Below are 55993 nucleotides of genomic sequence, written 5' to 3' on the forward strand. Positions count from 1 at the left end.
TGGTCCGCGCCCCGCCTCGGCCCAGCACATGGACCACCGCTTCCAGCGCGGCCAGGGCCACGCACATGTCGGAGGGGTGAGTCGCGACACATTGATCGCTGGCGCCGAAAATCGCATGGATCCGGTTCAAGCCATCCCGAGCCGGGCAGCCACTGCCAGGCTGGCGTTTGTTGCACGCGACGTTGGCGTCATAGAAGTAATAACAGCGAGTGCGTTGCAGCAGATTGCCGCCGGTGCTGGCCATGTTGCGCAATTGCGGCGAGGCACCGGCCAGGATCGCCTGGGACAGCAGCGGATAGCGGCGCTCGATCCAGGGGTGCCAAGCCAGGTCGGCATTGCTCACCAAGGCGCCGATCATCACCCCGCCGGATGGGGTTTCGCTGAGGTCCGCCAGGGGCAGCCCGGTAATGTCGATCAGGTGCTCGGGGCGCGTGAGGTTTTCTTTCATCAGGTCCAGCAGGTTAGTGCCGCCGGCAATGAAGCGTGAAACCGGGCTCGACAAGTCGACGGCGGCCTGCACGGTGGCGGGCTTGCTGTACTGGAAGGGATTCATTGATCACCTCCCGGTTGCTGGCAGAGCGGCAATGCCGCTTCGACGGCATCACAAATATTGGTGTAGGCCCCACAGCGGCACAGGTTGCCGCTCATCAACTCGCTGATCTGAGCGCGGGTCTGCGCCCTGCCTTCGTTGACCAACCCCACCGCCGAACAGATTTGCCCCGGTGTGCAATAACCGCACTGGAACGCGTCATGCGTGATGAACGCCTGCTGCATGGGATGCAATTGCCCATGGCTGGCCAGGCCTTCAATGGTGGTCAACTCGGCGCCGTCGCACATCACCGCCAACGTCAGACAGGCGTTGATCCGTTTGCCATCGCGCAGCACCGTACAGGCGCCACATTGACCGTGGTCACAGCCTTTCTTGCTGCCCACCAGGTCCAATTGCTCACGCAGCAGGTCCAGCAGCGTGGTCCAGGGCAGCACCTGCAGTTCACGCACCAGGCCATTGAGTTTCAGACGGATAGGATGACGGGCGTAGGATGCCGGCGTCGCTTCGGACAGGGTCGCGCTCATGGAACACCTCACGGTTGGTCGTACTCGCGGCGTTTTGGGAAACCGCCGTCATAAGGGGTACGACTTCTGGGTGGGGTGAGCGTTCAAGGCAAGTTAACGACGCAAGATTGCCTACGTCTGCTGCGCAGCCGAGCGGGAGCAAGCTCCCTCGCCACAGTGAAGCGTGTCAGGCCAACAACTCCGCCGCCACTACGTTTCTCACGCCCTTGCCACAGAGTTGCTCCACCAGCGTCAAGGCAAACGCCAGGGCGGCCGCCGAGCCTTGGGCGGTGATGCAGTTGCCATCCACCACCACCGGTTGATCCACGAAGTTGCAACCGGACAACTGCTGGCTCACGGCGGGCAGGCAAGTCATGCGGCGCTGGCGCAGTACGCCGAACGCTTGGAGCACCAGGGCCGGGGCTTCAGCGATGGCGGCAAAAAAACGTCCGGTGCCAGCCTGGTTCTTGATCAATTGCTGCAACGGTTGATGGGCCGCCAGATGTTGGGCGCCGATAATGCCACCAGGCAAGACGATCAGGTCGAAATCCTGCACGAGCATGTCCACCAGCATGCCATCGGCGGTCAGGCGCGTGCCGCGGGCACAGGTGAGCATCCGCCGTCCTTCGATGCTCGCCAGCACCACTTCGATCTGTGCTCGACGCAGCACATCGACCAGAGTGACCGTCTGCAAGTCATCGACACCTTCGGCGACGGCAATCAGGGCTCTTGGCATTTTGGTTCCAGGCATCATGGGCGCTCTCCACTGGGTGGTTACTGAAGCCTAGTCAGGTTTGCCGGATCGCGTTCGGCTTGTCATGCCGGCAGGCTATTTAATGTACAACTGGGTCGACATCCGGTTGCCCGGTGCATTGATCGAGATGTTGCTGAAGCTGAAGGTGCCTTCCTGCTTGCCCTTCAGATCGAAGATGTACAGATAGCCGACGATCTTGGTCTTGGCCGAACAATCGTTGAGGTTGCCATTGCTGTATGCACACACCGGCGAGCGGGTGCCGTCGACCTCGAAACCGTCCAGCGTGACCTGGGGCTCACGGCCATAACCGATCTCCAACACGTAGACCTTGATGTTCGGCCCACGGTGATCGCAACGGGTCTGCGCCTGTCCTTGGGCGATGTCCTCGAAGCCACAGGCCGGCGATTCGACCTTGAGCACCTTGACCTCGCTCAAGGGCGGCGCCGACGCGGCATTGACGGCCTGCCCGGGCCACCACAGGCCCAGTGCGCAACCCAACGCCGTCACCACGTGTTTATTCATGCGAAACATAGAGACCTCCCGAAACCGCGCGCAGTATGGCCCACTTGGCGCGCCGGCAAAACATCGACGACGATCGCAGCCACAACGCCATGCTGCTGGTATGATGCGCGGCTTTTTCCGACCCACAGAAAATTCCCGGGCGCCGCTGGCGACCTGTGCTTTGCTGTTGAGGTCGATACATTCACGGCGCCCGGCGCGCCACGGGGAGCAGACATGCTGGAAAGGCTGTTTCAACTCAAGGCACACAATACCAACGTGCGGACCGAGATCCTGGCGGGCGTCACGACCTTCCTGGCCATGGCCTACATTCTGTTCGTCAACCCGAGCATCCTCGGCGAAACCGGCATGGACAAGGGCGCGGTGTTCGTCGCCACCTGCCTGGCGGCAGCCATCGGGTCCACCGTCATGGGCCTGATCGCCAACTACCCGATCGCCCTCGCACCAGGCATGGGCCTGAATGCCTTCTTCACCTACACCGTGGTCCTGCACATGGGCCATACCTGGCAAGTGGCGCTGGGCGCGGTGTTCATTTCCGCCGTACTGTTCTTCATGCTGTCGATCTTTCGCATCCGCGAGTGGATCATCAACAGCATCCCGCTGCCCCTGCGCTCGGCCATCGCTGCCGGTATCGGCTTGTTCCTGGCACTGATCGCCCTCAATAACGCCGGCATCGTGGTGAAAAACCCGGCGACCATGGTCGGCCTCGGCGACCTGAAGCAACCGGCGCCGATTCTCGCAACCCTCGGCTTCGTCCTGATCGTCGCCCTCGAAGCGCTGAAAGTGCGCGGCGCGGTGCTGATCGGCATCCTGGCGGTCACCATTGTTTCGATCCTGATGGGCTTCACCCCGTTCGGCGGCGTGATATCCATGCCGCCGTCCCTGGCCCCAACGTTCCTGCAACTGGACATCAAGGGCGCCCTGGACATCGGCCTGGTGAGCGTGATCTTCGCCTTCCTGTTCGTCGACCTGTTCGACAACTCTGGCACCCTGATAGGCGTCGCCAAGCGCGCCGGGCTGATGGGCAAGGACGGCCACATGCCGAAAATGGGCCGCGCGCTGATCGCCGACAGCACCGCCGCCATGGCCGGTTCGCTGCTGGGCACCTCCACCACCACCAGCTACATCGAGTCGGCGGCGGGCGTCAGTGCCGGCGGCCGTACCGGCCTGACCGCCATCGTGGTGGCGATCCTGTTCCTGCTGGCACTGTTCTTCTCGCCACTGGCCGCCAGCGTCCCGCCCTTCGCCACCGCCCCAGCCCTGTTGTTCGTCGCCGTACTGATGACCTCGGGCCTGGCGGAAATCGATTGGGACGACATCACTGTCGCCGCCCCCGTGGTGGTGACTGCCCTGGCGATGCCATTCACTTATTCCATCGCCAACGGCATCGCCTTCGGTTTCATCGCCTGGACCGCCATTAAACTGGTGTCCGGCCGTGGCCGTGAGCTGAACCCGGCGCTGGTCATCCTGTCGATTCTGTTCGTGATCAAGTTGGGTTGGTTCAACGCATGACTTTTGATTCCCAAGCCTACGCCGCCCAGCTCCAGGACAAGGTCACCCGCTTGCGTGACCTGCTGGCCCCGTTCGATGCTCCTGAGCCCGCTGTATTCGACTCAGCACTGGAGCACTTCCGCCTGCGCGCCGAATTCCGCCTATGGCGCGAGGCCGGCGAACGGCATTACGCGATGTTCTCCCAGGACGACAAGCGCACACCGATCCTCATTGAAGAGTTTCCCATCGCCAGCCTGCGCATCAACCAATTGATGCCGCAACTCAAGGCGGCCTGGCAGGCCAGCGCGCCGTTGAGCCACAAGCTGTTTCAGGTGGAGTTCCTGACCACCCTGGCCGGCGATGCGATGATCACCCTGTGCTATCACCGCCCGCTGGATGAACACTGGCACGCAGCGGCCACGAAACTGGCGAGCGACCTGGGCGTGAGCATCATCGGTCGTTCCAAGGGCAAGCGCGAAGTAATCGGCCATGACTACGTAGTGGAGAAACTCGACGTCGGCGGCCGCACCTTCAGCTATCGCCAACCCGAAGGCGCCTTCACCCAGCCCAACGGCGCGGTGAACCAGAAGATGCTCAACTGGGCTTATGAAGCGCTGGGCGATCGCAACGACGATCTGCTGGAGTTGTACTGCGGCAATGGCAACTTCACCCTGCCCCTGGCCACCCGTGTGCGCAAAGTGTTGGCCACCGAGATCAGCAAGACCTCGGTGAATGCTGCGCTGAGCAACCTCAGCGAGAATGCGGTGGATAACGTCACCCTGGTGCGCTTGTCCGCTGAGGAACTGACCGAAGCCTTGAACGAAGTCCGGCCATTCCGCCGCCTGCATGGCATTGACCTGAAAAGCTACGAATTCGGCAGCGTCTTCGTCGACCCGCCCCGCGCCGGCATGGACCCGGACACCTGCGAGCTGACCCGGCGCTTCGAGAACATCCTCTACATCTCGTGCAACCCGCAAACCCTCGCTGCCAACATCGCGCAACTGCACGACACCCATCGCATCACCCGCTGCGCGATGTTCGATCAATTCCCTTGGACCCATCACATGGAGTCCGGGGTATTGCTGACGCGGCGCTGAACGCTGCAACACTCCCTGTGTTTCATCTGTGGCGAGGGGATTTATCCCCTTACCACAATTACCCTCCCTTACCTCCCGACCAAGGTGGTGTTCGATCATCGAACACTTATTAGCCAGCGACGGCGGCTTTATTTGACCAAATTAACCATCTAGTACAATTTATCTCCACCGGCCGAAACCTGGCCGACGCCAACAATAAAAATGTGGAGAAATTGCGATGCCTCCGATCGTTCTGGTGCTCAACGGCCCGAACCTGAACCTGCTCGGCACCCGCGAGCCGGCGACTTATGGTCATGAAACCCTGGCGGACATCTCCGCACTGTGCGGCCGCGCCGCTGAAGAATTCGGCCTGGCGGTGGAGTTTCGCCAGACCAACCAGGAAAGCGAATTGCTGGACTGGGTGCATGGCGCACGCGGCCGATGTGCCGGCATCGTCATTAACCCAGCGGCCTGGACCCACACCTCAGTGGCAATCCGCGACGCCTTGGTGGCCAGCGAGGTCCCCGTCATCGAAGTTCACCTGTCCAACGTCCACGCCCGGGAAACCTTTCGCCATCACTCCTTTGTCTCATCCGTCGCCATCGGCGTGATGTGCGGGTTTGGCAGCCATGGTTATCGCCTGGCCCTGGAACATTTCAGTCAGCGGTTAAAGGGTTGATGAGCATGTCGAATATCACTGTGCTGGCCGGCCTGATCGGCGCGGGCATCCAGGCGTCTCGCACACCGGCGCTGCATGAGCATGAAGGCGATGCCCAAGGCATGCGTTACCTCTATCGGCTGATCGACCTCGATGCATTGAAACTCGACAGCGGCGCCCTGCCCGATTTGCTCAAGGCCGCCGAGCACATGAACTTCACCGGCCTGAACATCACCTTTCCCTGCAAACAGGCGATCATCCCGCTGCTGGACGAGCTGTCAGCCGAGGCCCGAGGCATTGGCGCCGTGAATACCGTGGTGCTCAAGGATGGCAAACGCATCGGCCACAACACCGACTGCCTGGGATTCGCCGAAGGTTTTCGTCGCGGGCTGGGCAGTGTTTCCCGCCGGCACGTAGTCCAGATGGGCGCCGGGGGTGCTGGCGCGGCGGTTGCCCACGCGCTACTGGCAGAAGGCGTACAGACGCTGAGCATTTTTGATGTCGAAGTCAGCCGCGCCGAGGCCCTGGCGAACAACCTGAACCAACACTTCGGCGCAGGCCGGGCCCGGGCCGGACATGACTTGGCCAGCGCCATGGCCGATGCCGATGGCCTGGTGAACACCACGCCCATGGGCATGGCGAAACTGCCAGGCATGCCGGTGCCGGTCGAACTGTTGCGGGGCGAGTTGTGGGTCGCGGAAATCGTCTACTTCCCACTGGAAACCGAACTGCTGCGCAACGCCCGCGCCCTCGGTTGCCGCACGCTGGATGGCGGCAACATGGCGGTGTTCCAGGCGGTGAAGGCGTTCGAACTGTTCAGCGGTGTGGCGCCGGATGCGCAGCGGATGCTCGAGCATTTCCAGAGCATGAATCACTAAACCCTGGTGATAATTCCTTGTGGGAGCGAGCTTGCTCGCGATAGCGGTGGATCAGCCAATGTTGATGTGACTGACAGACTGCTATCGCGAGCAAGCTCGCTCCCACAAAGGTTTCAGGGTCAGGACTGTAGATACCGCAACACCGACTCACAAACCATCTCGCGATGCCGCTGTTTGATCGCTTCGTCCGACAGGTCGATCTGAAAGATCTCACCGAACGTCTGGCGGTTGGACACACGGTAAAAGCAGAAAGAACTGATGAGCAAGTGCACGTCCAGCGGTTGGAGATCGGGACGGAACACGCCCTCTTCGGCGCCTCGACGCAAGATCACGCCCAAGGAATCGAGGATGGTATTGGTCATCGCCTTGATCGCGCCTGACTGCTTCACGTATTCGGCGTTGTGGATGTTCTCGATGCAGACGATGCGCACAAAATCCACATTGCGGTCGTGGTGGTCGAAGGTGAACTCCACCAGGCGCCGGATCGCATCGACCGGCGCCAGCTCGGCCAAGTGCAGGCGGCTCTCGGTATTGCGGATATCCCCGTAGAGTTTTTCCAACACCTCGACGTACAACTGCTCCTTGCTGCCGAAGTAGTAGTAGATCATGCGCTTGGAGGTGTGGATGCGCTCGGCGATGGCGTCGACCCGGGCGCCGGACAGGCCCTGCTGGACGAACTCGACGATGGCTTCCTGAAGAATGTTCTCCCGGGTTTTCTCCGGGTTGTTCTTGCGACTCTTGCGCGGCGCGGCGACGGGTTCGTCGAGGGCAGCGGAAAGCTCTGAATTCATAGTCATTGCGGGGCTCACGGCCATCACTGCACAGATCGGCGATTATGGGCCGCACCGTGCAGTGAAGGAAGCCACGGCATTGCCCATTACCGCCGCATTTACGATTTCCCTACAACTTGGCATGCCGCAAGCCACCGCTGCGCGACTTGGCCATGGCCGCCAGTCGCACCGCGACGTTGGCCGCGCCGTAACCGGCGTAGCCGTTCTTGCGCTGGATGATCTCAAAGAAAAACCGCCCTTCGAACGGCTCGGTGTAAACGTGGAACAACTCGCCACCCTGGGCATCACGGTCGTACAGCACGTTGAAATACGCCAGCTCACTGAGAAACTCATCGTCGAAATCGAACCGCGCCGCCAGGTCGTCATAATAGTTGAGCGGAATGTCCAGCAACGGCACACCGGCCTCCTTGGCGCGGCTGACCTGGGCAAAGATGTCATCGCAATCGAAGGCAATGTGATGCACCCCCGAACCTCGATAACTCGACAGGGCGTGTGATATCGCAGTGTTGCGGTTCTCGGAAATGTTCAGCGGCAGCCGGATCGAACTGCAGCGGCTGCGCAGGGCGCGGCTTTTTACCAGGCCATAAGGATCGGGCAACACCACTTCGTCGTCGGCCTCGAAATCCAGCAAGCTCTTGTAGAACAGCACCCAACTATCAAGGCTGTCGGCCGGCAGCGCCATCGCCATGTGGTCGATGCGCTTGAGCCCGGCGCCGATGACGGCACCGGGCTGCAAATTGAAATCGGTGCCATAGACATCGGCCTGCTGGTCCACCAGGTAGATCAGGCTGCCATCCGGGGCGCGCACCGCCGCCAGTTCCAGTTCGTTGGGGCCCACCAGCCCGCGATAGGGCTGGCCCTTGTAGGCAACGGCTCGCTCCAAGGCGCTGGCACTGTTTTTCACCCGCACGGCAGTGGCGCACAGCGACGGTCCATGAGCTTCGAAGAAGCTGTGGGCGAAGGAGTACGGCTCACTATTGAGGATCAGGTTGATGTCGCCCTGGCGCAGCAGGCTCACGTTCTTGGAACGATGCTGACCGGCCTTGACGAACCCCAGCCGTTCCAGCCAGTGGGACAGCTTGGCGCCGAGGTTATCGTCCACGGCGAACTCGAGAAACTCGATGCCGTTGTATTCACTGGCCGGCGGTGTGGCGAAGAGGATATCGGCATTGCGGGTGGACGGCGCTTCTTCGGCCAGGCGCTGACGGGTCTTTTCTTCCAGGTACAGCAGCGAGCGCAGACCGTCGGCGGCATTGGCCCGTGGCGGCGCGGCGCGGAAGCCGTCGTTGAAGATTTCCAGCGACAATGGCCCGGTGTAGCCACTCTTGATGATCGGTGCCAGGAAACCCGGCAAGTCGAACTCGCCCTGCCCGGGGAAGCAACGGAAATGCCGGCTCCACTCCAGCACATCCATCGCCAGGATCGGTGCGTCGGCCATTTGCACGAAGAAAATCTTCTCGCCGGGGATCTCGGCAATCGCACTCGGATCGCCCTTGAGGGACAAGGTGTGGAAGCTGTCGAGCAATACACCGAGACTGGGATGATCGGCCTGACGCACGATGTTCCAGACCTGTTGATAAGTATTCACGTGCCGGCCCCAGGCCAGCGCCTCATAACCGATGCGCAAGCCCCGTGCACCGGCCCGTTCGGCCAGCAACCGCAAGTCATCGATCAGAATCTGTTCATCACCGACGCTGTCGGCCGAGGCATTGCTGCACACCAGCACCAGGTCGGTGCCCAGCTCCTGCATCAGGTCGAACTTGCGCTCGGCTCGCTCCAGGTTACGCGCCAGACGGTCGCGGCGGCAGCCTTCAAAGTCACGAAACGGCTGGAACAACGTGATGGCGATGCCTAGGTCAGCACACATCTGCCTGATTTCCCGAGGGCTGCCATCGTAGTAGAGAAGGTCGTTCTCGAAAATCTCCACTCCGTCGAAACCGGCGGCGGCAATGGCCTCGAGTTTTTCCGGCAGGGTACCGCTCAAGGATACGGTGGCAATGGAACGCTGCATGACTTCGGCTCCCGGGACAGGCATCGGCTACAAAAGGTGCGCCGTTTTTTGAAAGAGTCAGCCGATTATTGGGCTGCCGATTTCTTTGAGCAATTTAATATGTACCATTCGGTTAGTTTTTTGGGCGATTATCGAACAAAATGCCGATTGCCGAATTGACGATTTTTTGCTCACTGCGCACCATCGCTCCCACATTGACGCAGGCCCTGGCCGCCGGCATCAATGGACAGACCCAGACCAACCATAAGAATTTCAAAACGGGTACCCGCTATGATTCCTTCCCAAAGCTCCCGCCTGACCCCCGGCCTGGGTGTTTCGACCAGTGGCATCGGTGACAAGATCCGCGGCGCCATGGCCGTAGGCAAGACCCGCTGGGGCATGCTCGCCCTGGTGTTTTTTGCCACCACCCTGAACTACATCGACCGCGCCGCCTTGGGCGTGATGCAGCCGATTCTTGCCAAGGAGATGAGCTGGACGGCGATGGATTACGCCAACATCAACTTCTGGTTCCAGGTCGGCTATGCCGTCGGCTTCATCCTGCAGGGTCGGCTGATCGACCGGATTGGCGTCAAGCGCGTGTTCTTTTGCGCAGTACTGCTCTGGAGCCTGGCGACCGGCGCCCACGGCCTGGCCACCTCCGCAGTGGGTTTCATGGTCTGCCGCTTTATCCTGGGCCTGACCGAAGCGGCCAACTACCCGGCCTGCGTGAAGACCACGCGGCTGTGGTTTCCGGCCGGTGAACGGGCGGTAGCCACTGGCATTTTCAACGCGGGGACCAACGTCGGCGCGATGTTCACCCCGATGCTACTGCCACTGATCCTGCACGTGTGGGGCTGGCAGGCGGCGTTCCTGTGCATGTCTGCGCTGGGCGGAGTCTGGCTGCTGTTCTGGGGCCTGAAATACTTCAACCCGGAAGATCACCCCAGCGTCAAACAGTCGGAACTGGACTACATCCAGGCCCAGGACGAACCGGACCAGGTCCGCGTGCCTTTCTCCCGGATCCTGCGCATGCGTGGCACTTGGGCGTTCGCCCTGGCCTACTCGATCACGGCCCCGGTGTTCTGGTTCTACCTGTATTGGCTGCCGCCGTTCCTGAACCAGCAATACAACCTGGGCATCAACGTGACCCAGATGGGCATCCCGTTGATCATCATTTACCTCACCGCTGACTTCGGCAGTGTGGGCGGCGGCATCCTGTCTTCGTTCCTGATCGGCCGCGGCCTCAACCCAATCAAAGCGCGACTGGTGTCCATGCTGCTGTTCGCCTGCTGCATCATCGGCGTGATCATGGCCGCCGGCGCAAGCAACCTCTGGATGGCGGTGTTTGCCATTTCCCTGGCCATCGGCGCGCACCAGGCCTGGACCGCGAACATCTGGAGCCTGGTGATGGACTACACGCCCAAACACATGATGAGTACAGTGTTCGGCTTCGGCGGCATGTGCGCAGCCATCGGCGGGATGTTCATGACCCAGTTGGTGGGCCACATCCTCACGATCACCAATAACAACTACACCGTGTTGTTCACCCTGATCCCGGCGATGTACTTCATCGCCCTGACCTGGCTGTACTTCATGGCGCCGCGCAAGGTGCCTACGCTGGAAAACTGATACCGGGCCAGTTTCGAGCAATCAAGTCGAACACCTTTGTGGCGACGGGATTTATCCCCTCGCCACAGGGGACCACATCAGCTCCGCCGCTGTTGCCACGCTGCCGCCAGCCCACTCAAGCAAATCAGAGCGATACCCACCACCGTGGTCAACGTCGGCGTGTGGCTGAACAGCAACCAACCCAGCAGCCCGGCAAACACAATCTGGCAGTACCCGAACGGCGCGAGCAGTGCCGGGGCGGCAAAACGGAAGGCCTGGGTCAGCATCAAATGCGCCGTCATCCCGCAGGCCCCCAGCGCCAGCATCATCGCCCCGTGCAACAGGCTCGGCACTTGCCAGAAGAACGGCACCAGTGCGCTCATCACCAACGTGTTGCACAGGCCCGCGAAGAAGTTGCTGGTGGTCGGACTGTCGATCTCACTGAGCTTGCGCGTGAGCAACTGGTAGAAGCAGAAAAACAGCGCCGAGCAGAACGGCAACAACACCGCCGGCGTGAACAGATCCCCGCCGGGATGGACGATGATCAACACCCCGATAAAACCGAAGATCACTGCGATCCATTGGCCACGCGTCACGTGCTCGCCCAACAATGGCACCGACAGCGCGGTGACCAGCACCGGGGCCAAGAAGTTGACCGCAGTCGCCTCGGCCAACGGGATATACATCAGGGCCGTGGTAAAGAACAGGCTGGTGCCCAGCAGACACAGTGCCCGTGCCAGCTGCCACAGAGGGCGTTTGGTCCGCAGGACCCGCAGTCCCGAGCGCGGCAGGAAAATACCGGCCATCAGCAACGTGTGCACCACGTATCGAGCCCACACCACCATGATGATCGGATAGAAACCCGAGAGATATTTCGACAGGGCGTCATGACTGGAGAACAGGAATGTCGCGCAGAGAATAAGCAGGATGCCCTTGAAGGCCTGATTGACGCCGGAAAGCGGGGTGCTGACGGTCATGTAGGAATCCTGCGTTGCGTGTGTAGGTAAGAGCCAATATCTGCGACCACGGATTCAGCTGAACAGCTCCGATGCCTGACTGGCTTGGGACAGCTCCTCGGCAAACGCCAGCAAGGTCGGTGCCAGCCCATGCAAGCGCGCCCGGGGCATTCGCGCGCTGGGCCCGGCAACGCTGAGGACGCCGACGACCCGACCGTCCAGTGGATGTCGCACCACGGCGGCAATGGCCGAGGTGCCGACCGCCGAGCTTTCCTCGACGCAGGCATAGCCTTGCTCACGGGCCTGTCGCAGGTATTGGAGCAATTCAACCGTGTCGCGTGGCGCGTTCGGCCCCAGTTCCTGGGTGGGCACCTGGTTCACCTGCCGCTCAACCAGGGCCAACGCCTCACTGTCGCTCATGCACGCCAGCCAGGCATGCCCCGAGGCGGTATAGAACAACGGAGCCTCGCGGCCCATGTCCGGGTCGTAGCGCAAGCCGGAGCGCGCGCCCTGGGACTTGGCGATCCAGGTCTGGCGATCCCCCTCGATGACGCCCAGGCGCACCAGTTCCCCAGTGTCCCGCGCCAGGCGATCGAGCACCGGCTGAACGATGTCCGCACCACTGCGCGACAGGTAGCGAAAACCCATGGCGACCAAGCGGGTCGACAAGTGATAACGCAGGTTCTCCGGATTCTGACGTACATAGCCCAGACGCATCAGCTCGGCGAGCAGGCGGTGAGTGGCACTCTTGGGAATTTGCAACTGCTCGGCCAGCCCTTGCAGCGGCCAGCCGTGGGGATCGCTGGCCAGGCTTTCCAGCACGTTGAAGACCCGTTCGATTTGACTGCCGGCCATGGGAAATCCAAATGAAATGTTAGTCGATTCTAAAATATGCAGAGTTTAATGCAAATTCTGGAACTGGAAACCCTTCATGGGTCGATGAACCAAAAGCCGCGGTGATTGCCTGAAAGCTCAAGCACTACGCGCATCCAGGCTTCCCAAAAGCTAGACTCACCGCAACATCGGCAGCACTCTTCACACTGTCAATCAGAGGATTCCCCACATGTTATGGAAAAAAGGTCGCCGCAGTGACAACGTGGTGGACGCCCGCGGCGACGGTGGCGGCGGCGGTGGGATGCGCTTCGGCGGCGGCAAGGGTTTGAGCCTGACGGCCATCATCCTGATCGTCGGCATCGGCTGGATCACCGGCCAGGACCCGATGCAGATCCTCGGGCAACTGGCCGGGCAGATGGACCAGAGCTCTGCGCCCGCCTCCTCACAAACCCGCCAGGCGCCACCGGCCAACGATGAGCAGGCCGAATTCGTGCGCTCGATCCTCGGCGACACCGAAGACACCTGGGGCCAGGTCTTCCAGCAAGCCGGGCGCCAGTACCAGCAGCCGAAGCTGGTGCTGTTCAGCGGCCGGGTCAACTCGGCCTGTGGCCTCGCCTCTTCGGCAACCGGCCCGTTCTATTGCCCGGCTGATCGGCAGGTCTACCTGGACATGAGTTTCTTCAAGGAAATGTCCCAGCGTTTCTCTGCCGCCGGGGACTTCGCCCAGGCCTACGTCATCGCCCATGAAGTCGGGCACCATGTGCAGACCCTGCTCGGTGTGTCGGCAAAAATCCAGGAAGCCCGCCAACAAGGCCGGCAGATGGAAGGTGACGGCGGCTTGCTGGTCCGCCAGGAATTGCAGGCCGATTGCCTGGCGGGCGTGTGGGCCAACCACGCGCAAAAACGCCTGAACTGGCTGGAGCCGGGGGACATTGAGGAGGCCTTGAACGCCGCCAACGCCATCGGCGATGACCGCTTGCAGCAACAAGGCCAGGGCCGCGTGGTACCGGATTCCTTTACCCATGGCACGTCGGCGCAGCGGGTGCGCTGGTTCAAGACCGGCTTCGCCCAGGGCCAGGTCAACCAGTGCGACACGTTCGCGGCGAAAAACCTGTAGATGAAGTGGGCGGCGTTGATGGGGCTGGCGCTGTGCTGCACCGTCGCCCAGGCAAACGAACACGGCGTGAACGTTGTGGCCCAAGGGCGCTTGCAGTTCAAGGGCGGCGCCATGGCCGTCGACGTAAGCCCGCCCCCCACGTCTATCCAGCGCGTGCTGATTATTGTCCATGGTCGGCTGCGTAATGCCGACACCTACCTGCACAGCGCGGAAAAGGCCGCAGGCCAGGCCGGCCAACTAGCCACGACCCTGATCATCGCCCCGCAATTTCTCAACGAACAGGACGTTGCGCGCCATCAATTGCCCAACGACCTGCTGCGCTGGCAAGGCAACGACTGGATGGCCGGCGGCTTATCCACAGGGCCGAATCCAGTCAGTTCCTTTCAGGTCCTCGACGACATCATTGCGCGAGTCAGCGACCGGCAGCAGTTTCCCGAAGTGAAGCAGATCATCATCGCCGGCCATTCCGGCGGCGCCCAGGTCGTGCAGCGCTATGCCCTGCTCGCCCACGGCCAATATCGGATCGAGCCACGCTTTGTCATCGCCAACCCGTCGTCCTATGCCTACTTCGATGCACAACGGCCCATGGCTTTCGACCCTGCCAGTTGTCCAGGCTTCAATCATTGGAAGTACGGTCTGCAGGGCCTGCCCACCTATGCAGCCGGGCAAACACCCGCGCAGCTGGAAAACAACTACATCAAGCGCGACATCGTCTATTTGCTCGGACAACAAGACACCGATCCGGAACATCCGGCCCTGGATAAAGGTTGTGAAGCGCAAACCCAGGGGCCGTATCGGTTATTGCGTGGTCATTTCTTTTTTGACTACCTGACCCGGCGCCATCCCGTTGGGTTGAACCAGCGGCTGATCGAAGTGCCAGGGGTGGGGCATAACGGGGATGGGATGTTGACTTCGCCTGAGGGGTTGAAGGTGTTGTTTGGCCAGTGAATTTTGTAGCGCGTGAGAGGGCCCTATCGCGAGCAAGCTCGCTCCCACAGGGGTTCGCTGCCGATTAAAAAATCTGAGTCGCCACCAATCCACGGTGGGAGCGAGTTTGTTCGCGATGACGGCTAGCGAGCCGATATCAATCTCAAGCAGAAAGCATCCGCCGCAACTCGACACAATCGCGCGCATGCCAATCCGTCAACTCCGGCCACGGATTGTCCGGCAGATTCACCAACACCGTCCGCGCCCCGGCCGCGCGACCGCAGTCCAGGTCGAAGCGGTAGTCGCCGACCATCACCATCGCCTCCGGTGCCACGCTCCAGGCCTCGGCCAGCTTCAGCAAACCACCGGGATGGGGCTTGGGCGGAGCTTCGTCGCGGCCCAGCACATCCTCCACGGCGAAACAGTCCGCCAGGCCGATGGCTTCGAGGGTCACGTGGGCCAGCTCGCGGGCGTTGCGGGTCAGGATCCCCAAGCGAACACCACGTGCCGCCAGCTCGCGCACCAACTCGACCGCCCCCGGTGCAGGCTTGGAGCCCAGCGCCAGGTCCCGCTCGTGCTCCAGCAGCCAGGCATGCTTGGCCGCGGCTTCATCCGCTGGCAACGCCGCCAGGTGGGTGAGGATGTCGTCTTCGGCCGGAATCGCCAGGGCCACGCGGATCGCCGCGAAATCATGCACGGCGATGGTCAGCGTGCCGTCCATGTCGAATACCCAGTGCCGTACTTCGGCCAGGCTCATGCCCAGTCCTTGCGATGGCGGATCAGGCCTTCCTGGGTCACCGACGCCACCAGTTGCCCGGCACGATTGAACACGCTGCCCCGGGAGAACCCGCGGGAGTTGCCGGCCCATGGGCTATCCATGGCGTAGAGCAACCAGTCATCGGCGCGCAGGTCGGCGTGGAACCACAAGGCGTGGTCGAGGCTGGCGACCTGCATATCCTTGTGCCACACCGATTTGCCGTGGGGCAACAGCGAAGTGGTCAACAGGCCGAAGTCCGAGGCGTAGGCCAGCAGGTATTTGTGCAAGGCCGGCGAATCGGCCAGGGCGCCATCGGCGCGGAACCACACGTATTTGATCGGATCGGCCGGTTGCGGGTTGTAAGGGTCTTTTTCGGTGACCGGGCGCACCTCGATCGGCTTGGCGCACAGCAGCTTTTCACGCATGTGCTCAGGCAACAGGTGCGCGCGCTGCTGGGTCAGCTCCAGCTCGGATGGCAGGTTCTCCGGCCCGACAACTTGCGGCATGCTGCTCTGGTGCTCAAAGCCCTGTTCGTCGTACTGGAACGATGCACTGCAGGTAAAAATCGGATTGCCCTTCTGGATCGCCGTCACGCGGCGGGTGCTGAAACTGCCGCCATCACGCACCCGGTCCACCTGGTAGACCACCGGCAGTGCGGCGTCACCCGGACGCAGGAAATAACCGTGCATCGAATGCACATGGCGCGCCTCTTCCACGGTCTGGCTGGCCGCCGACAACGACTGGCCCAGCACCTGGCCACCGAACAACTGACGGAACCCCAGGTCCTGGCTGCGACCGCGAAACAGGTTCTCTTCGATCGGTTCCAGGGTCAGCAGGTCGACCAGATCTTCCAACACGTGGCTCATTCAGACTTTCCTCACACAGCGCAACACCGCGCAGTCTGCGCTGCGGCGGTGGATCGATTGTTGGCCCGGGCCATTGTGGCGGGCATTGTAAACGTCCGTGTCGGCTAACCGTGCAGGGTCTGTAGCCACTGTTCACGGTTGATGCGATAGAGCACATGGTGACGCAATGGATGCCCGACCGCGAGCTTTGGGTGTTCAAAGTCGTCAGCCGCAGCGTGGTGCATGCCGATCGCCTGCATGACTTTTTGCGACGGCAGGTTATCCACAGCGGTGAACGCCACCACTTCGTCCAGCAACAACTGGTCGAAGGCACAGCGCAACGCGGTCCACGCCGCCTCGCTGGCATAGCCCAGCCCCCAGTGCTCCCGCGCCAGACGCCAGCCGATCTCGATGGCCGGTGTGAACGGTGCGTCGAACCCGACCACGCCCAGCCCGGTAAAGCCAATGAACGCCCCGGTGTCCTTGCGCTCCAGTGCCCACAACCCAAAACCATGCTCGGCAAAATGCCCACGCACGCGGCCGATCAAGGCGGCGCTTTCCAGCCGGCTCAAGGGCGCCGGGAAATATCGCATCACCTGCGGATCGGCAGACATGGCGGCAAATTCCGGCAAGTCCTCGTCACGCCACTGCCGCAACAGCAGCCGCGCGCTTTCCAGTTCCAGTATCGGCTCCATCTTCACTCCCCTTCCATGCCCCAGAGTCTACAACGCTGGTAGGATCCGTCACATAATCACCACTGAAAACACCATGCCGCTGCCACTGATCTATCACGAAGACTACAGCCCCGAATTCCCGGCGGAACACCGTTTCCCCATGGACAAGTTCCGCCTGCTGCGCGATCACCTGGTGGACAGCGGCCTGACCCGCGACGCCGACCTGCTGCGCCCGGCACTGTGCCCGCCAGATATCCTCGCCCTGGCCCATGACCGCGCCTATATCGAACGCTATATGGGCGGCGAGTTGTGTCGTGAGGACCAGCGGCGGCTTGGCCTGCCCTGGAGCGAAGCCCTGGCCCGCCGAACGGTACGCGCCGTGGGCGGCTCGCTGCTGGCGGCTGAACAGGCCCTCGAACACGGGCTGGCCTGTCACTTGGCCGGCGGCACCCATCACGCCCATTACGACCACCCGGCCGGATTTTGCATTTTCAACGACCTGGCGGTGATCAGCCGATATTTCCTGGCCAGCGGCCGGGTCTCGCGGGTGCTTATTTTCGACTGTGATGTGCATCAAGGCGACGGCACCGCCCGAATACTCCATGACACTCCGGACGCCGTGACAGTTTCCTTGCACTGCGAAAAGAATTTTCCTGCACGCAAGGCGCAAAGCGACTGGGACATCCCCTTGCCGATGGCCATGGAAGATGCCGCTTATTTGAAAGTGGTGGACGATGCGCTCAACTACCTGCTGCCGCTCTACCAGCCTGACCTGGTGCTGTATGACGCCGGTGTCGATGTCCACAAGGACGATGCCCTCGGTTACCTGAAGCTGACCGACGAAGGCCTCGCCGCCCGGGATGAGAGCGTCATGCGCCATTGCCTGGGACGGGATATCCCGGTGGTCGGCGTGATCGGCGGCGGCTACAGCAAGGACCGCAAGGCCCTGGCCCGCCGCCACGGGATCCTGCACCACAGCGCACAAAAGGTCTGGGCGTCATCAGGTTGTCATTGAACGCTGGGCGCGTTACCCACAATGCCTGTGGGCCGGCCTGTGGATAACCTGAGTGAAACGGCTTACAGGCCATGCCGCATGTAGCCTGCAGAGGTCTGACTGTTTTTTGATCACACACTTCAAAAACACCCCATACCCTGTGGGAGCGAGCTTACTCGCGACTGCGGTGGATCGGCTAGATCGATACCAACTGACACACGGCTATCGCGAGCATGCTCGCTCCCACAGGAATTCTGTGCTGATAGAATGCCGCGCTTAATCCCGCTTCCGCAGCCCACGCCATGACCTCGACCACCCAACCCCACACCCCAAGCATCACCATCATCGGCGGCGGCCCCGCCGGCCTGATGGCGGCCGAGGTGTTGAGCCAGGCCGGGATCCAGGTCGACCTGTACGACGGTATGCCTTCAGTGGGCAGGAAATTCCTGCTGGCCGGTGTCGGCGGCATGAACATTACCCACTCCGAAGCCTTCCCGGCATTTCTGTCCCGCTACGGCGAACGCGCGCCAAACATCGCTCCGTTGCTGCGGGCATTCGGCGCCGAGCAATTGTGCGAATGGATTCACGGGCTGGGCATCGACACTTTCGTCGGCAGCTCCGGACGGGTCTTTCCTACCGACATGAAAGCCGCCCCGCTGCTGCGCGCCTGGCTCAAGCGCCTGCGTGATGCCGGCGTGCTGATCCACACACGCCATCGCTGGCTCGGTTGGAACCCCGATGGCAGCTTGCGAATAGCGAGTCCGGAAGGTGAGAAAACGCTACGCCCCGACGCGACACTGCTGGCACTGGGCGGTGGCAGTTGGGCGCGACTGGGCTCCGACGGCGCCTGGATGCTGCCGCTGGAACAGCGCGGTGTAGTCCTTGCACCACTGCAGCCGAGCAATTGCGGGTTCGACGTGCAGGCCTGGAGCGATTTGATGGTCAGCAAATTCGCCGGTGCCCCGTTGAAGAACATCGCCATCGGCCTGGGCGACGATGCACCGCGCCTCGGCGAATGCGTGATCACCGCCACCGGCATCGAAGGCAGCCTGATCTACGCGCTGTCGGCAGCGATTCGCGAAGCCATCAACCAACACGGCAGCGCAACGATCCACCTGGACCTGCTGCCAGGGAGACCTGTGGACAAAGTCCAGCAAGCGCTGAACAAGCCCCGCGGTTCACGCTCGATGGCCAAGCACTTGCATAGCCAGTTGGGCATCGACGGGGTCAAGGCCGCGCTGCTGCGCGAACTCACGCCCGCCGATTGTTTCACTGACCCGGCGCGCCTGGCCCTGGCGATCAAGGCCTTGCCTATCACCGTGGTGAAAACCCGCCCCCTGGACGAAGCCATCAGCAGCGCCGGTGGCGTGACCTTCGACGCCTTGGACGAACGCTTGATGCTCAAGCAACTACCCGGCGTGTTCTGCGCCGGGGAAATGCTCGATTGGGAAGCGCCGACCGGCGGCTACCTGCTCACGGCCTGCTTCGCCAGCGGCCGCGCGGCGGGGCTAGGTATGCTGGAGTGGTTGCGGCGCCTGGATTGAAGACCCAGGCGTGCCCATCGCGAGCAAGCGCGCTCCCACAGGAGTCTGTAGTGGACACCGGATCTGTGCACACCTGAGAACCCCTGTGGGAGCGAGCTTGCTCGCGATAGCGATGTATCAGACGCCGCGAATCATCAAGGCTTACGCTTGCGCGGCCCAGTATTGAACACCGGCACCTTGCGCACCGGCTTGACCGAGGGCTCCACAGGCCCCGCGTCGCCGCTGTCCACCCACTTGCCCAGGTTGCGCTTGCCGCCACTGCCTGAGGTTTTCGGTTTCTTCGGCTTTTTCGGTTTCTTGATGACCTGGCCGCTGGCGTCAGTGTCCGGCACCCGATGCTCAGGCTCGAAGTCCTGTTCCATCTGCCGGGGCAACGTCTGACGGGTCAGGGTTTCGATGGCTGACAGCAGATTCACTTCGTCGGCGCAGACCAAAGAAATCGCCTGCCCCGTAGCGCCCGCCCGGCCGGTACGGCCGATGCGGTGAATGTAGTCCTCGGCGACAATCGGCAGGTCGAAGTTCACCACCAACGGCAAATCCTCGATGTCCAACCCACGGGCGGCGACGTCGGTGGCCACCAGGATCTGCACTTCACTGGCCTTGAAACGGTCCAGTGCCCGCTGGCGGGTGGCCTGGGGTTTGTCACCGTGGATACCGTCGGCGTTGATGCCCATGCCCTGGAGTTTTTCCACCAGTGCATCGACGCCGTTGCGGGTCTTGGCGAACACCAGCACCTGCTTCCACTTACCCTTGCGCATCAAGTGAACGAACAGTTCCGGCTTGCGCTTCTTGTCCACCGTCACCACCCATTGTTTGACGGTGTTGGCGGCGACGTTGCGCGGGCTCACTTCAATGCTCAGTGGGTCGTTGAGCATCTGCCCGGCCAGCAGGCGGATCGCATCGGAGAACGTTGCCGAGAACAGCAGCGTCTGACGCTTTTTCGGCAGAGCCTTGTAGATATTGGCCAGCTCTTCGGAGAAACCCAGGTCGAGCATGCGGTCGGCTTCGTCCAGCACCAGAGTCTGCAACTGGTTGAACTTCAGCGCGTTCTGCCGGAACAGATCGAGCAGGCGCCCCGGTGTGGCGACTAATAGATCGACACCTTTGCGCAGTTTCATCATTTGCGGGTTGATGCTGACGCCGCCATACACGGCATACGTGCTCAGCGGCAGGTTTTGCGCGTACTGGCGCACGCTTTCATGAACCTGTTCGGCCAGCTCGCGGGTCGGCACTAGGATCAGCGCCCGCACCGAGTTGGCGGCGACCTTCGGCCCTTCGGTGGTCAGCAGCTGCAACAGCGGCACGGCAAAACCGGCAGTCTTGCCGGTGCCGGTCTGGGCGGCGGCCATCAGGTCGCGACCGGCCAGCACCGCCGGCATGGCTTGGGCCTGCACCGGGGTCGGGGTCTGGTAACCGAGCGTCTCAAGGGCGCGCAGCAAGGGTTCGATCAGGCCAAGGGTGGCGAAAGTCATGGAAGTACCGTAGGAAAAATCAGCGCAAGGTGTGCAATGCGCGGCAGTTTACCCTAATTCAGGATTCGGCCGGCGCGGGCATCGGTTTGCGCCATTGGGGCAACCCGATCAACACCACAGCGCTGATGATCACCAGCATCGCCGAGGCCTCTTCAATGCCGATGGTTTCACCGGCGAATACGATCCCCAACAACACCGCTACCGCCGGGTTGACGTAGGCATAACTGGTGGCCGCCGCCGGACGTACATGCTTGAGCAGGTACATGTAGGCGTTGAAAGCGACGATCGAGCCGAAACAAGTCAGGTAAGCCAGGGCGAACCAACCTTCCAACGGCGGGACACTGTCCAGATGCTCGCCGCTGGCCACGCTGCCGATCAACAGCACCACGCCGCCAACCAGCATTTCCACGGCACTGGCCATCGCCCCCGCCGGCAACGGCAAGTGCTTGCTCAGCACCGAACCAAAGGCCCAGGACGCCGCCGCGAACACCAGCAAGGTCGCACCCAGCGGGCTCGATTGCAGGTTGGAGCCAAGGTTGAGCATGGCAATGCCAATCAGCCCCAGCACAATCCCCGCCCATTCCAGGCGGGTATTACGCGCGCCCCAGAAATAGCCGCAGAGCAAGGTAAACAAGGGCACCGTCGCCACGGCCAACGCCGCCACCCCAGACGCCACGCCCGTGTGCTCGGCAACGCTGACCGCACCATTACCGAAACTGAGCAGCAGCACACCAATGATGGCCCCGGCCTTCCATTGCGCCCAGGTCGGCGCCGGCGCCCCGCGCCAGCGCAGGAAGCCGTACATCAGCGAGCCGGCCAGCACGAAACGAATCCCCGCCAGCAACAGCGGCGGCCAATGCTCGACACCGATGCGAATCACCAGATAGGTCGAACCCCAGATGACGTACAAGGCGAAAAAGGCAGCGATCAATGGCAAAGGGAAACGGCGTGGGCCAGGCATGGTCGGCTCGAAGTCAGGACAATGAGAGGCATTATTCTAGAAAGGCAACAGGCGGAAAATAAGTTACAAAACCTGTTTATCCGACCCATACACTTTTCAAAACACGGAGATCAGCGCTATAAATCGCTTTTTCGAAAGTTACCCCAACAGGAAGCCAAACCGTGGATAAATACGACCGCATGCTGCTCAGCACCCTGTTGGAAAATGGTCGGGCGTCCTACGCCGAACTGGCCCGCAAAGTGAACCTGTCGGCCCCGGCCGTGGCCGAGCGAGTCAGCAAACTGGAAACCAGCGGTGTGATCACCGGCTATCAGGCGAAAGTCGACATGGCGAAAATCGGCCTGCCGATACAGTGCGTCATCGAACTGCGGATGAACCAGCATGGCAACCAGAAGACCTACGACGAACTGTGCAAAATCCCGCAATTGACCGAATGCCATCGAGTGACAGGCGACCCGTGCGTGATCATGCAAGCGGCGGTCGGCTCAATGCCGGAACTGGAAGAGCTGATCAACCGCATCGCCAAGTTCGGCTTCAGCAAGACCTCGATCGTGCTGTCCAGCGCCATTGAAAAGCGCGTGCCGTTGGGGCAGTTGGAAGGCAACGGGAAATAATCCACTCAACACAGACCCACCCTGTGGGAGCGAGCTTGTCGCGATGGCGGAGTGTCAGTCAACAGAGAGGCTGACCGATCCGACGCTATCGCGAGCAAGCTCGCTCCCACAGTTGTTTTTCGGCGAGCCTAGAACCCGCGATGCCGCTTGAGGTGCTCATTGATCTTCGCCGCCGGCACTTTCTGCAAGCTGCACAGCAAATCATGAGACAACTCCCGCAACCCGTGCTTTTGCCGCAGTTCCGCGGCCAGGTGCGCGGTGAGGTTGGCGGCCATTTCAGCATCGGCCATGGCCCGGTGAGCCTGGCCGGTATGGGGCAGGCCGGCGAACGCGTTGAGCGTGCCGAGCTTGTGGTTCGGCGCCGTCGGCATCAGGCGCCGAGCCAGTAGCAAAGAGCAGGCGAAATTCTGTAGTCGGGTGCGCTTGATTCGTCCCAGTTCGAAGTCCCAGAACTTCTGGTCGAACGCGGCGTTGTGGGCCAGCAGCGGCGTGATGCCGACGAACTCGTTGACCTCGTTCATCACCTTTTCCGCCGACGGTGCGCTGCGCAGCATGGCGTTGCTGATGCCGGTCAGTTGCTCGATGAAGGCCGGCACGCGCACACCAGCATTCATCAGGCTCTGGTAACGGTCGACGATCCGGCCTTGCTCCAGAATCACCACGGCGATTTCGGTGGCCCGGCAGCTGCTGCTCGGTGTGATGCCAGTGGTTTCAAAGTCGATGACTGCGATGCGTTCCAAACCTGTCTGAGCTCCGTAAAATCAATTCTTGAGCAGCAACGCGCCTTCGATGGGCACGTAGCGGCTGGCGGCGCGGATCAGCGAATTGGCAGTCAGCCCCGGTACGCCATAGGCCACGGCCTGCACACCATGCTTGCTGATGATGCGCTCGAGCAGCATGTCGAAATCGCCGTCACCGGAAGCCAGCACCACCTCATCGACGTGATCGGCGGCGTCCATAATGTCGAGGGTGATGCCCACGTCCCAGTCGCCCTTGGCCGAGCCGTCGCTGCGCTGGATGTAGGGCTTGAGCTTCACGACGAAACCCAGGTTACGCAAGATCTGCTGGAATTGCTGCTGCTTGCTGTCGCCGCGATCGATCGCATAGGCATAGGCCTCGACGATCTGCCCCTGCTTGCTGACATCGGCCCACAACGCTGCGTAGTTGAAATGGCAACCGTAGGCCTGGCGCACGGTGTAATAGAGGTTCTGGACATCGGCGAACACTGCGATTTTTTTCACCGCGTTTCCTCTTGGATGCACAAGCGCAGGCCTTCGGGCCCGAAAAGTTGCCCAGTATGCCAGCCCAGAGGAATGTTCCGCGAATAATCAGCCCGAGGCGCCAGCGCGCCCCGGACGAATGGCAGGTCAGACGAAGGAATCGTCGTCGCCGAAGAACGACGAATCGTCGCTGTAGTCCGCGTCGCTGAAACCACCCTGGTCGCTGCCATAGGTGTCATTGTCCGCCACGCGCGAGTCATCGCCCCAGCCGTTATCGCTGCTGTTACCGGCGTCATTGACCGGTTGGGCGGGTTCTTCCTTGATCACCTCGACGATCTCCTGAGGTTGCTGATTACTGTGGAACAGGCTGCTGATGCCCTGGGCCAACATCACCCCACCAGCCACGCCCGCCGCGGTTTTCAGGGCGCCGCCCAGGAAGCTGCTCGCTGCCGGTGCCTGTTGTTGCGGCGCGCCGTAGTTGCCAGGCGGTGCGCCATAGTTGCCGGGCGCGGCACCAAAGCCCTGCTGAGGCGGCGCATTGAAGGCCGGCCGCGCCGGCTCGCGCCAGCCACCACCCGCCGATGCCGGTGCGCTAGGGGCCGGTGCCGGACGGGAATCACGGGAGCTGCCACCGAAAATACTCGAGAGAAAACCACCGCCGCCGCTTGGCGCCGAAGCCTGGCTCCGAGCCTGCTGCAGGTCCGCCTGCAGTTGCTCGACTTGTTGGGCAAGCTGTTTGTTCTGTTCATCGAGGCGTTTGATCGCCGCCTCTTGCACCAGGATCGCCTGGGCCATGAAATAGCCCGCCGCAGGCTGGTTGACCATGTGCTCCTTGATCCGCGCCTCAGCTTGCGCGTCGCGCAGGGCTGAATCCTTTTCGGCCTGTTGCAGCCGTGAAAACAGTCCATCGATCAGGGTTTGCTCTTCGCTGTTCATGGCGACCTCATCAGATTGCCGGGTAAAAAAACCATTCCGGCCCCAAAGACCGGTGCGAACAGTTATGGGGCTGGCCGAAGAGGTTTCAATGGTCTTTACCAGATGTTTACGTTTGCTTGTGCGGGCGCCTGATCGGTTAAAGTGTCGGACCGCTTTTGAACTGCGATACCGACCCATGAATCCGTTTGACGTGCTGCGTGACTCTTTGTATTTCTTCAAGCGCCATCTGGGCCGGATCGCCCAGCTGTGCCTGCCGCTGGTGATACTCGAGGCTCTGCTGCAACAAGGTGTCGACAGCGCTGTCGGCCCCGAAGGCTTTCCCGGCTACAGCGTGATCGTCGGGTTGCTGCTGTATCCGCTGTACACCGCCGCGCTGATCCTGTTTCTCGACGCCCGCAGTCGCGGCGAAGCGCCGCCCGCTCGCGATCTGCTCGCAACTGCCCTGACGCTGTGGCCCCGCTTTGCCCTGCTGACGGCCCTGAACACGCTGCTGATCCTGGTGGGTATTTCGTTGTACTTCCTGCCGGGCCTGTGGCTGATGGTAGCCCTGGCCTTCAGTGAATACCTGTTGGTATTGAGAGGGCTGACGCCGCTGGCCGCGATGAAGGAAAGCCTGAGCATGACCCGCGGCAATTTCTGGCGGATCCTGTTGTGCATTTTGTGTGTGATGGGCCCGTTGTGGCTGCTCAAGGGCGTCAGTGTCTCGATGTACCCACCCCCCCAGAACCCCCTGCTCAGTTTGCTGATCGAGAGCGTTCACAGCTTCTTGCAATTGTTCACCAGCGTGGTGCTGTTCCGGATGTTCATGCTGATCGAAGCACAGCCGGTTAACCGCTGACCGCCCACTGCGACGGCCCTGGGCTTGGGCTTGAGAACCGCTCTCGGTTATGCTCGGGATCACTTTTGCGTTTCGCCCATAAGCCGAGCCATGACCCGTCTACTGCGTTACACCTTGCTGGGCCTGCTGTTGATCCTCAGCCTGGCCGTCCTGTCGATCTACGGCCTGACCTGGCGACCACAGCCCCGGGAAACCGTGCCGGTCAGCTGCACCGCCAACGCGGCGCCGCTGGCGCCCGGCCAGGCCTTGAAGGTGATGACCTGGAACGTCCAGTTCCTCGCCGGCAAGCGCTACGTGTTCTGGAACGACCTGGCCCAGGGCGACGATGAAAGCCCGACCCTGGAAGACATGGCCTTCAGCCTCGACGAAGTGGCACGGGTGATCCGCGACGAGCAACCGGACATCGTGCTGCTCCAGGAACTGGACAAAGGCGCCAAGGCCAGCGATTACCAGGACCAGTTCAAGCTGTTGCAGGAACGGCTGGCCGACCTCTACCCATGCGGCACCAGCGCCTTCGACTGGAAGGCCGACTTCATCCCCAACCCGCATATCTTCGGCAGTGTCGGCCGGCAACTGGCGACCCTGAGTCGCTACCGCATCGAGCATGCCGAACGAGTACAACTGCCGGTGGCCGACGCCAACTTCATCAGCCGTCAATTCCAACCGAAAAATGCCTTGTTGGTGAGCTATCTGCCGCTGAGCGATGGCAGCCAGCTGGCGGTGCTCAACACGCATCTGGAACGGACCAGCGAGCCGGACGAAACCGCGCCCAGACAAATCACCGCCGTCGTCAAGACACTGGATAAATTCGAATCGGCGGGCACGCCCTGGTTGATCGGCGGCGACTTCAACCAGTTGCCCCTGGGTCAGTACCGGCGCCTGCCCTCCGAGCAACGCACGCCCTACTCCGCCGACAGCCCCTTGCACCTGTTGTGGGACAAGTACCCGATGATCCCCACCAACAACGAGGCCAGCGGCATCGACCGCGAACACTGGCTGACCCACTACCCGAACGATCCCGGCCTCAACGGCCCCGACCGCACCGTCGATTACCTGTTCTACAGCCCACGGATCAAACGGGTCCAAGCCCAGGTACGCCAGGACGATACCTTGCGCATCTCCGATCATTTGCCGGTGATTGCGCGTTTTTTGTTGCCGGCAATGCCTTGAACTGAACATCAGCGCTGAACACGTGTGGCAACTCCAGTGCCGGTTTGGGATAACGCCCGGCCAATAGGAGAAATACGCTCTGACTGTCCTGATGGTATTGCGCTGAGGCCTCCTCAGACTACACATCCATTTCAAGGAGAGTTCCATGAGCGATATACAGATTCGCCTGGCCGAGCAGAAAGACGTTGATGCGCTCGGTGTATTGTTTGATGCGTACCGACAGTTCTACAGAATGGAGGCCGACCTGCAGCGGGCGACCTCCTACATCAGGGCGCGGATTGAAAAGGGTGAATCACAGGTATTCGTTGCAGAGAACGCTTCCAAGGCGCTTGCGGGGTTCTGCCAGCTCTACCCAACCTTTTGCTCGGTTTTCACTGCGCGAATCTTCACTCTGTATGATCTTTTCGTTGATTCAAACTTGCGCCAGCAGGGCATAGGCAGAAAGCTGCTTACGGCGGCCGAAGAATATGCCAGGCAGCAGGGGGCCGTCCGTTTGGACTTACGCACTGCCAAGACCAATGAATCTGCCCAGGCACTCTATGAGTCCGCAGGTTGGCAACGCGATGAAATGTTTTTCAGCTACAGCAAGTTCCTTGAGAAGGAAGGTGTGTAGCCAAAGCTTCTTTAGGGAGCTTTGGCTACACATCGCCATCGCGAGCCAGCTCGCTCCCATAGTGGATTGAGAGCGGATCGGAACTCAGCTCACTTACGTGGCTTGACCCGCGCCGTCGCCTCCGCCACCAGCGGGTCGTCCGGCCAGTAATGCTTGGGATACCGCCCCTTGAGGTCCTTCTTCACCTCGGCGTAGGTACTGCGCCAGAAGTTCGCCAGGTCCTGAGTGACCTGTACCGGCCGACGCGCCGGTGACAGCAGGTGCAGCTTGACGACTTGGCGGCCACCAGCAATGCGCGGGGTATCGGCCAGGCCGAACAGTTCCTGCAAGCGCACCGCCAGGATCGGCGGATGCTCGCTGTAGTCCAGCCGGATCGACGAGCCCGAGGGCACGCTCAAATGATGGGGGGCCAGTTCATCCAGGCGTTGCGGCAAAGGCCAGGGCAACAGGTTGTGAACGATGCTGGACAAGTCCAGGTTGGCGAAATGACTGAGGCGCGAGACGCGCCCCAGATACGGCATCAACCAATGCTCGAGACTGTCCAGTAACGCTGCGTCGCTGACGTCTGGCCATTCGCTCTCACCCTTGGCCTCCAGGTCGAGCCGGCGCAGCAGCGCCACCCGCGCCTGCCACTGTCGCAGCTCCGGGGTCCAGGGCAGCAACTCCAGGCCCTTGCGGCGCACCAGGTTCACCAACGCCTGGCTGCGGGCCGACTCATCCAGGCCGGTCAATGGCTCGCGGCTGAGGACCAGTTCGCCAACCTTGCGCTGGCGCTCGGCGCGCAGCACGCCTTCGCGTTCGTCCCAATCCAGTTGATCCACCGTGCGCACCTGCTCGGCCAGTACCGAATCGAACAGCGCCGGGTCAAAGTCCGTTGCCAGGTAGATCCGCTCTTCCCGCTGGCCCTGTCGGCTGCCCAGGTCGGCAATCACCAGCCACGCTTGTTTCATCAAGCTGTCCGCCTCGGCAAACAACGCCGCACGGCCGTTGGCCAGACGATACTCCGCGCCGCCGGGCCGGCGCTGCTGGGCGACGCGATCGGGATAGGCCAACGCCAGCAACGCGCCGAGCCAGCGCGGATGCTCGGGGTCGGTGACGGCGGCTTCGGCCTTGCCCCGCAGGTAGCCGCGATATTGCCGGGCCAGTTGTCGCGCTCGCTGCACCCCGCCCTGAGCGCCGCGCACCGCCCGTTCTTCGCCGGACAGCAGCGCCAAGCGATTGTGCAGATCCGCACCAGCGCCGCGCAGAATGTCGCGCTCGCCCAGCAAGGCCGCGACGTTGCACGCCATGTCCGCCAGCCCCAGCGCCTGACCGCGCAGCAGCAAATGGGCGATACGCGGGTGAGCCGGCAGTTCGGCCATGGCTTGGCCATGACGGGTCAGTTGCTCGCCCTCCAGCGCGCCCAGCCGTTGCAGCAGATCCTGCGCCTGTGCATAAGCGGCGGCGGGTGGAATGTCGAGCCAGACCAGTTGCTGCGGCGTCACGCCCCAGCGTCCCAACTGCAGGGCCAACCCGGCCAGGTCCGCCGAAAGAATCTCGGCGCTGCCATAAGCGGCCAGTTGTTCGTGCTGGTCTTCGGACCACAACCGGTAACACACCCCGGGTTCCAGACGCCCGGCCCGCCCAGCGCGCTGGGTGGCGCTGGCGCGGGAAATGCGCTGGGTATCGAGACGGGTCATGCCGCTGCCCGGGTCGAAACGCGGCACTCGGGCCAATCCGGCGTCAATCACCACCCGCACGCCGTTGATGGTCAGGCTGGTCTCGGCGATGTTGGTGGCCAGCACCACCTTGCGCTGGCCCGGGGGCGCCGGGTCGATGGCGGCGCGTTGGGCGGCAAGGTCCAGTTCGCCATGCAGCGGACAGAGCAACACATTAGCGCCCTCGCCCAAGGCCTCGGCCAGTTGCTGATGGACCCGGCGAATCTCCGCCTGCCCGGGCAAGAACACCAGCACGCTGCCTGCCTCATCGTGCAACGCGTCCAACACGGTCTGCACCAGGCGCGGCTCGATGAATTCACCGGGCTGGAACGGACGGCCCCAGCGCACCGCCACCGGGAACATGCGCCCTTCGCTGCGCAGGATCGGCGCATCGTCCAGCAACCCGGCCAGGCGCTCGCCCTCCAGGGTGGCGGACATCAACAGGATCTTCAGTGGGTGCTCTTCGCGAAACAGCTCACGGCCGTTGAGGCTCAAGGCCAAAGCCAGGTCGGCATCGAGACTGCGCTCGTGGAATTCATCGAAAATCAGCAGCCCCACGCCTTCCAGCGCCGGGTCGTCCTGCAAACGGCGGGTGAGGATGCCTTCGGTGACCACCTCAATGCGGGTCTTGGGGCCTACCTTGCTGTCGAGACGAATCCGGTAGCCAACGGTTTCACCGACCTTTTCCCCCAGTTCACTGGCCAGGCGCTCGGCCGCCGCCCGGGCCGCCAGGCGCCGGGGTTCGAGCATCAGGATGGTCTGCCCGGCCAGCCAGGGCTCGTGCAACAGGGCCAAGGGAACGCGGGTGGTTTTACCGGCACCGGGCGGCGCTTCGAGCACCGCTTCGTGGCGCGACGCCAAGGCTTGGCGCAGGGCGGGTAAAACTTCATCAATCGGCAAAGAAATCATGCTGGCTCCAAAACAGAGGGCCGAGTATAACGGCGAACTGTTTAGCGTGGTCTGGACTCCAACCAGCAACGCCCTTATCTGCTCAGGAGATTGCTATGCGTATTCCCTTTCGCGTCATCGGCGGCGTCCTGGTCGCCACCCTGCTGACCCAGGTCAGCGCCTGCGGCTCGATCTTCTACCCGGACCGTCGCGGCCAGATCGACGGCAAGATCGACCCGGCGATCGCCGCGCTCGACGCCGTGGGCCTGCTGTTCTACATCATCCCCGGCCTGATCGCGTTCGCCGTGGACTTCGCCACCGGGGCCATTTATTTCGAGCCGGGCAAAAGCGTCCAGATCGAGCCAGAAAAACTCAAGCCGGCCATCAACCCCGACGGCACCGTCAATAACCACAAATTGCAGGCAATCCTGGAACGCGAACTGGGGCGCAGCTTCCCGCTGGACGATCCACGGCTGATCCAACACAAGGGCAGCGCGCAACAACTGGCCGCCCTCGGTCTCAAACCAGCCGCATGACGGGCGCCACGCAAGGAATGACCGCACGATGACCACCAGCACCGAACATGCTCGCCTGCTACGCCTGGCCACCCGTGCATCGGTGGCCGTTGCACTTATCCTGGTTGTTGCCAAGGCTGCAGCCTGGTGGCTGAGCGGTTCGGTGAGCATGCTCGCCGGCCTGACCGATTCGGCTTTGGACGGCGTCACTTCGCTGCTCAATCTGCTGGCGGTGCATTACGCATTGCGCCCCGCCGACGACGATCATCGCTACGGGCATGGCAAGGCCGAATCCCTGGCCGGCATGGCCCAGGCGCTATTTATTGGCGGCAGTGCCGTGTTGATCGCCTTGCAGGCGTTCGAACGCCTGAAAAACCCGATCCCGGTGGACGCCCCCTGGCTCAGCGTCGGCGTGATCGTGTTTTCCCTCGGGCTGACCCTGGCCTTGTTGGCATTGCAGTATCGGGTCATTCGCGCCACTGGCTCCAACGCCGTGCGCGCCGACTCGCTGCACTATCGCTCCGACCTGTTGCTCAACGGCAGCATCCTGGTCGCCCTGGTGCTGGCGGGGTTCGGCTGGTATCAACTGGACGCCTGGTTCGGCCTGGGCATCGCCATTTACATTCTGTGGAGCGCCGTCCAGATCGCCAGGGAAAGCTTCGCGGTGCTGATGGACCAGGAACTGCCGCCCGACGTCAGCCAGCACATGCTGGAACTGGCCTGCGCCGTGCCAGGAGTGGTCGGTGCCCATGACTTGCGTACACGAATTTCCGGCAACCACTGGTTCGTGCAACTGCATCTGGAATTGCCGGGGGAGTTGACCCTGTCAGTGGCCCATGGCATCAGCGACCAGGCGGCTGACGCCATCCACAAAGCCTATCCAAAGGCTGAAGTGCTGGTGCATGCCGATCCCTCGGAAGTGGTGAGAGGCGCTAGCGCTTGATACTCAAGGCTTAACGCAGAACCTGTGACGTGGGAGCCTGCTCCCTCGCCACAGGGAACTGTGTCCTGCTGAATACTCAGTAAGTCACCTGATACCCACGACTACTCAAGCAACTGCCCTGGGCCTGCCGATAGGTCTGCACCACTTCCGGCGCCGGTGGGTAGGTGTAGTTACGTGGGTCGAAACCGCTCTGCTGCACCGCCCAGCGATAGCAATCGTAGCCATCCTGATTGACCTGCTCGGGGGACTGGCCGTTGGCAGGGTAAGCCACCACATCAAAGCTGTTGCCTTGGGGCTGGGGCTGCGGATTGGCCACCGGCGGCTCGACCACGACGTAGTCCCGGGTGCTGGCTTCATAGATGTAATAGGCGCCGGCGGCGAGAAAGAACAGCGAGCTGCCGATCCAGACTTCCCGAGCATAATCGGGCAGGTAACGGGTGCGGATGCCTCGCGGCGGTTCAACCACCACGAAGCGCGGCCCCTGGGGACGATACCAGTAGCCACCCGAATAGAAATAATCCTGGCCGCGATAAGGCACACGATAGTTGCGGTCCGGGAAACGGTCGATTACATACCCCGGGCGATACTGCGGCCCAGGTCCCCAGCCGTTGCCATGGCCGTCCGGCCGACCGGGCCAATGCTGCTCGGGACGGTTGTCATGACCTGGACGGGGGCCGCCATTTGGATAACCGTCATTGCGACGTGGAATGTCGCGGTAATACCCCGGTTGCGGTTCGCGGGTCTGGGTCACGCTGTCGGGCCGGCCCTGAATCGGCAGGTTGTTGCCCGGCTGCGGTTGCGGGCGGCCATGGACATTGGGGTCTTGAGGCCCACGATCATAGTGCTGGCCGCCCTGATACTGCGGCTGCGGCCTGACCTCGAACTGACGACTATTGTCACCCCGTATGATTTCGTTGCTCTGCGGCCGCGGCTGGCCCGAATAACCCTGACCATCGCCACCTCGCCCATCCTGGCCGCGACCACCGTCCGGACCGCCACGGTTTTGCTGATCATCAGCCATTCCCTGCGCACTGACACTTGCCCACAACAGACCAACACCTGCCAAACGCCAGATGCGCGACTTCATGAAATTCCTCACAACGGTTCAGGGCCTGATCGTAAGACTGGAAAAGCCCAGGCCGGTTCTACGACAGGTTATCAGCCACGGGGTTATTTCGCAGGCTGCTGAAAGTTTTCCTCTAAGATGCCTATCTATTTCGCCGGTTGACAGGACTTCCGTTCACCCGTAACGACTACCGGCATCTGTCGCAATGAGCCAATCAAGGGAGTGAAGGCATGTCAATTCCATTCAGGTGGGGTCAGGGGCACCTCATGCGGCGCCTCGTCACAAGGAGCCGTCCTGTTGCCCTGATGCTGCTGCCCGTAGCCCTGTGGGGTTGCGCGCCCGTACCGTTGGTCTATGAAGATGATCGGCGGCTAAGCCGCATGCTGTGTGAAGTGGGAGAACAACGAGTGACCCTCAGCCCGCGCTTCTCGTATGACTTGCCCGGGCCGTTGAGGCGCCCCCCGTGCGGCACCCTCAAAAGCGGCTTCAACTACAATAAGGTGCGCGACATTCAGTCAGCGAGTGCCTCCGGCAGCTTTCGCTCCGGTGAGCTGGTGGTGTTGGCCTCATCGCGATGGATAATCGTTGAAAGCCTTCTCGATGGAGAGGACGTAGCGGCGCTCTACCCCCCGCAGGTACTCCTGCAAAACAAACTGGCCCTAATGGATCTTGGCCGGAGCGAGCCGCGCCCCGATAGGATCGACTGGGCCACCCGGCAAGGCATGCAATGCCTACGTTTTTACGACATGTGGCACAGCCCAACGGGGGAATGGGAGGAGGAAATCCAATACTGGTGCTGGGAAAACCAGAGCGGCCTGAAACAGCCGTTCTCGGTAAGGGCCGGCCAACGCCTGCCCGAAGGCACTGAGGGCTACGATCTGGATGAGGCCTTCATGCTGCCCTTCTTCCAGAGCCTGAAAATCAATCGCCTGTCCGATACCGCCCTGGCCGAGGCTGACGCAAAAATCAAAGCCGCCTGCGCCCACGTCAAATCCCGCTATGACCAGCATCTGAACTGGGGCGACGACTACCCGGACAAACGCCTGACCCGCCAGCGTCTGCGCGCCTGCGGTTATGACGTGCCCTAGGCAAAACAGAATCTGCGCCCAATAAAAAAGGGAGACCCGTCGGCCTCCCCTTGAGAATTTCGTCCGTGCTCGACGCTTATGACGTCGGCTCACCTCACGCCGTCTTCTGGACAGTGTGCAGCTCGGGGGTCTGCCAGACACCGGTGGGTGCTGCGACCGCAGCCGGCCTGATCGGGCGGGCTGCACTGGACTGTTTGTCCGAGCAGTGATCTTGGTGATAAGCATAAGGGCGTGGTGCCGACAGATGATTGCGAAGATTGCTCGAATAAACACCGCTTGCGCAATTTTTAACCCTGGATAGATAATCTGACGCAATTATCAAGATAAAGGCCCGACCGATGAGCAAACTCGACCGTTACGACCTGAGCATTCTGGCGGAATTGCAGCGCGACGCGCGCATCTCCAACCAGGAACTGGCCGAACGCATCGGCCTGTCGCCCTCCCCTTGCTCGCGACGGGTCAAGCAGCTGGAGGATGACGGCTACATCACCCGCCAGGTCGCCCTGCTCGACCGCAAGATGCTCGGCCTGAGCCTGACCGCCTATGTGCTGATCGGCATGGACCGCCACACCCCCGAGCGTTTCGAGAACTTCGAAGCCGCCATCCGTAACCTGCCGCAAGTGCTGGAATGCAGCCTGGTGACCGGCATGGACGCGGACTACCAGCTCAAGGTGGTGGTACCGGACATGGATCATTATCAGAAACTGCTGCTGGGGCACCTGACTCGTATCGATGGCGTCACCAGCGTGCGTTCGAGTTTTGTGCTGAACCAGGTGCTCAACAGCACTGAGCTACCGTTGACTCATCTGCGTAGCTGAAGGCGCCATCGCGAGCAAGCTTTGATCGTTCCCACGCTCTGCGTGGGAACGCCTCTACGGACGCTCTGCGTTCGGCTCTTGGGGGACGCGGAGCGTCCCGGGCTGCATTCCCACGCAGAGCGTGGGAACGATCATGTACTGCCGCCTTCGCGAGCAGGCTCGCTCCCACATGGGTCTATAGCCTCAGCCCAACCGATGAATAGCTGCGACACACCGCCGCAGGCCAATCCCTCGCCCTTGCCCCATGCCGTATACTCGCCGCGCCTTTTCAACCCCGCCCACGCCGGAGTGTCCTGATGGATCCTGCTGTTTTCGAAGAGTGGATGATGACCGGCCTGGTCAGCATCCTGATCATTTTCATGGGTTTCATCGTCTGGGATCTGGCGAAGAAGTCCAAAGCCGGGCGTTTCGGCTCGTTCATCCTGTTTTTCGTGCTGGGGCTCGGCGTGGCGGCGTTCGTTATCAAGAGCGTGGTGATCGGCCTGATCGAGTCCGGGGCGTTATAAGCGCGCCGGTACTTCTTTCCACTGGCCTTGATCGAGCCCTTCGATTGTCCAGTCGCCGATCCTGACCCGCACCAGGCGTAACGTCGGCAAGCCCACCGCAGCCGTCATGCGTCGCACCTGGCGGTTGCGCCCCTCGCGTATCACCAGTTCCAGCCAGCTCGTGGGCACGCTTTTACGAAAACGCACCGGCGGGTTGCGCGGCCATAATTGCGGTTCATCCAATTGGCGCGCCTCGGCCGGCAAGGTCATGCCGTCGTTCAATTCCACGCCATCACGCAAACGCTGTAGCTGTTCAGCACTCGGCTCGCCCTCCACCTGTACCCAATAGGTCTTGGCGAGTTTGTGCCTGGGGTCGGCGATGCGCGCCTGCAATTGACCATCATTGGTCAGCAACAGTAACCCTTCGCTGTCGCGATCCAGCCGTCCGGCCGGGTAGATGCCCGGCACATCGATAAAATCCTTGAGCGTCGCCCGCCCTTCGCCGTCGCTGAATTGCGTCAGCACATCGAAGGGTTTGTTGAACAGGATCAGCTTCGGCTCGGCCGGCGGGGCCTTGGCCACACGGCGCGGGGCGGCGGCTGGGGACTTCGCGCCAGGGCGGCGGGAAGCAGGGCGTGGAGGACGGGACATGGCGGCATAACATCTAGCGGTCAGGGCCGCTAATGCTAGTGGCCCGACCGCTAAATAACCACCGCCGTATCAGCGGAACGGCGGCTCGTCGAAGCTGCGCAGTTTGCGCGAATGCAACGAGTTAAGCTCGGTGCGCAGCAGATCCAACGCCGCGATACCGATCTTCAGGTGCTGGTTGACCGCCCGCTCATAGAAGGCGTTGGCCGAACCCGGCAGTTTGATTTCGCTGTGCAGCGGTTTGTCCGAGACGCACAGCAACGTGCCGTACGGCACCCGCAGACGATACCCCTGCGCAGCAATAGTGCCGCTTTCCATGTCCACCGCCACCGCGCGGGACAGGTTGATCAACGGACGCTCCTGGGCCCAGCGCAACTCCCAGTTGCGGTCATCGTAGGTCAGCACGGTGCCGGTGCGCAGGCGTTTCTTCAGCTCGTCACCCTTTTCGCCTGTGACATTGGCCGCCGCTTGCTGCAAGGCCATCTGCACTTCGGCCAACGCAGGAATCGGAATGTTCGGCGGCACCACCCGGTCGAGAATGCCATCGCGACGCATGTAGGCGTGGGCCAGCACGTAGTCACCGATGGTCTGGGACTGCCGCAACCCGCCGCAGTGGCCGATCATCAACCAGCAATGCGGGCGCAGCACGGCCAGGTGGTCGGTGATGTTCTTGGCATTGGACGGGCCAACGCCGATGTTCACCAGGGTCACGCCATGACCATCATTGGTCTGCAGGTGATAGGCCGGCATCTGGTAGCGGTGCCAGACCACTCCGGCGGCGATGGCCGACGCCTCGCCGTGATCCATGTCCTTGTCGATGATCACGTTGCCCGGCAGCACCATGCGTACAAAACGCGGATCGCTGCGCAACTGCTCCAGACCATGGACGATGAACTGGTCGACGTAGCGGTGATAGTTGGTCAGCAGGATCCACGGCTGCACATGACGCCAGTCGCTGCCGGTGTAATGCACCAGCCGGCGCAGGGAGAAATCCACCCGCGCGGCGTCGAACAGCGCCAGGGGCAGCGGGTCGGTGTTTTCCCAGTCATAGAGGCCGTCGGCGATGCCATCGGTGGCGGCCGACAGGTCGGTGCTGGGGAACACTCGCGCCAGCACCGCGGCGGTTACACCGGAACCGGCCAGTTCATCGCCCTGCTCCACCACGTACGGGTACGGAATGTTCTGCTCGCTGACACCCACTTCCACGGTGACGGTGAAGTCGTGCATCAGTGGGACCAGCTGTTCCAGCAGGTACTTACGGAATGCGGCAGGATGGGTGACGGTGACGCTGTAGGTGCCCGGCAACTGGACCTTGGCATAGGCGCGCGTGGTCTGCGGGACCTCGCCGTGGCACTGGTAGGTCAGGCGCAAGGCCGGATAGCGAAACAATGCACGTTGCTCGGCATCCGGCTCGACGCGATCCTTGAGGTAACGCATGAGCGCCTGGTTCAGTGCGGTGGTCGCACGCTCGTGCAGGGCGGCCAGCCGATCCACGGCTTGCTCGGCGGTTTGAACGACAATAAACGCTTCGGTCACGATCAGCTTCCTGTGTTCTGACTTGCAGGCCTTCATCTTGCCTGCATCGTCGTCTGACGGGAACAGTGGCGTATTGGACTCGATCGATTCCCTGTGGCAGCGAGCTTGCTCGCGATAGCGGTGTATCAGTCACCAGAAGTGTTGAATGCGCCGACGCCTTCGCGAGCAAGCTCGCTCCCACCTTGGTCGCCGGAGGCCACAGAATCCTCACTCACCGCAGTTCCCCTGTGGCAGCAAGCTTGCTCGCGATAGCGGTGTATCAGTCATCAGAAGTGTTGAATGTGCCGACGCCTTCGCGAGCAAGCTCGCTCCCACCTTGGTCGCCGGAGGCCACAGAATCCTCACTCACCGCAGTTCCCCTGTGGGAGCGAGCTTGCTCGCGATAGCGGTGTATCAGTCACCAGAGGAGTTGGATGTGCTGACGCCTTCGCGAGCAAGCTCGCTCCCACAGGGATATGTGGTGTTTCTATAAGCCGAGTGGGGTGGAACGGGCGACGATGGTCTCGACATTCAAGCCCCGAGGCAGGGCACCGTATACCCGACCAGCCGAGCCAAGGCGACTGGCGATAAAAGCATCGCTGACCTCACTGTTGCCCGCCTCAAGCAACAGTTTGGCTTGCAGGCCCACGGCGATGTCTTCGGTCAATTGCCGGGCGCGATACTGGATATCGTCGGTGTCCTTGAACGCTGCGTGCAGTTGATCGATGTGGGCGGCCAGGCGTTTGTCGCCGTGACCGTCACCCAGTTCAGCGAACAACACATCAAGTACACCCGGCTCCTTGGACAGGGCCCGCAACACATCCAGGCACTGCACGTTGCCCGAGCCCTCCCACGTCGAATTGACCGGCGCTTCCCGGTACAGGCGCGGCAGGATGCTGTCTTCGACGTAACCGGCGCCGCCCATGCATTCGGCGGCTTCGTTGATCATTGCGGGGGCGCGCTTGCAGATCCAGTACTTGCCCACCGCCGTCACCAGCCGGGCGAACTTGGCCTCGTGCTCGTCATTCAAGTGATCCAGCGCCCGCCCCATACGCAGGCTCAAGGCCAGGGCTGACTCGCTTTCCAGTGCCAGGTCAGCGAGTACGTTCTGCATCAACGGCTGCTCGCTCAGCAGTTTGCCGCCGACCTTGCGGTGCGCACAGTGGTGGCTGGCCTGGGTCAGCGCCTGGCGCATCAGGGCGCTGGAGCCGACCATGCAATCGAAGCGGGTCATGGCGACCATCTCGATGATCGTCGGCACACCGCGCCCTTCTTCACCGACCATCCAGGCCAAGGCCCCGCGGAACTCGACTTCGCTGGAGGCGTTGGAACAATTACCCAGTTTGTTCTTCAACCGCTGGATGTAGAACTGATTGCGTGTGTCGTCCGGGCGGTGGCGCGGCAGCAGGAAGCAGGTCAGGCCCTTGTCGGTCTGGGCCAGTGTGAGGAAGGCGTCGCACATCGGCGCCGAACAGAACCACTTGTGCCCCACCAATTCATAGGCCTGGCCCGGGCCGCTGGCGCCCACCGGATAGGCCTTGGTGGTGTTGGCCCGGACATCGGTGCCGCCTTGTTTCTCGGTCATTGCCATGCCGAGGGTGACCCCAGCCTTGTGGGCCATGCCAACGTTGCGCGGGTCGTATTCGGTGGCGAGCACTTTCGGCAGCCAATGCTCGGCCAGGTCCGGTTGCAGGCGCAACGCGGGGACACTGGCGAAGGTCATGGTCAGCGGACAGCCGGTGCCGGCTTCGGCCTGGCTGTGCAGATACGTCATCGAGGCCCGGGCGACATGGGCACCGGGCTGCGGATGAGCCCAAGGCAAACTGGGCAGGCCATGCTCGACGGCAGTGCGCATCAACTGGTGATAGGCCGGATGGAATTCCACCAGGTCAATGCGATTGCCATAACGGTCGTGGCTGGAAAATACCGGCTTGTTCTGATTGGCCAGGAACCCCGCCTCCATGAGCGGCCCGCCGGCCAGCGCCCCATATTCATCGATCCGCGCCTGCGCCCAGCCCGCGCCGAAATGCTGCGACCACTGCTGCAGCGGCAGGTCGATGCGATACAGATTGGCGCCATCCAGGGACGGCGGCTGATTGGTGACGTCGTGGGTTTCGGCGAACTGATGCAGGTTCATGGCGGGGCTCCTCGGTCGGCCAACTGGGTTCAGTTAAGCACCGCACCCCAGCCGAACAAAGTGTCATACCCGCCTAAATGTCGGCGCTTTCACCCTGTTTCGGACAAAGCACCCGGCGCTGCAAAATCGCCTGCAAGGCCTCGAATTTCACCGGTTTGCTCAGGTAATCAATCAAGGCGCCCGATGGACAGCACGCCGGATCGAGGTTCGGACTGATCACCAGCACGGGCAAATCCTCGCAGCCCGACAGCGTGCGAATCTGGCAGCACACCGATACACCATCGAGCGGCGGCGACTGGCAATCGAGCAGCACCGCGTCAAAGCTGTCGCCCTGCAGCAAGTCCAAGGCCGCACGACCGCTGTCGGCGGTGCGCACCCGGTAACCGAGCTTGAGCAACATGCCACGCATTACCAGTTGATCGATGCTGTTGTCATCCGCCAGGAGTACCGTACAGTCCTGGGGCAGGCGCGAGCCTTGGTACCCACCGAAGGAAAATGCCGAAGGGAGGGCCGTGGGCAAGGCCATTTCAAATTCGACGTCCAATTGAAATCGACTGCCGCGCCCCGGCTCGGAGGTGTGGGTCAGGCGTCCGCCCAGCAGCTCCACCAATTGCCGGCATATCGCCAGGCCCACGCCGAGGCCGCCGTACTCGCGGGTCATGGAACCGTCGAGCTGGAAGAAGCGCTGGTACAGGGTCGCTTCTCCAAGGTCGGTAAAGCCGATACCCGTGTCGATCACGGCGAACGACAGCAGCAATCGATCAGACTCGGTCGGCCTGCCGCTGACCCGCAGCGCCAGACCGCCAACCCGGGTGAACTTGATCGCGTTGTCCAGCAGGCATTCCAGGCATTGGGCCAGTTTGCCGCTGTCGCCGAGCAATCGGTCCGCCAGGCCAGGGCTCATTTCGACCTTGAAATCCAGGCCTTTGGCTGCGGCATTGGCCGCGAACTGCACCTGCAAGGCCTCGATCACGCTGCGCAGGCTGAACGGCACGGGATAAACCTTGAGCTTGCCGGCCTGCAATTCGGTAAGCGTGAGAATGCCGTTGACCATGCGCATCATGTCCCGCGCCGAACCGGCAGCGGTTTGTTGGTACTGAGTCAGCTCCTCGTCCATTTCGACGGTTTCCATCAACTCCAGGGAACCGATCACGCCATTCATCGGCGTACGCAGTTCGTGGGTCAACGTGGCGAGGAACTCGTCCTTGAGCTTGTTGCCGTGGGCCAGTTGCTGGTTGAGCACCTCGAGCTTTTGTCCAGCATCGAACAGGGTCTGGGCCTGTTGCTCACGCAGGGCATTGATGCGGTCGGCCAGGGCCAGGGACAGCAGCGCCACTTCGATGGCCGAGCCAATCTGGCTGGCATACATGGTCAGGAACACGTTTGGCAGGTAGCCAAGCACCATCATCGTATTGACGATGCCTCCCAACAGAAAAGCCGACCAGGCGATGATGAAATAACGCGCCACCCGCAGCCCGCGCCACCAGGCAAACAGCCCGGCGGCAAAAATCACCACCGTGAACACCAGCGCCAACGCCGTCGCCAGGCGCAGCGCCAGGGCGTAGCTGGTCATCAGCGACAGCCCCACGACCACCGCGCTGTAGACGATCAGCGCCAGCAGCAGACGGTCAAGCCAGCGACTGTGTTGTGCCGTTTGCAGGAAGCGGCGGGCGAACTGGCTGCCAAACAGGCCCGCACAGCCGATGAAGAATGGTGTCGCGGCGTTGGCCCACCAGGGGTTGTCCGGCCAGAAGTATTCCACGGCCGCACCGTTGACCGACAACTGATACAGGCCGAACGAGGCGATATAAACGATGTAATAAAGGTAACTGGTGTCCCGCACGCTCAGGTAAATGAACAGGTTGTAGACCAGCATGCCCAGCAGCACGCCGTAGATGATCCCCAGCACATACAAGCGCAACGGCTGTTGTTCGAGATAAGCCGTGCTCGACCACAGCGTCAACGGCGCCTGGATCGAACCCTGGCTTTGCAGCCGCAGGTACAGGGTCTGCTGTTGATCGGGTTTGAAATCCAGACTGAACAGGTAGTTGTTCTGGTGAATTTCACGACTGGCAAAGGGCAACGCATCACCGGTCTGGCGCACCAGGCGATAGGCCCCGGCGGCGTCTGGCAAATACAAGTCGAGATGGTCCAGCGGCGGATACGCCAGTTCCAGCAACCACGTACGCTGGGCATCCGGATTACCGGGACGGTAATGCAAATCGACTTTCAGCCAGAACGCCGAGCGCGAATAGCCGGCGTTCAACACTGCTTTGCCATGGGGTTTGAAGCCGCCCACCGCAGCCTGGGCGAGGACATCGTCGAGGGTGGCCGTACCGCTCGCGTCTTCGAACACCTGCAAGGCATGGCCCAAGGGCAGGCTTTGGGTGAACTCATCGAATTCAAGGGCGCTTGCCATGGGGGACAAGCACAGCAGCAATATCAGCAAATAGCGCATTTAAGCCCCAGCGTGGCCTGTCCGGTTGAGTCAGGAAGCCCCCCATTCCCTGAGTAGACGTAAAACCGGCATTACCTGTTATGAGTTGGATCCATCTCTAGCATAGCCGTTGATGGCCAATTTGCACCATTGAAATCTTTCCTACAGAAGGCTCTAGAACGGGCGTTCCAGCGCCAAGCGTTGAGATAGAGCTGTTGCTTTGGTCAGATTGCGAAACAACCCTGGCGCCGGGCCCGACTGTGGCGAGGGGATTTATCCCCGCTGGGTGCGAAGCAGCCCTAAAACCAGACACTGCGGTGAGTCAGACAATTTTAATGAGGGGCGCTTCGCACCCCAGCGGGGATAAATCCCCTCGCCCCAGAGAAATTCCTCTACCACATATAAGTTTTCCTCTGGCGCAGGTGCGCGCCGATCGAAGGGGTTTGGTGGTAAGCTCGCGCACCATGAATATCTACAGTTCTCGCCCCGTTGTCCTCTGCCTCTCCGGCCACGACCCCAGTGGTGGCGCCGGCTTGCAGGCAGATATCGAAGCCCTGCTCGCCCAGGGTTGTCATGCGGCCCCGGCCGTTACCGCGTTGACCGTGCAAGACACGGTCAACGTCAGCGATTTCCGCGTGCTCGATCGCGAGTGGGTGCTGGCGCAAGCCAATGCCGTGCTCAACGATTCGCCGGTGGCGGCGGTCAAGCTGGGCATGCTCGGCTCACTGGAAATGGTCGACACCGTGGTCGAACTGCTCCAGGCGCATCCGCATCTGCCCATGGTCTGCGACCCGGTGCTGCGCGCCGGCGGTGGCGGACGCCTTGGCAAGGATGAAGTCGGCTATGCCATGCGCGAACGCCTGCTGCCCTTGGCCATCATCGCCACCCCCAACCTGCCGGAAGCGCGCATCCTCGCCGAACTACCCGAAGGCAGCGCCGACGAATGCGCCGAAAAGCTGCTGCCCTTCGTCAAACACCTGTTGATCACAGGTGGTCACGGCGACGAACATGAAGTCCACAATCGCCTGTACAGCCGCGACGGTCGCCGCGAGACTTTTACCTGCCAGCGCTTGCCCGGCAGCTACCACGGTTCCGGCTGCACCCTGGCCAGCGCCCTGGCCGGTCGGCTGGCCCAGGGCGAACAGCTTGCCAGCGCCGTCAAGACCGCACTGGATTACACCTGGCGCACCCTGCGCGATGCCGAACGACTGGGCAAAGGCCAGTTCGTACCGCGTCGCCTGCCGCTGGATTTCTGCTCGTAGCACCGGAGGCCTGTGGAATGAAATTACGTGGCCTTTATGCCATCACCGACAGCCAGCTGCTGGCCGGCAAATTCCTCGCTTATGTCGAAGCGGCGCTGGAAGGTGGCGTCACCCTGCTGCAATACCGCGACAAAAGCAGCGACGAGGCCCGGCGCCTGCGCGAAGCCGAAGCGCTGCGCAACCTGTGCGAACGCTACAAGACCCAACTGATCATCAACGACGACGCTGAACTGGCCGCGCGCCTGGGCGTCGGCGTGCACCTGGGCCAGACCGATGGCCCGTTGGCCCCCGTGCGGGCACTGCTTGGGCGCCAGGCGATCATCGGTTCCACCTGCCACGCCAGCCTGGAGCTGGCCGAACAGGCCGCCGCCGAAGGGGCCAGCTACGTCGCGTTCGGGCGCTTCTTCACCTCCAACACCAAGCCCGGCGCGCCCAGTGCAAACCTTGAACTGCTGGAGCAGGCCCGTCTCAAACTGCATGTTCCGATCTGCGCCATCGGCGGTATCACCCTGGACAACGCTGCCCCGCTGGTGGCCCACGGCGTGGACCTGCTGGCGGTGGTCCACGGCCTGTTCGGTGCCGACAGCACAGGGGAAGTGACACGCCGCGCCCGTGCTTTCAACGATCTGTTGCAGATCAAATAGACCCTTTTCGATTTCGAGAGCCCAACCATGTCCCGTTCCGAAACCCTGTTTGCCAATGCCCAGAAACACATCCCCGGCGGCGTGAACTCGCCCGTTCGTGCGTTCAAGAGCGTCGGCGGCACCCCGCTGTTTTTCAAGCACGCCGAAGGCGCGTACGTGACCGACGAAGACGATAAGCGTTATGTCGATTACGTTGGCTCGTGGGGCCCGATGATCCTCGGCCACAGCCATCCGGACGTGCTGGATGCGGTGCGCAATCAGCTACAACATGGTCTGTCCTACGGCGCCCCGACCGCGATGGAAACCGAGATGGCCGACCTGGTCTGCTCGATCGTGCCGTCCATGGAAATGGTGCGCATGGTCAGCTCCGGCACCGAGGCGACCATGAGCGCGATCCGCCTGGCGCGAGGTTTCACCGGGCGCGACAGCATCATCAAGTTCGAAGGCTGCTACCACGGCCACTCCGACAGCCTGCTGGTCAAGGCCGGTTCCGGCGCGCTGACCCAAGGCGTGCCGAGCTCGGCCGGCGTACCGGCGGCGTTCGCCAAGCACACGCTGACCCTGCCGTTCAACGACCTCGAAGCCGTCGAGCAGATGCTGGGCGAAGTCGGCCAGGAAGTGGCCTGCATCATCGTCGAGCCGGTGGCCGGCAACATGAACTGCGTCCCGCCGGCGCCGGGTTTCCTCGAAGGCCTGCGCAGCCTGTGCGACCAGCATGGCGTGGTGTTGATTTTCGACGAAGTGATGACCGGCTTCCGCGTCGCCCTCGGCGGCGCCCAGGCCCATTACGGCGTGACGCCGGACCTGAGCACCTTCGGCAAGATCATCGGCGGCGGCATGCCGGTGGGCTGCTTCGGCGGCAAGCGCGCCATCATGGAATGCATCGCACCGCTTGGCCCGGTCTACCAGGCCGGCACGTTGTCGGGCAACCCATTGGCCATGGCCGCCGGCCTGACCACCCTGCGCTTGATCAGCCGCCCGGGCTTCCACGCTGAACTGACCGACTACACCACCCGCCTGCTCGACGGCTTGCAGGTGCGCGCCGACGCGGCCGGCATCCCGTTCGTGACCACTCAAGCCGGCGGCATGTTCGGCCTGTATTTCAGTGGTGCCGATGACATCGTCACCTTTGACGACGTGATGGCCAGCGACGCCGACCGCTTCAAGCGCTTCTTCCACCTGATGCTCGACGGCGGCGTGTACCTGGCGCCGAGTGCGTTCGAAGCCGGTTTCACCTCCATCGCCCATGGCGAGACCGAGCTGAAAATCACCCTCGACGCAGCCGAGCGGGCTTTCGCTGCGCTGAAGTAAGCCTGTGGATAACTGACGCTGGCTGACACCAGCGTCAGTGATCGCCGACAACCTCGCGCTCTTTTCCTACGTATTTTCCCTCGAAGCGGCCGCTGGCGTTCCCTCGCAGCAGAAAAACGAGTAAAGACTTTGTAAGGATGGCCCCGCTTATTTCATAATGCGCGCTTATTGGATCCCCCGGAGGGTCCGCGCGCCCCTCAGAGGTAAGTCGATTCCCATGAACCGCACCGGCCGCACCCTTGCCTTGGGCTGCCTGTTGCTCCTTCAGCCCCTGCTCGCGAATGCACAGGCAGGCGGCAACTCGTTGTTGATCCCGGCGCTGGGCCGTTGCACGCTCAATACCCAGCCACAAGATCTCGCATCGGCACTCGACGCCTGTCAAAAAGCGGCGGACGCAGGCGATGCACAAGCACAATACGAGTTGGGCGAGTTCTACTACGAAGGCAAGGCTGCGCCGCGCGACCTCAAGCTGGCCCTCAACTACTTCGAAAAAGCCTCGCTGCAAGGCCATGCCCAGGCGCAATTCAAGCTTGGCGGCATGTTCTTTCATGGCGAAGGCGTACCCGCCAATAATGTCCAGGCCTACATCGTCTTGAAGATGGCGGCGGTCAACGGCGCCGAAGACGCCCTGGACACCGCCGACGAAGTCGCCGAGCAAATGCCCCGCGACGAGCTGGAAGTAGCGACCCAGGTACTGGGCCAGATCTTTCGCAAATACCTGATGGAATTGCAGAACGCGGACGGGCGCACGCCTTTCTCGCCGTTGCCCTGATTAATGCTTGGCCTTAAAGGCCTCATCGCGAGCAAGCTCGCTCCCACACTGGATCGCTGGTGTACACAAATCTTGTGTTCACAGAGAACCCATTGTGGGAGCGAGCTTGCTCGCGACTGGGGGCAACCCGATCCTGAGCCCTACTTCTCAGGCATCGGCATCGGAAACGGCATCACATTGCCGACCGCGCCACGAGCTTCGCTGATTTTCGGGGTGCCCAGGCGTTCGACTTCGTCGATGCGCACAATCGAGTGCATCGGCACGAAGCTACGCACCACGCCTTCGAACTGCGCCTTGAGCTTTTCTTCACTCGGATCGACGACCACTTGCGTGCGCTCGCCAAAGACGAACTCTTCCACTTCCAGGAAGCCCCACAGATCACTTTGATAGATCTGCTTGGCGTACATTTCGAACACCTGGCCCTGGTTGAGGAAAATCACCTTGTAGATTGGAGCTTCACGTTTGGTCATGGCTGGCGAAACACATCGGCGGGTAAAAATGAGGGCGCGAACTATAGCATAGCCACTGCTCGCGCAGCGGTAGGAACCCAAGGACTTGTTCCCTATAATGCGCGGTTCTTTGAATCACGTGATGACCCCCTCCATGGCCAAGAAGCTTTACATCGAAACCCACGGTTGCCAGATGAACGAGTACGACAGCTCGCGCATGGTCGATCTGCTGGGTGAACACCAGGCCCTGGAAGTCACCGCCCGCGCCGAAGACGCGGACGTGATCCTGCTCAATACCTGTTCGATCCGCGAGCGCGCCCAGGACCGGGTGTACTCGCAACTGGGTCGCTGGCGCGAATTGAAGCTGGCCAACCCGGAAATGGTCATCGCCGTGGGCGGTTGCGTGGCCAGCCAGGAAGGCGCCGCCATCCGTGATCGCGCACCGTACGTGGACGTGGTCTTCGGCCCGCAGACCCTGCACCGCCTGCCCGAGATGATCGACGCAGCGCGCAGCACCAAGCTGCCGCAGGTAGACGTCTCGTTCCCGGAAATCGAAAAATTCGACCACCTGCCCGAACCGCGCATCGACGGCCCAAGCGCCTACGTGTCGGTGATGGAAGGTTGCAGCAAGTACTGCACGTTCTGCGTGGTGCCCTACACCCGGGGCGAAGAAGTCAGCCGGCCGTTCGACGACGTGATTGCCGAAATCATCCACCTGGCGGAAAACGGCGTGCGTGAGGTAACCCTGCTGGGGCAGAACGTCAACGGCTATCGCGGCCTGACCCACGATGGGCGCCTGGCCGACCTCGCCGAGCTGATCCGCGTGGTGGCGGCGGTAGATGGCATCGACCGCATCCGCTACACCACCTCGCACCCGCTGGAGTTCTCCGACAGCCTGATCCAGGCCCATGCCGAGGTCCCCCAGCTGGTCAAGCACCTGCACTTGCCGGTGCAATCGGGCTCCGACCGCATCCTGGCGGCCATGAAGCGCAACCACACGGCCCTGGAATACAAATCCAAACTGCGCAAGCTGCGGGCAGCGGTGCCTGGGATCTGCATCAGCTCGGACTTTATCGTCGGCTTCCCCGGTGAAACCGAGAAAGATTTCCAACAGACCATGAAACTGATCGAGGACGTAGGCTTCGACTTCTCCTATTCCTTCGTCTATAGCCAACGCCCCGGCACCCCGGCGGCCGACCTGGCAGACGAAACCCCTGACGAAGTGAAAAAAGAACGACTCAACGCCTTGCAACACCGCTTGAACCAGCAAGGTTTCGAGATCAGCCGACAAATGGTCGGCTCCGTCCAGCGGATCCTGGTGACCGATTACTCGAAAAAAGACCCGGGCGAACTGCAAGGGCGTACGGAAAACAACCGCATCGTCAACTTCCGCTGCGATACCCCGGCACTGATCGGCCAGTTCGCCGACGTGCACATCGACGCCGCGCAACCGCACTCGCTGCGCGGTTCGTTGATCCAGTGACCCCGCACTTCCTGTGGGAGCGAGCTTGCTCGCGATAGCGGCATGACAGTCAATACTTATGTTGAATGTGAAGCCCCCATCGCGAGCAAGCTCGCTCCCACAGTGGTCGTGCCATGCCCTGTGATCAGATTCGCCTGCTTAAGAGCTTTCGCACCCAGCCTACTGGCGCTATCCTTGGTTTCATCTTAATTGCCCCTGGGCGGCTAAAAACGACCTTGAACGCACCCATCGAACCACATCGTTTTATTCTCGAGCCCTTTGAGGCTCGCCGCTTCGCCAATCTGTGCGGGCAATTCGACGAGCATCTGCGCTTGATCGAACAGCGCCTGGCCATCGAGATCCGCAACCGCGGAAACCAGTTCGAACTGATCGGCGAACCCAAGCACACCACCTCCGCGGAAAACCTGCTGCGCCGCCTCTACCGGGAAACCAAGGGGAGCGAGCTGTCGCCGGACACGGTCCACCTGTTCCTGCAGGAGTCGGCTGTCGAAGAACTCGACAACCATGCCCCGTCGGAACCCGCCGTGGCCCTGCGTACGAAAAAAGGCATGATTCGCCCTCGCGGCTTGAATCAGCAGCGCTACGTCAAGGAAATCCTCGGCAACGACATCAACTTCGGCATCGGCCCGGCCGGTACCGGCAAGACCTACCTGGCCGTGGCCTGTGCGGTCGATGCGCTGGAACGCGAACAGGTACGGCGCATCCTGCTGGTGCGTCCGGCGGTCGAAGCGGGTGAAAAGCTCGGCTTCCTGCCCGGCGACCTGGCCCAGAAGATCGACCCGTACCTGCGCCCGCTCTATGACGCGCTGTATGAAATGCTCGGCTTCGAATATGTCGCCAAGTTGATCGAGCGCCAGGTCATCGAGGTCGCGCCGCTGGCCTACATGCGTGGCCGTACGCTGAACAACAGCTTCATCATTCTCGACGAAAGCCAGAACACCACGGTCGAGCAGATGAAAATGTTCCTGACCCGGATCGGCTTTGGCTCCACCGCCGTCATCACCGGCGACATCACCCAGGTCGACCTGCCCCGAGGCACCAAGTCCGGGTTGAACCATGTGATCCAGGTGCTCAAGGACGTCCCGGGCATCAGCTTCACGCATTTCATGCCCAAGGACGTTGTGCGCCATCCATTGGTGCAGCGCATTGTCGAAGCCTACGAGCGCTTCGAGCATCGCGAGGCTGACGAGGCCCCCGAAGGCAAAGGCAATCGCCACAATGCTTGAACTCGACCTGCAACTGGCCTGCGAACACGCCGCCCCCAGTGAAGCCCAATTCCGCCAATGGTGCGAGCTGGCCCTGCGCCAGCGCAGCGCCGACTCGGAGCTGACTATCCGCCTGGTGGACGAGCCCGAAGGCCGCGAACTGAACCACACCTGGCGGCAGAAAGACTACGCCACCAATGTGCTGTCATTCCCCGCCGACGTGCCCGACGAACTGCTCGACATCCCGCTGCTGGGCGACCTGGTGATCTGCGTACCGGTGGTGGAGCGCGAAGCGGCCGAGCAAGGCAAGCTCCCTGAGGCCCATTGGGCCCACCTGGTGATTCACGGCTGCTTGCATCTGCTGGGTTACGACCATATAGAAGATGACGAAGCCGAAGAAATGGAAGCACTGGAACGAACGTTGCTTGCAGAGCTGGGTCATCCCGACCCTTACGCCGGCGACGAACACTGATACATCAACCTGTAACGACAAAGGATTCAGAGTAATCGCTATGAGCGAAGATCGATCGAGCAACGGGCAGAAGTCATGGCTGGGCAAGCTCACCCAGGCTTTTGCCCATGAGCCGAAAAACCGCCAGGAGCTACTGGAGCTGCTGCGCGATGCACACCAGAACAAATTGCTGGACAGCGAAGCGCTGGCCATCGTCGAAGGCGCCATCCAGGTCGCTGACCTGCAAGTACGCGACATCATGGTCCCGCGCTCGCAGATGGTCAGCATCAAGGCGACCCAGACCCCCCGCGAATTTTTGCCCGCCGTGGTCGACTCCGCTCACTCGCGCTATCCGGTGGTTGGCGAGAGCCATGACGACGTCATGGGCGTGCTGCTGGCCAAGGACCTGCTGCCGCTGATCCTTCAGGAAAACGGCGACAGCTTCAACATCAAGGATTTGCTGCGTCCGGCCACCTTCGTGCCCGAGTCCAAGCGCCTGAACGTGCTGCTGCGTGAATTCCGTGCCAACCACAACCACATGGCCATCGTCATCGACGAGTACGGCGGCGTGGCCGGCCTGGTCACCATCGAAGACGTACTCGAACAAATCGTCGGCGACATCGAAGACGAACACGATGTCGAGGAAGACAGCTACATCAAGCCGTTGCCCAGCGGCGATTTCCTGATCAAGGCCCTGACGCCGATCGAGAACTTCAACGAATTCTTCGACAGCCAATTCTCCGACGATGAGTTCGACACCGTCGGTGGCCTGGTGATGAGCGCTTTCGGGCACCTGCCCAAGCGCAACGAAACCACGGAAATCGGCTCTTGGCGCTTCCGCATCCTGAATGCCGACAGCCGTCGGATTCATCTGCTGCGCCTGTCCCCCATTGGCCGATAACCCCTGCGAGACCCGCTAAGGACAAAAATGCGCTGGATAACCCGCCCCGGCTGGCCCGGTAACCTGCTGGCCGTGGTGGCCGGTGCGATCACCACCCTGGCCTTGGCGCCGTTCGATATCTGGCCGCTGGCACTGCTGGCGGTCGGATTGTTCTATGCCGGGCTGCGCGAGCTGTCGCCGCGCCAGGCCCTGGGCCGTGGCTGGTGCTTCGGTTTTGGCCTGTTTGGCGCCGGCACCAGCTGGATCTACGTCAGCATCCATAACTTCGGTGGCGCCTCGGTGCTGCTCGCCGGGTTGTTGATGCTGTTGTTCGTCGCCGCCATCGCCTGGTTCTTTGCCCTGCCCGCCTGGCTCTGGGCGCGCTGGTTGCGCCGTAACGAGGCGCCGCTGGCCGACGCCTTGGCCTTCGCCGCGCTGTGGCTGGGCCAGGAAGCCTTTCGCGGCTGGTTCCTCACTGGGTTCCCGTGGCTGTATTCCGGCTACAGCCAGCTCGACGGGCCGCTGGCCGGCCTCGCGCCGCTGGGCGGGATGTGGCTGATTTCCTTCACCCTGGCCCTGACCGCCGCGCTGCTGTACAACGCGCTGCGCCTGATCCGCGCCGGGCGCAAAGGTTTTATCGCCGCAGGTGTGCTGCTGTTGATCGGCCCATGGGTGGCCGGCGTGGCACTCAAGGGCCATGCCTGGACCAGCCCTTCGGGCGACCCGCTGAGCGTCGCGGCGATCCAGGGCAACATCGAACAAAGCATGAAGTGGGATCCGGAGCAGCTCAACGCGCAGTTGGCGTTGTACCGCGACATGAGCTTTGCCTCCAAGCGCGTCGACCTGCTGATCTGGCCTGAAACCGCGGTGCCGGTGCTCAAGGAATCGGCCCAGGGCTACCTGGACATGATGGGCAGCTTCGCCGCCGAGCGGCATTCGGCGTTGATCACCGGCGTACCGATTCGCCAACTGGTGCGCCACGAGAAGCGTTACTTCAATGGCATCACCGTGACCGGCGAAGGCGACGGCACCTACCTGAAGCAGAAACTCGTGCCGTTCGGCGAATACGTCCCCTTGCAGGACATCCTGCGTGGCCTGATTGCGTTCTTCGACCTGCCTATGTCCGACTTTGCCCGGGGCCCGGCCGACCAACCATTGCTGCAAGCCAAGGGTTACCAGATCGCGCCATTCATCTGCTATGAAGTGGTCTACCCGGAATTTTCCGCCAGCCTCTCGGCCCGTAGCGACCTGCTGCTGACCATCAGCAACGACACCTGGTTCGGCACTTCCATCGGCCCGTTGCAGCACCTGCAAATGGCGCAGATGCGCGCCCTGGAAGCCGGACGCTGGATGATCCGCGCCACCAACAACGGCGTGACCGGCCTGATCAACCCCTTTGGCCAGATCACCACGAGTATCCCGCAATTCGAGCGTGGCATTCTCTATGGCGAAGTAGTACCGATGCACGACCTGACGCCGTACCTGCAATGGCGGTCGTGGCCGCTGCTCATCCTGTGCGTGTTGCTGCTGGGCTGGGCGTTGATCGCGAGCCGGATGGCCAAGACGGTTTAAGGTTGATCGTTCCCGCGCTCCGCGTGGGAACGCAGCCCGGCTTGGAACACAGAGCGTCCCTTGAGACGTTCCCACGCAGGAGCGTGGGAGCGATCCGATAACACCTCAGCGGTAGAACATCCAATACCCCACCAGCCCCACCGCCTCATTCATCAACTGCCCCGACTGCCAGATCGACTTGAACTCCGGCATCCAGCCGCCCAACGGCCGGGCATTGTCCTGTCCCAGGAACCCTACCGGTGCCGGCACCACTTCAAGCCCTGACCGCTGGAAACTCCAGACCGCCCGTGGCATGTGCCACGCCTGGGTCACCACCACGACCCGCTTGATGCCGGCTGGCAGGAGGATCTCGGCGCTCATCTGGGCGTTTTCCCAGGTTGTACGGCTGCGATCTTCCTGCCAGCGAACGCTGACGCCGAAATCATCCAGCATCGAATCGGCCATCAACTTGGCTTCGCTGGGTGGGGTGCCGTAGTGCAAGCCGCCGGTCGTCAGCACCGGCAACCCCGACGCCTTGGCCAGGCGCGCCGCATAACGCTGGCGCTCCAGGCCGATGCCGGTGGGTTGGTCGGCGCCCCAGGCCAGGTCACCGCGCTCGCGGCCAGAACCGAGCACCACAATGGCGTCGGCACGCTGGGCCAGGGTCGCCCAGTCACTGCGCAGCAGCGGCGGTTCGCGTTCCAGCGCCCTGGCGCTCCATTGCACGACCACGGGCAGGCTCATCAGCCAGAAGCCCCCCAACCCAACGAAAAAGCACAGGCGGGCCAGGCGCGGCCGGGAGTTGCGCCACCACCAGGCGAGCGCCAACAGCAGCAAAAGAAGGCCGGGCGGCAATAAAAGTGTTTTGATGAAATAACGAAACGGCATCGGGCATCTCCAAAGATGCCCGAAGCCTAAGTGGGTTGACGCAAAGCGACAACAGATTCGAAAAAACCCTGAATCAAAAAAGCGACACGCGTTAATCCGGCTTTACTTGAACTGCAGTGACCGGATCTTTAAAGCATCTTTGTCAGGCGTCCGGTCCTTGAGCCATACCACCTTGGCCGAACGGGGCACATCGAGACGCTTGAGTACCTGCGCCCCACTGGTGGGGGCTTGGTGTCCGACCTGTTCGAGGTAAGCATTGACCAGTTCGAACTCTGCGGGGCTCAAGCCACGCAGTTCCAGCTCTACCGGGCGTTCATCACGCAAATGACCGGCGGTTCTTGCAGCGTCAAGGGCCACCCCGAGACGATCGATCAGTTTTTCGTACAACTCAGGCGTCGTTACTTTTCGTTGTGATTCAACCATCCCTCACCTCATTGAAGATAAGACTCACTCCCCATTGAGAAGCTTAGCTTCGCTGGGCAAACCGGCAGGGCGCCGCGACCAACGGCCCTGAATGCAGGCCGGGACCAATGATCGGGAAGGACTCAGCAATGACTCGGCAGTAATCAGGGTTTCCCTCGGCAGAGCGCGGTCATGTATGCTACGGCGCTTCCTGTAACTCCACTTCCAGCCTGGCTGGGCATCGAAAACGCCGCATTCGGCGTCGTTCTGCGTCCAGCATGGCAACGAAGAGGATTGGGCCACCCCATTCAGTACAAAAGTAGCCATGCACGAACACTACCAGCCCCGTGAAATCGAAGCCGCCGCCCAGTCGTTCTGGGACGAGCAAAAGTCCTTTGAAGTCAGTGAACAGCCAGGCAAGGAGACTTACTACTGCCTGTCGATGTTCCCTTACCCCAGCGGCAAGCTACACATGGGGCACGTGCGCAACTACACCATCGGCGACGTGATCTCCCGCTATCAGCGCATGCAAGGCAAGAACGTCCTGCAACCCATGGGTTGGGACGCCTTCGGCATGCCGGCGGAAAACGCCGCGATGAAGAACAACGTGGCCCCCGCCAAGTGGACCTACGAAAACATCGCCTACATGAAGACCCAGCTGCGTAGCCTGGGCCTGGCGGTGGACTGGTCCCGCGAGGTCACCACCTGCAAGCCCGAGTACTACCGCTGGGAACAATGGCTGTTCACCCGCCTGTTCGAAAAAGGCGTGATCTACCGCAAGAACGGCACCGTTAACTGGGACCCGGTGGACCAGACCGTACTGGCCAACGAGCAAGTGATCGACGGTCGCGGCTGGCGTTCCGGCGCGCTGATCGAAAAGCGCGAAATCCCGATGTACTACTTCAAGATCACCGCCTACGCCGATGAACTGCTGGAGAGCCTCGACGAACTGACTGGCTGGCCTGAACAGGTCAAGACCATGCAGCGCAACTGGATCGGCAAGTCCCGGGGCATGGAAGTGCAATTCCCCTACGACGTCGCCTCCATTGGCGAAGCCGGCACCCTGAAGGTCTTCACCACCCGTCCGGACACGCTGATGGGTGCCACCTATGTTGCCGTGGCCGCCGAGCACCCGCTGGCGACCCTGGCCGCCCGCAACAACCCCGAGTTGCAGGCGTTCATTGCCGAATGCAAGGGTGGCAGCGTCGCCGAAGCCGATGTCGCCACCCAAGAGAAGAAAGGCCTGCCGACCTCGCTGTTCGTCGAGCACCCGCTCACCGGTGAGAAACTGCCGGTGTGGGTCGCCAACTACGTACTGATGCATTACGGCGACGGCGCGGTCATGGCCGTACCGGCCCACGACGAACGCGATTTCGAATTCGCCCACAAGTACAACCTGCCGATCAAGGCCGTGGTGCGCACCAGCGCCGGCGACCAGACCCCGGCGCCTTGGCAGGACGCCTATGGTGAGCACGGCGAGCTGATCAACTCCGGTGAGTTCGACGGCCTGGATTTCCCCGGCGCGTTCGATGCCATCGAAGTGGCCCTGATCAAGAAGAACCTCGGAGCCTCGCGCACCCAGTTCCGCCTGCGGGACTGGGGCATCAGCCGCCAGCGCTACTGGGGCTGCCCGATCCCGATCGTGCACTGCGACAGCTGTGGCGACGTACCGGTGCCGGAAGATCAACTGCCCGTGGTCTTGCCCGAAGACGTCGTACCCGATGGCGCCGGCTCGCCCCTGGCACGCATGCCTGAGTTCTATGAGTGCAGTTGCCCGAAATGCGGCGCACCGGCCAAGCGTGAAACCGACACCATGGACACCTTCGTCGAGTCCTCGTGGTACTACGCCCGCTACGCCTCGCCGCACTATGAAGGTGGCCTGGTGGAAAAATCCGCCGCTGACCACTGGTTGCCAGTGGATCAGTACATTGGCGGCATCGAACACGCCATTCTCCACCTGCTCTACGCGCGCTTTTTCCACAAGCTGATGCGTGACGAAGGCCTGGTGAGCTCCAACGAACCGTTCAAGAACCTGCTGACCCAAGGCATGGTGATCGCCGAGACTTACTATCGTCGCGAAGCCAACGGCGCCTACACCTGGTTCAACCCGACCGAAGTCGAACTCGAACGCGACAGCAAAGCCAAGGTGATCAGCGCCAAGCTGATCGCAGACGGCCTGCCGGTGGAAATCGGCGGCACCGAGAAAATGGCCAAGTCGAAGAACAACGGCGTTGACCCGCAATCGATGATCGACCAGTTCGGCGCCGACACCTGCCGCCTGTTCATGATGTTCGCCTCGCCACCTGACATGAGCGCGGAATGGTCGGACTCGGGCGTCGAGGGCTCGCATCGTTTCCTCAAGCGCGTCTGGCGCCTGGCTCAAGCCCACGTCACTCAAGGCCTGCCGGGCAAACTGGACATCAGCGGCCTGAACGACGAGCAGAAAGCCGTTCGCCGCTCGATCCACCTGGCCATCAAGCAGGCCAGCCATGACGTCGGCCAGAACCACAAATTCAACACCGCCATCGCCCAGGTGATGACGCTGATGAATGTCCTGGAAAAAGCCGCGCAAGGCACCGAACAGGATCGCGCACTGGTTCACGAAGGCCTGGAGGCCGTGACACTGCTGCTGGCTCCGATCACCCCGCACATCAGCCATGAGCTGTGGAATCAACTGGGTCACGCTGACCCGGTGATTGACGCCGGCTGGCCGGTGGTGGACGAAACCGCGCTGGTGCAGGACAGCCTGACCCTGGTCATCCAGGTCAACGGCAAGCTGCGCGGCCAGATAGAAATGCCTGCCAGCGCCAGCCGCGAAGAAGTCGAAGCCGCCGCTCGGGCCAATGAAAACGTGCTGCGCTTCGTCGACGGCCTGACGATTCGCAAAGTGATCGTCGTGCCCGGCAAACTGGTCAATATCGTCGCAAGCTAATTGGATCGGGCGTCCGGCCACGGGCCTGGCGCCGAATATAACCTGCGAGGCCGCACTGTCGGCCCCATAGGGTTCAAGGGGAGCAACAAGATGATCAAACGTAATCTGCTGGTAATGGGCCTGGCGGTCCTGTTGAGCGCCTGCGGCTTCCAACTGCGCGGCACCGGCACCACCGAGCTGGCCATCACGGAGCTGGACCTCAGCGCGCGCGACGCTTATGGCGACACCGTTAAAAT

At 61.9% G+C, this 55993-nt stretch carries 54 protein-coding genes and 2 pseudogenes (2 of these 56 only partly in view); 29 read left to right on the forward strand and 27 right to left on the reverse strand.

From position 1 onward, the window contains the following. From SGN16_RS25365 to SGN16_RS25380, 4 genes are all read right to left on the reverse strand, one after another. Positions 1 to 553, reverse strand: the 5' portion of a protein-coding gene (locus tag SGN16_RS25365) for a xanthine dehydrogenase family protein subunit M (RefSeq protein ID WP_335945897.1). The gene continues 446 nt to the left of window position 1, outside the view; only the first 553 of its 999 coding nucleotides appear in the window; it begins with the start codon at positions 551 to 553; its stop codon lies beyond the left edge, outside the window. Beyond that, on the reverse strand, positions 550 to 1074 hold the full coding sequence (locus SGN16_RS25370; protein ID WP_335945896.1) for a (2Fe-2S)-binding protein: 525 nt from the start codon (positions 1072 to 1074) through the stop codon (positions 550 to 552). Before SGN16_RS25370 ends, SGN16_RS25365 begins: the two co-directional genes overlap by 4 nt. A 166-nt stretch (positions 1075 to 1240) precedes the next feature. Then, a complete protein-coding gene (locus SGN16_RS25375; RefSeq protein ID WP_210641111.1) occupies positions 1241 to 1807 on the reverse strand; it encodes a DJ-1 family glyoxalase III in 567 nt (188 codons plus the stop codon). 75 nt (positions 1808 to 1882) lie between these two features. Continuing rightward, a complete protein-coding gene (locus tag SGN16_RS25380; protein ID WP_210641113.1) occupies positions 1883 to 2338 on the reverse strand; it encodes a DUF4879 domain-containing protein in 456 nt (151 codons plus the stop codon). 204 nt (positions 2339 to 2542) lie between these two features. Here SGN16_RS25380 and SGN16_RS25385 point away from each other — a divergent pair, with 204 nt between their 5' ends. The 4 genes from SGN16_RS25385 (at position 2543) to SGN16_RS25400 (ending at position 6429) form a co-directional block, all read left to right on the forward strand. Continuing rightward, positions 2543 to 3838, forward strand: a complete 1296-nt coding sequence (locus SGN16_RS25385; RefSeq protein ID WP_210641115.1) for an NCS2 family permease — start codon at positions 2543 to 2545, stop codon at positions 3836 to 3838. Beyond that, complete coding sequence (gene trmA / locus SGN16_RS25390; protein ID WP_210641117.1) at positions 3835 to 4914, forward strand: tRNA (uridine(54)-C5)-methyltransferase TrmA; 1080 nt, start codon at positions 3835 to 3837, stop codon at positions 4912 to 4914. Before SGN16_RS25385 ends, trmA begins: the two co-directional genes overlap by 4 nt. 217 nt (positions 4915 to 5131) lie before the next feature. Beyond that, entirely contained in the window at positions 5132 to 5572 is a 441-nt protein-coding gene (aroQ, locus tag SGN16_RS25395) for a type II 3-dehydroquinate dehydratase (RefSeq protein WP_041023044.1), read from the forward strand. Next, positions 5572 to 6429, forward strand: a complete 858-nt coding sequence (locus SGN16_RS25400; protein ID WP_335945895.1) for a shikimate dehydrogenase — start codon at positions 5572 to 5574, stop codon at positions 6427 to 6429. The genes aroQ and SGN16_RS25400 overlap by 1 nt, the downstream gene beginning before the upstream one ends. A 119-nt stretch (positions 6430 to 6548) precedes the next feature. Here SGN16_RS25400 and SGN16_RS25405 read toward each other — a convergent pair whose 3' ends face one another. Continuing rightward, positions 6549 to 7226, reverse strand: coding sequence for a TetR/AcrR family transcriptional regulator (locus tag SGN16_RS25405; RefSeq protein ID WP_335945894.1), 678 nt, complete (start codon positions 7224 to 7226; stop codon positions 6549 to 6551). Between the two features lie 103 nt (positions 7227 to 7329). Then, a complete protein-coding gene (gene quiC, locus SGN16_RS25410) occupies positions 7330 to 9231 on the reverse strand; it encodes a 3-dehydroshikimate dehydratase QuiC (RefSeq protein WP_210641124.1) in 1902 nt (633 codons plus the stop codon). 270 nt (positions 9232 to 9501) lie between these two features. On the opposite strand from quiC, the gene SGN16_RS25415 reads away from it, so the two are divergent. Continuing rightward, the gene (locus tag SGN16_RS25415) at positions 9502 to 10839 is read left to right on the forward strand and encodes an MFS transporter (RefSeq protein ID WP_210641126.1); all 1338 of its coding nucleotides are present in this window, start codon (positions 9502 to 9504) and stop codon (positions 10837 to 10839) included. A gap of 77 nt (positions 10840 to 10916) precedes the next feature. On the opposite strand, the gene SGN16_RS25420 is transcribed toward SGN16_RS25415, so the two are convergent. Together SGN16_RS25420 and SGN16_RS25425 are read right to left on the reverse strand one after the other, a co-directional pair. After that, entirely contained in the window at positions 10917 to 11795 is an 879-nt protein-coding gene (locus SGN16_RS25420; RefSeq protein ID WP_210641128.1) for a DMT family transporter, read from the reverse strand. A gap of 54 nt (positions 11796 to 11849) precedes the next feature. Further along, positions 11850 to 12629 (reverse strand): IclR family transcriptional regulator, encoded by a 780-nt coding sequence (locus SGN16_RS25425; protein WP_335945893.1) that lies wholly within the window; start codon positions 12627 to 12629, stop codon positions 11850 to 11852. 208 nt (positions 12630 to 12837) lie between these two features. Between SGN16_RS25425 and SGN16_RS25430 the strand changes: the two genes are divergently transcribed. Together SGN16_RS25430 and SGN16_RS25435 are read left to right on the forward strand one after the other, a co-directional pair. Beyond that, positions 12838 to 13725, forward strand: coding sequence for a neutral zinc metallopeptidase (locus tag SGN16_RS25430; protein WP_210641133.1), 888 nt, complete (start codon positions 12838 to 12840; stop codon positions 13723 to 13725). Further along, positions 13726 to 14673, forward strand: coding sequence for an alpha/beta hydrolase (locus SGN16_RS25435; protein ID WP_335945892.1), 948 nt, complete (start codon positions 13726 to 13728; stop codon positions 14671 to 14673). A gap of 142 nt (positions 14674 to 14815) precedes the next feature. Here SGN16_RS25435 and SGN16_RS25440 read toward each other — a convergent pair whose 3' ends face one another. The 3 genes from SGN16_RS25440 to SGN16_RS25450 all read right to left on the reverse strand — a co-directional run bounded on the left by SGN16_RS25440 (position 14816) and on the right by SGN16_RS25450 (position 16949). Then, the gene (locus SGN16_RS25440) at positions 14816 to 15409 is read right to left on the reverse strand and encodes an HAD family hydrolase (RefSeq protein WP_210641136.1); all 594 of its coding nucleotides are present in this window, start codon (positions 15407 to 15409) and stop codon (positions 14816 to 14818) included. Then, on the reverse strand, positions 15406 to 16275 hold the full coding sequence (gene tesB / locus SGN16_RS25445) for an acyl-CoA thioesterase II (protein WP_210641138.1): 870 nt from the start codon (positions 16273 to 16275) through the stop codon (positions 15406 to 15408). Before tesB ends, SGN16_RS25440 begins: the two co-directional genes overlap by 4 nt. 104 nt (positions 16276 to 16379) lie before the next feature. After that, a complete protein-coding gene (locus SGN16_RS25450; protein ID WP_210641140.1) occupies positions 16380 to 16949 on the reverse strand; it encodes a GNAT family N-acetyltransferase in 570 nt (189 codons plus the stop codon). A 73-nt stretch (positions 16950 to 17022) separates the two neighbouring features. Here SGN16_RS25450 and SGN16_RS25455 point away from each other — a divergent pair, with 73 nt between their 5' ends. Next, complete coding sequence (locus SGN16_RS25455) at positions 17023 to 17943, forward strand: histone deacetylase (protein WP_335945891.1); 921 nt, start codon at positions 17023 to 17025, stop codon at positions 17941 to 17943. Between the two features lie 281 nt (positions 17944 to 18224). Next, positions 18225 to 19466 (forward strand): TIGR03862 family flavoprotein, encoded by a 1242-nt coding sequence (locus SGN16_RS25460; RefSeq protein ID WP_335945890.1) that lies wholly within the window; start codon positions 18225 to 18227, stop codon positions 19464 to 19466. Positions 19467 to 19600: 134 nt separating this feature from the next. Here SGN16_RS25460 and SGN16_RS25465 read toward each other — a convergent pair whose 3' ends face one another. Then, entirely contained in the window at positions 19601 to 20938 is a 1338-nt protein-coding gene (locus tag SGN16_RS25465; protein WP_210641145.1) for a DEAD/DEAH box helicase, read from the reverse strand. A 58-nt stretch (positions 20939 to 20996) separates the two neighbouring features. Next, positions 20997 to 21899, reverse strand: a complete 903-nt coding sequence (gene yedA, locus SGN16_RS25470; RefSeq protein ID WP_210641147.1) for a drug/metabolite exporter YedA — start codon at positions 21897 to 21899, stop codon at positions 20997 to 20999. A gap of 161 nt (positions 21900 to 22060) precedes the next feature. Between yedA and SGN16_RS25475 the strand changes: the two genes are divergently transcribed. After that, positions 22061 to 22513, forward strand: a complete 453-nt coding sequence (locus SGN16_RS25475) for an Lrp/AsnC family transcriptional regulator (protein ID WP_335945889.1) — start codon at positions 22061 to 22063, stop codon at positions 22511 to 22513. A gap of 128 nt (positions 22514 to 22641) precedes the next feature. Here SGN16_RS25475 and SGN16_RS25480 read toward each other — a convergent pair whose 3' ends face one another. The 3 genes from SGN16_RS25480 to SGN16_RS25490 all read right to left on the reverse strand — a co-directional run bounded on the left by SGN16_RS25480 (position 22642) and on the right by SGN16_RS25490 (position 24669). Then, the gene (locus SGN16_RS25480; protein WP_210641151.1) at positions 22642 to 23253 is read right to left on the reverse strand and encodes a 3'-5' exonuclease; all 612 of its coding nucleotides are present in this window, start codon (positions 23251 to 23253) and stop codon (positions 22642 to 22644) included. A 21-nt stretch (positions 23254 to 23274) separates the two neighbouring features. Continuing rightward, on the reverse strand, positions 23275 to 23754 hold the full coding sequence (locus tag SGN16_RS25485; protein WP_003185707.1) for an NYN domain-containing protein: 480 nt from the start codon (positions 23752 to 23754) through the stop codon (positions 23275 to 23277). A gap of 126 nt (positions 23755 to 23880) precedes the next feature. Then, the gene (locus SGN16_RS25490; RefSeq protein WP_335945888.1) at positions 23881 to 24669 is read right to left on the reverse strand and encodes a DUF2076 domain-containing protein; all 789 of its coding nucleotides are present in this window, start codon (positions 24667 to 24669) and stop codon (positions 23881 to 23883) included. A gap of 175 nt (positions 24670 to 24844) precedes the next feature. Here SGN16_RS25490 and SGN16_RS25495 point away from each other — a divergent pair, with 175 nt between their 5' ends. The 3 genes from SGN16_RS25495 (at position 24845) to SGN16_RS25505 (ending at position 27290) form a co-directional block, all read left to right on the forward strand. Further along, on the forward strand, positions 24845 to 25507 hold the full coding sequence (locus SGN16_RS25495) for a YciC family protein (protein WP_335945887.1): 663 nt from the start codon (positions 24845 to 24847) through the stop codon (positions 25505 to 25507). A gap of 90 nt (positions 25508 to 25597) precedes the next feature. Continuing rightward, entirely contained in the window at positions 25598 to 26677 is a 1080-nt protein-coding gene (locus tag SGN16_RS25500) for an endonuclease/exonuclease/phosphatase family protein (RefSeq protein WP_335945886.1), read from the forward strand. Between the two features lie 145 nt (positions 26678 to 26822). Beyond that, a complete protein-coding gene (locus tag SGN16_RS25505; RefSeq protein WP_335945885.1) occupies positions 26823 to 27290 on the forward strand; it encodes a GNAT family N-acetyltransferase in 468 nt (155 codons plus the stop codon). A gap of 89 nt (positions 27291 to 27379) precedes the next feature. Here the strand turns inward: SGN16_RS25505 and hrpB are convergent, their stop codons facing one another. Then, complete coding sequence (hrpB, locus tag SGN16_RS25510) at positions 27380 to 29896, reverse strand: ATP-dependent helicase HrpB (RefSeq protein ID WP_335945884.1); 2517 nt, start codon at positions 29894 to 29896, stop codon at positions 27380 to 27382. 95 nt (positions 29897 to 29991) lie between these two features. Between hrpB and SGN16_RS25515 the strand changes: the two genes are divergently transcribed. After that, the gene (locus tag SGN16_RS25515) at positions 29992 to 30411 is read left to right on the forward strand and encodes a polyribonucleotide nucleotidyltransferase (RefSeq protein WP_210641161.1); all 420 of its coding nucleotides are present in this window, start codon (positions 29992 to 29994) and stop codon (positions 30409 to 30411) included. Between the two features lie 28 nt (positions 30412 to 30439). Then, a complete protein-coding gene (locus SGN16_RS25520) occupies positions 30440 to 31333 on the forward strand; it encodes a cation diffusion facilitator family transporter (protein WP_210641162.1) in 894 nt (297 codons plus the stop codon). A 76-nt stretch (positions 31334 to 31409) separates the two neighbouring features. Here SGN16_RS25520 and SGN16_RS25525 read toward each other — a convergent pair whose 3' ends face one another. Continuing rightward, entirely contained in the window at positions 31410 to 32420 is a 1011-nt protein-coding gene (locus tag SGN16_RS25525; protein WP_335945883.1) for a DUF6515 family protein, read from the reverse strand. Positions 32421 to 32665: 245 nt separating this feature from the next. On the opposite strand from SGN16_RS25525, the gene SGN16_RS25530 reads away from it, so the two are divergent. From SGN16_RS25530 to SGN16_RS25540, 3 genes are all read left to right on the forward strand, one after another. Beyond that, positions 32666 to 33487 carry a hypothetical protein gene (locus SGN16_RS25530; protein ID WP_339101861.1) on the forward strand — a complete coding sequence of 274 codons (822 nt, stop codon included), beginning with the start codon at positions 32666 to 32668 and terminating at the stop codon, positions 33485 to 33487. A gap of 338 nt (positions 33488 to 33825) precedes the next feature. Further along, on the forward strand, positions 33826 to 34305 hold the full coding sequence (locus SGN16_RS25535; protein WP_025215622.1) for an Lrp/AsnC family transcriptional regulator: 480 nt from the start codon (positions 33826 to 33828) through the stop codon (positions 34303 to 34305). Between the two features lie 296 nt (positions 34306 to 34601). Continuing rightward, complete coding sequence (locus SGN16_RS25540; protein WP_003185724.1) at positions 34602 to 34811, forward strand: DUF2788 domain-containing protein; 210 nt, start codon at positions 34602 to 34604, stop codon at positions 34809 to 34811. Here SGN16_RS25540 and SGN16_RS25545 read toward each other — a convergent pair. The 6 genes and pseudogenes from SGN16_RS25545 to SGN16_RS25570 form a co-directional block, all read right to left on the reverse strand. Beyond that, the gene (locus SGN16_RS25545; protein WP_335945904.1) at positions 34806 to 35372 is read right to left on the reverse strand and encodes a pseudouridine synthase; all 567 of its coding nucleotides are present in this window, start codon (positions 35370 to 35372) and stop codon (positions 34806 to 34808) included. The genes SGN16_RS25540 and SGN16_RS25545 overlap by 6 nt on opposite strands. Before the next feature lie 138 nt (positions 35373 to 35510). Beyond that, positions 35511 to 37010, reverse strand: a complete 1500-nt coding sequence (gene amn / locus SGN16_RS25550; RefSeq protein WP_210641166.1) for an AMP nucleosidase — start codon at positions 37008 to 37010, stop codon at positions 35511 to 35513. A 55-nt stretch (positions 37011 to 37065) separates the two neighbouring features. Next, a pseudogene (locus SGN16_RS25555) lies at positions 37066 to 37185 on the reverse strand (metal ABC transporter ATP-binding protein); the annotation flags it as partial. Between the two features lie 148 nt (positions 37186 to 37333). Beyond that, positions 37334 to 37444: pseudogene (locus SGN16_RS25560) on the reverse strand (metal ABC transporter ATP-binding protein); the annotation flags it as partial. Then, a complete protein-coding gene (locus tag SGN16_RS25565) occupies positions 37441 to 39090 on the reverse strand; it encodes an acyl-CoA dehydrogenase family protein (RefSeq protein ID WP_335945880.1) in 1650 nt (549 codons plus the stop codon). The gene SGN16_RS25565 and the pseudogene SGN16_RS25560, both read right to left, overlap by 4 nt. Before the next feature lie 73 nt (positions 39091 to 39163). Continuing rightward, positions 39164 to 41548 carry a 7TM diverse intracellular signaling domain-containing protein gene (locus SGN16_RS25570; protein ID WP_335945879.1) on the reverse strand — a complete coding sequence of 795 codons (2385 nt, stop codon included), beginning with the start codon at positions 41546 to 41548 and terminating at the stop codon, positions 39164 to 39166. 443 nt (positions 41549 to 41991) lie between these two features. On the opposite strand from SGN16_RS25570, the gene SGN16_RS25575 reads away from it, so the two are divergent. The 4 genes from SGN16_RS25575 to SGN16_RS25590 all read left to right on the forward strand — a co-directional run bounded on the left by SGN16_RS25575 (position 41992) and on the right by SGN16_RS25590 (position 45516). Then, positions 41992 to 42789 carry a hydroxymethylpyrimidine/phosphomethylpyrimidine kinase gene (locus SGN16_RS25575; RefSeq protein WP_210641172.1) on the forward strand — a complete coding sequence of 266 codons (798 nt, stop codon included), beginning with the start codon at positions 41992 to 41994 and terminating at the stop codon, positions 42787 to 42789. Positions 42790 to 42806: 17 nt separating this feature from the next. Next, positions 42807 to 43433 carry a thiamine phosphate synthase gene (thiE, locus tag SGN16_RS25580; protein WP_335945878.1) on the forward strand — a complete coding sequence of 209 codons (627 nt, stop codon included), beginning with the start codon at positions 42807 to 42809 and terminating at the stop codon, positions 43431 to 43433. Between the two features lie 27 nt (positions 43434 to 43460). Continuing rightward, a complete protein-coding gene (gene hemL / locus SGN16_RS25585; protein WP_210641176.1) occupies positions 43461 to 44744 on the forward strand; it encodes a glutamate-1-semialdehyde 2,1-aminomutase in 1284 nt (427 codons plus the stop codon). A gap of 217 nt (positions 44745 to 44961) precedes the next feature. After that, entirely contained in the window at positions 44962 to 45516 is a 555-nt protein-coding gene (locus tag SGN16_RS25590) for a tetratricopeptide repeat protein (protein WP_025215630.1), read from the forward strand. Positions 45517 to 45656: 140 nt separating this feature from the next. Here SGN16_RS25590 and SGN16_RS25595 read toward each other — a convergent pair whose 3' ends face one another. Beyond that, positions 45657 to 45986 (reverse strand): DUF1820 family protein, encoded by a 330-nt coding sequence (locus SGN16_RS25595; RefSeq protein WP_003185742.1) that lies wholly within the window; start codon positions 45984 to 45986, stop codon positions 45657 to 45659. 133 nt (positions 45987 to 46119) lie between these two features. Between SGN16_RS25595 and miaB the strand changes: the two genes are divergently transcribed. From miaB to lnt, 5 genes are all read left to right on the forward strand, one after another. Then, positions 46120 to 47448 carry a tRNA (N6-isopentenyl adenosine(37)-C2)-methylthiotransferase MiaB gene (gene miaB, locus SGN16_RS25600; RefSeq protein ID WP_335945877.1) on the forward strand — a complete coding sequence of 443 codons (1329 nt, stop codon included), beginning with the start codon at positions 46120 to 46122 and terminating at the stop codon, positions 47446 to 47448. A 215-nt stretch (positions 47449 to 47663) separates the two neighbouring features. Continuing rightward, complete coding sequence (locus SGN16_RS25605; RefSeq protein ID WP_092332904.1) at positions 47664 to 48674, forward strand: PhoH family protein; 1011 nt, start codon at positions 47664 to 47666, stop codon at positions 48672 to 48674. Next, positions 48667 to 49125 carry an rRNA maturation RNase YbeY gene (gene ybeY / locus SGN16_RS25610; protein ID WP_210641179.1) on the forward strand — a complete coding sequence of 153 codons (459 nt, stop codon included), beginning with the start codon at positions 48667 to 48669 and terminating at the stop codon, positions 49123 to 49125. Before SGN16_RS25605 ends, ybeY begins: the two co-directional genes overlap by 8 nt. A 40-nt stretch (positions 49126 to 49165) precedes the next feature. Then, positions 49166 to 50005 carry an HlyC/CorC family transporter gene (locus tag SGN16_RS25615; RefSeq protein ID WP_003205870.1) on the forward strand — a complete coding sequence of 280 codons (840 nt, stop codon included), beginning with the start codon at positions 49166 to 49168 and terminating at the stop codon, positions 50003 to 50005. Positions 50006 to 50032: 27 nt separating this feature from the next. Continuing rightward, the gene (gene lnt, locus SGN16_RS25620) at positions 50033 to 51556 is read left to right on the forward strand and encodes an apolipoprotein N-acyltransferase (protein ID WP_335945876.1); all 1524 of its coding nucleotides are present in this window, start codon (positions 50033 to 50035) and stop codon (positions 51554 to 51556) included. Positions 51557 to 51661: 105 nt separating this feature from the next. Here the strand turns inward: lnt and SGN16_RS25625 are convergent, their stop codons facing one another. Then, positions 51662 to 52423: a YdcF family protein gene (locus SGN16_RS25625; protein WP_210641183.1), complete on the reverse strand. Its 762-nt coding sequence runs from the start codon at positions 52421 to 52423 to the stop codon at positions 51662 to 51664. 102 nt (positions 52424 to 52525) lie between these two features. After that, positions 52526 to 52846: a hypothetical protein gene (locus tag SGN16_RS25630; protein ID WP_210641185.1), complete on the reverse strand. Its 321-nt coding sequence runs from the start codon at positions 52844 to 52846 to the stop codon at positions 52526 to 52528. 304 nt (positions 52847 to 53150) lie between these two features. Between SGN16_RS25630 and leuS the strand changes: the two genes are divergently transcribed. Both leuS and lptE read left to right on the forward strand, forming a co-directional pair. Beyond that, positions 53151 to 55757 (forward strand): leucine--tRNA ligase, encoded by a 2607-nt coding sequence (gene leuS / locus SGN16_RS25635; RefSeq protein WP_210641187.1) that lies wholly within the window; start codon positions 53151 to 53153, stop codon positions 55755 to 55757. A gap of 90 nt (positions 55758 to 55847) precedes the next feature. Then, a protein-coding gene (lptE, locus tag SGN16_RS25640; protein WP_335945875.1) for an LPS assembly lipoprotein LptE crosses the window boundary here: on the forward strand, positions 55848 to 55993 show its 5' portion. Its footprint extends 460 nt past the window's final position; the window shows 146 of its 606 coding nt (coding positions 1-146); the start codon lies at positions 55848 to 55850; its stop codon lies off the right edge, out of view.

Source organism: Pseudomonas sp. G166, assembly GCF_037027455.2.
Taxonomy (GTDB): Bacteria; Pseudomonadota; Gammaproteobacteria; order Pseudomonadales; family Pseudomonadaceae; genus Aquipseudomonas.

Excerpts from the sequence above, each read along its gene's own strand:
- SGN16_RS25370 (WP_335945896.1), bottom strand. The coding sequence starts at position 1,074 with ATGAGCGCGACCCTGTCCGAAGCGACGCCGGCATCCTACGCCCGTCAT.
- SGN16_RS25375 (WP_210641111.1), bottom strand. The coding sequence starts at position 1,807 with ATGATGCCTGGAACCAAAATGCCAAGAGCCCTGATTGCCGTCGCCGAA.
- SGN16_RS25380 (WP_210641113.1), bottom strand. The coding sequence starts at position 2,338 with ATGTTTCGCATGAATAAACACGTGGTGACGGCGTTGGGTTGCGCACTG.
- SGN16_RS25385 (WP_210641115.1), top strand. The coding sequence starts at position 2,543 with ATGCTGGAAAGGCTGTTTCAACTCAAGGCACACAATACCAACGTGCGG.
- trmA (WP_210641117.1), top strand. The coding sequence starts at position 3,835 with ATGACTTTTGATTCCCAAGCCTACGCCGCCCAGCTCCAGGACAAGGTC.
- aroQ (WP_041023044.1), top strand. The coding sequence starts at position 5,132 with ATGCCTCCGATCGTTCTGGTGCTCAACGGCCCGAACCTGAACCTGCTC.
- SGN16_RS25400 (WP_335945895.1), top strand. The coding sequence starts at position 5,572 with ATGAGCATGTCGAATATCACTGTGCTGGCCGGCCTGATCGGCGCGGGC.
- SGN16_RS25405 (WP_335945894.1), bottom strand. The coding sequence starts at position 7,226 with ATGACTATGAATTCAGAGCTTTCCGCTGCCCTCGACGAACCCGTCGCC.
- quiC (WP_210641124.1), bottom strand. The coding sequence starts at position 9,231 with ATGCAGCGTTCCATTGCCACCGTATCCTTGAGCGGTACCCTGCCGGAA.
- SGN16_RS25415 (WP_210641126.1), top strand. The coding sequence starts at position 9,502 with ATGATTCCTTCCCAAAGCTCCCGCCTGACCCCCGGCCTGGGTGTTTCG.
- SGN16_RS25420 (WP_210641128.1), bottom strand. The coding sequence starts at position 11,795 with ATGACCGTCAGCACCCCGCTTTCCGGCGTCAATCAGGCCTTCAAGGGC.
- SGN16_RS25425 (WP_335945893.1), bottom strand. The coding sequence starts at position 12,629 with ATGGCCGGCAGTCAAATCGAACGGGTCTTCAACGTGCTGGAAAGCCTG.
- SGN16_RS25430 (WP_210641133.1), top strand. The coding sequence starts at position 12,838 with ATGTTATGGAAAAAAGGTCGCCGCAGTGACAACGTGGTGGACGCCCGC.
- SGN16_RS25435 (WP_335945892.1), top strand. The coding sequence starts at position 13,726 with ATGAAGTGGGCGGCGTTGATGGGGCTGGCGCTGTGCTGCACCGTCGCC.
- SGN16_RS25440 (WP_210641136.1), bottom strand. The coding sequence starts at position 15,409 with ATGAGCCTGGCCGAAGTACGGCACTGGGTATTCGACATGGACGGCACG.
- tesB (WP_210641138.1), bottom strand. The coding sequence starts at position 16,275 with ATGAGCCACGTGTTGGAAGATCTGGTCGACCTGCTGACCCTGGAACCG.
- SGN16_RS25450 (WP_210641140.1), bottom strand. The coding sequence starts at position 16,949 with ATGGAGCCGATACTGGAACTGGAAAGCGCGCGGCTGCTGTTGCGGCAG.
- SGN16_RS25455 (WP_335945891.1), top strand. The coding sequence starts at position 17,023 with ATGCCGCTGCCACTGATCTATCACGAAGACTACAGCCCCGAATTCCCG.
- SGN16_RS25460 (WP_335945890.1), top strand. The coding sequence starts at position 18,225 with ATGACCTCGACCACCCAACCCCACACCCCAAGCATCACCATCATCGGC.
- SGN16_RS25465 (WP_210641145.1), bottom strand. The coding sequence starts at position 20,938 with ATGACTTTCGCCACCCTTGGCCTGATCGAACCCTTGCTGCGCGCCCTT.
- yedA (WP_210641147.1), bottom strand. The coding sequence starts at position 21,899 with ATGCCTGGCCCACGCCGTTTCCCTTTGCCATTGATCGCTGCCTTTTTC.
- SGN16_RS25490 (WP_335945888.1), bottom strand. The coding sequence starts at position 24,669 with ATGAACAGCGAAGAGCAAACCCTGATCGATGGACTGTTTTCACGGCTG.
- SGN16_RS25495 (WP_335945887.1), top strand. The coding sequence starts at position 24,845 with ATGAATCCGTTTGACGTGCTGCGTGACTCTTTGTATTTCTTCAAGCGC.
- SGN16_RS25500 (WP_335945886.1), top strand. The coding sequence starts at position 25,598 with ATGACCCGTCTACTGCGTTACACCTTGCTGGGCCTGCTGTTGATCCTC.
- SGN16_RS25505 (WP_335945885.1), top strand. The coding sequence starts at position 26,823 with ATGAGCGATATACAGATTCGCCTGGCCGAGCAGAAAGACGTTGATGCG.
- hrpB (WP_335945884.1), bottom strand. The coding sequence starts at position 29,896 with ATGATTTCTTTGCCGATTGATGAAGTTTTACCCGCCCTGCGCCAAGCC.
- SGN16_RS25515 (WP_210641161.1), top strand. The coding sequence starts at position 29,992 with ATGCGTATTCCCTTTCGCGTCATCGGCGGCGTCCTGGTCGCCACCCTG.
- SGN16_RS25520 (WP_210641162.1), top strand. The coding sequence starts at position 30,440 with ATGACCACCAGCACCGAACATGCTCGCCTGCTACGCCTGGCCACCCGT.
- SGN16_RS25525 (WP_335945883.1), bottom strand. The coding sequence starts at position 32,420 with ATGAAGTCGCGCATCTGGCGTTTGGCAGGTGTTGGTCTGTTGTGGGCA.
- SGN16_RS25530 (WP_339101861.1), top strand. The coding sequence starts at position 32,666 with ATGCGGCGCCTCGTCACAAGGAGCCGTCCTGTTGCCCTGATGCTGCTG.
- SGN16_RS25535 (WP_025215622.1), top strand. The coding sequence starts at position 33,826 with ATGAGCAAACTCGACCGTTACGACCTGAGCATTCTGGCGGAATTGCAG.
- SGN16_RS25540 (WP_003185724.1), top strand. The coding sequence starts at position 34,602 with ATGGATCCTGCTGTTTTCGAAGAGTGGATGATGACCGGCCTGGTCAGC.
- amn (WP_210641166.1), bottom strand. The coding sequence starts at position 37,010 with ATGAAGGCCTGCAAGTCAGAACACAGGAAGCTGATCGTGACCGAAGCG.
- SGN16_RS25565 (WP_335945880.1), bottom strand. The coding sequence starts at position 39,090 with ATGAACCTGCATCAGTTCGCCGAAACCCACGACGTCACCAATCAGCCG.
- SGN16_RS25570 (WP_335945879.1), bottom strand. The coding sequence starts at position 41,548 with ATGCGCTATTTGCTGATATTGCTGCTGTGCTTGTCCCCCATGGCAAGC.
- SGN16_RS25575 (WP_210641172.1), top strand. The coding sequence starts at position 41,992 with ATGAATATCTACAGTTCTCGCCCCGTTGTCCTCTGCCTCTCCGGCCAC.
- thiE (WP_335945878.1), top strand. The coding sequence starts at position 42,807 with ATGAAATTACGTGGCCTTTATGCCATCACCGACAGCCAGCTGCTGGCC.
- hemL (WP_210641176.1), top strand. The coding sequence starts at position 43,461 with ATGTCCCGTTCCGAAACCCTGTTTGCCAATGCCCAGAAACACATCCCC.
- SGN16_RS25590 (WP_025215630.1), top strand. The coding sequence starts at position 44,962 with ATGAACCGCACCGGCCGCACCCTTGCCTTGGGCTGCCTGTTGCTCCTT.
- SGN16_RS25595 (WP_003185742.1), bottom strand. The coding sequence starts at position 45,986 with ATGACCAAACGTGAAGCTCCAATCTACAAGGTGATTTTCCTCAACCAG.
- miaB (WP_335945877.1), top strand. The coding sequence starts at position 46,120 with ATGGCCAAGAAGCTTTACATCGAAACCCACGGTTGCCAGATGAACGAG.
- ybeY (WP_210641179.1), top strand. The coding sequence starts at position 48,667 with ATGCTTGAACTCGACCTGCAACTGGCCTGCGAACACGCCGCCCCCAGT.
- SGN16_RS25615 (WP_003205870.1), top strand. The coding sequence starts at position 49,166 with ATGAGCGAAGATCGATCGAGCAACGGGCAGAAGTCATGGCTGGGCAAG.
- lnt (WP_335945876.1), top strand. The coding sequence starts at position 50,033 with ATGCGCTGGATAACCCGCCCCGGCTGGCCCGGTAACCTGCTGGCCGTG.
- SGN16_RS25625 (WP_210641183.1), bottom strand. The coding sequence starts at position 52,423 with ATGCCGTTTCGTTATTTCATCAAAACACTTTTATTGCCGCCCGGCCTT.
- SGN16_RS25630 (WP_210641185.1), bottom strand. The coding sequence starts at position 52,846 with ATGGTTGAATCACAACGAAAAGTAACGACGCCTGAGTTGTACGAAAAA.
- leuS (WP_210641187.1), top strand. The coding sequence starts at position 53,151 with ATGCACGAACACTACCAGCCCCGTGAAATCGAAGCCGCCGCCCAGTCG.